This window comes from Nonomuraea sp. NPDC050540 (assembly GCF_044457485.1).
Classification (GTDB): Bacteria; Actinomycetota; Actinomycetes; order Streptosporangiales; family Streptosporangiaceae; genus Nonomuraea.
The window spans coordinates 169187-215016 of record NZ_JBITHA010000019.1; the positions used below are offsets into that span (position 1 = coordinate 169187).

Genomic DNA, 45830 nt, shown 5'->3' on the forward strand with positions numbered 1-45830 from the left:
ACCCCACCCCCAACCCTCCGCTCCCAGCACCGCCCACCCCGATGCCACGAACCACCCCCAGCGCCCGGGTTGGGCCACGCCGCTCCTCCCGGGCCGCGTTGTGCCGGGTCGTGCCCATGCGGCGCCGCCTCTCCCGGGGCGCTCCGGGTCGGGCTGGGCCGGGTCGCGCGGCGAGTTGCTGTCCTGGGCTGTTGTTGGCTGCGGCTGTAGGGGTGGTCAGCGGTTGCGGGGTTGGTTGCCGGGCTTCTTGCCTGGGGTGCGGGTCTTGGTGGGCCGGGGCTTGGTGGGTTTGGTCTTGGTGGGGGCCGGGGTGGCGGAGGGGTGGGGTTCCGCGGGAGGCAGGGTGACCGGGGGCGGGGCGGCGGTGGTTTGGGCGCTGGGGCCGATGGGGGTGAGGTCGGAAGGGGAGTTCGCGCTGGTGTCGGCCGGGCTCGGGGCCACCAGGGTGGGGCGGCGGGACTCGCGGGCGGCCATGGGCGTGCGGGTCGGGGGATGGCCGACCACCGGGGTCGGGGGGTGGGTGTGGGTCTGGGAGGGGGTGGGGTGCGTGCGGGACGGGCGGGGTGTGGACGAGGGGGTGGCCTCGGCGTGGGCGGTCTTCTGGCCGGGGTCGCCCGGATGGCCGGAGGAGCCGGGCCAGCCCACGGCGTTCAGGGAGGCTCCGCCGAGCGCGCCCCTGGAGAGGATGGCCGCCGTCGCCAGCAGGAGCACCCCAAGGAGTACTCCGGCGATCATCAGGGCCCGGCTCGCGCGAGGACGCGTCTCGTTCACAGCCGCCGATGGTAGTCACTCGCGGAGCGAATGCCCACACAAGGCTCACAGCGGGCCGTGATCGGGGGCTGGCATTCTGATAGATCCGCGCGGGCCGGGCGTGGTGCGGACAGGTCCGGCCCGCGCGCCCACCAGCCCATACCGCTCCGGTCCCCGCCGTTCCCTTCACTCGCGCCGCACGTGGCCGCCCGCGCGGGATCGGGGCCCCAGAGGTGCGGGGGGCGGGTGGGGCGTGAGAAGCTCCACGGGGTACGGCGGGCGGTCAGCCGTGACGCCTGCCGTACCCCCACACTCCCCGAAGCCGGTCGCCAAGCCGCCCATGAGCGCCAGGCACAGGGGAGCCGGCAGGGCTCCTAGAGGCCGAGCGCGTGCCGGTAGCGGTCGCGGATCGCCGGTTGCGGGGCCGCCTCGTGCGAGGCGGTTCCCGGGGCGGGCCAATCCGGGGGGCCGGGGGCACCGGACAGCGCCCAGGCGGCCTGGCGGGCGGCGCCCCTGGCCACGTACTCCTGAGGCGCGGGCACCGCCACCGGCCGGCCGAACACGGCCGGAGCGATCTCCCGCACCGCCCGGGAGCCGGCCCCGCCGCCGATCAGCAGGACGCGTTCGCCCTGAACCGGCAGCGCCTCCAGCGCGTCGGCCAGATGGCAGAGCAGACCCTCGACCGCGGCCCTGGCCAGATGCCCGGGTGTGGCGGTGCGCAGGGTGAGGCCGTGCAGGGAGCCGGTGGCGCCGGGCAGGTTCGGGGTGCGCTCACCCTCCAGGTACGGCACGAGCACGAGCCCATCGGCCCCGCCCGGAGCCGCGAGGGCCAGTGAGTCCAGGCGCGAGAGGCCGGTGCCGAGCATGGCGGCCGCGGCCTCCAGGACGCGGGCGGCGTTGAGCGTGCACACCAGCGGCAGGAAGCGCCCCGTGGCGTCGGCGAACCCGGCCACGACCCCGCTCGGGTCCGCGCCGGGCCGGTCGGCGACGGCGAACGCGGTCCCCGAGGTGCCGATCGACACGACCACGTCACCGGGGCGCAGCCCGAGGCCGAGGGCCGCGGCCATGTTGTCACCGGTCCCCGCCGCGACCAGCAGGCCGCCGGCCTCCCCGGCCGCCTCGGCCGGTCCCAGCACCCGGGGCAACGCCGGCCGGCTCCCCATGGCCAGCTCCAGCAGGTCATACCGGTAGGACCCGGTGAACGGCGACCAGTACCCGGTCCCCGACGCGTCCCCCCGATCGGTGGTCAGCCGCTCCAACGGGAGCGCGTGGGGGCGCTCCGGCGAAAAGCCGGTCCGGGGCGGCTCACCCAGCAACCGCCAGGTCAGCCAGTCGTGCGGCAGGCACACCGCGGCCGTCCGCCGGGCATGGTCCGGTTCGTGCTCGGCCAGCCACCTCACCTTGGACACGGTGAACGAGGCCAGCGGCACGACCCCCACCGCGGATGCCCAGGCCGCGCCCCCGCCCAGCGCGTCGACCAGGTCGCGGGCGGCGTCGGCCGAGCGGGTGTCGTTCCACAACAAGGCGTCCCGCACGACATTTCCGGACTCGTCCAGGCAGACCATCCCATGCTGCTGCCCGGCCACCCCGACGGCGGCCACATCGTCAAGCCCGCCCGCCTCGGCGACGGCCAGAGCCAGCGCCTCCCACCAGGCCGCCGGATCCACCGAAGTCCCCTCCGGATGAGCGGCGCGCCCCTGCCGTACCAGCTGCCCGGAGGCGGCGTCGAGCACCACCACCTTGCAGCTCTGCGTGGAGGAGTCCACGCCCGCCACCAGCGGCATCAGCGCACCCCGAGCAGATGCTCCAGCGCGAGCTGACCAAGGCGCGAGGCGTGCAGCCCGCGCGCCGCGGCGCCGTCGAGGTCGAAGCCCGGATCCTCCAGCGTGGCCAGCGTCTCGCCGGGCGCCAGCGTCGGCTCGGCCAGCCGCCCGACCCGGGAGTCGCGCAGCGCCTCCAGCACCTCGGGGTCGGCGCGGTAACGGCGCGCCTTCTCGCGCAGGATCAGGTACGTGCGCATGTTGGCCGCGGCCGAGACCCACACGTCCTCGGCGTCCTCGGTGCGCGCGGGCTTGTAGTCGAAGTGCCGGGGCCCGGTGTAGCCGCCGTGCTCCAGCAGGTCCACGAGGAAGAAGGCGTTCTTGACGTCGCCGTGGCCGAAGACCAGGTCCTGGTCGTACCGGGGGCCGTGCTGGCCGTTGAGGTCGATGTGGAAGAGCTTGCCGTGCCAGAGGGCCTGCGCGATGCCGTGGGTGAAGCTGAGCCCGGCCATCTGCTCGTGGCCGACCTCGGGGTTGAGGCCGACCATCTCCGGGCGCTCCAGCTCGCCGATGAACGCCAGCGCGTGCCCGATCGTCGGCAGCAGGATGTCGCCACGCGGCTCGTTCGGCTTGGGCTCGATGGCGAAGCGCAGGTCGTAGCCCTGCTCGACGACGTAGGCGCAGAGCAGGTCGAGCGCCTCCTTGTAGCGTGCCAGCGCCGAGCGCACGTCCTTGGCCGCGTCGGACTCCGCGCCCTCGCGCCCGCCCCAGCAGACGTACACGCTCGCGCCGAGCGAGGCGGCCAGGTCGAGGTTGCGCCGGACCTTGCGCAGCGCGTACCGGCGGATGTCGCGGTCGTTGCTGGTGAACGCGCCGTCCTTGAAGACCGGGTGCGTGAACAGGTTCGTCGTGGCCATGGGCACCTTGAGCCCGGTCTCGGCCAGCGCCTTGGTGAACGCGGCCACGGCCCGGTCGCGGTCGGGTTCGACGGCGAGCAGGTCGTCGTCGTGGAAGGTCACGCCATAGGCGCCGAGCTCGGCCAGGCGGTGCAGGCTCTCCACCGGGTCGAGCGGCGCCCGCGTGGCGTCGCCGAACGGGTCGCGGGCCGGCCAGCCCACGGTCCACAGGCCGAAGGTGAAGCGGTCGTCGGGGGTGGGGGTGTAGGCGTCCAAAGCGGCCTCCCGATCATGTGCGCTTCAGCACTTCATATCATCAGCAGGCGCAGATCAGCCCTCTCAGGGCGGTCTCGAGGCAGGTGCCGGTCTGGGCGGGCACGGGCCACGGGAAGCGCACCAGCGTGTCGTCGACGCGCACGGTCGCGCCGTAGCGGTCCAGCTCCCACAGCCACGCCTCGCCGACCGGCGTGCCCAGGTGCGCGGCCACGGCGCCCTGGAGCTGCGCGCGGTGCGACTCGTTCAGGTGGGCGAGCACCCGCTCGGCGGTCTCGGCCAGCGGGTCGGGCTCGGCCTCCAGGTACTCGTCGGCGTCGAGCACGCCGGAGTCCTGGCCGGTCAGGTAGACGACCTGGGCGACGTCCATTCTCATGAGCCGCGGAGCGCCGGGCTCGCCGTACCGCTCGATGGCCTCGAACAGGTCCTCGTCGGCGCACGCGGCGGCGACCGCGACGGCGGCGGCGCGCGTGTCCTCCTCCGGTACGGCCAGCACCCACCCCTGCACCTCGACCAGCCCGCGGGGATGCTCGACGGCGCCCAGCAGCCGGGTGGCGGTGAGGTTGACCGCGATCACCGCGTCGCCCTCCAGGCCGTGCAGGCGCTCGCCCGGCTTGACCAGCAGCACGGGACGGCCCTGTTCGTCCACGCCGCCGCGGGCGGGGAAGGGGACGCCGTCGAGGGTGAGCCTGGCGACGCCGGCTCCGGAGGCGAGGGTGCGGATGCGTTCCGCGATCGGCGGCATGCAGGTCTCCTTGAGTTCACACGCTGTAGTAGGTTAGCCTTGCCTAAGTAAGTATTACCTAACCACATTGAGGTGAACATGCGCTACACCGGGCCGAAGGTGCGGCTGTCCCGACGGGCAGGCGTCCCTCTGACCAGGAAAGCCGTGCGGTACTTCGAGGCGCGGCCGTACCCGCCCGGAGAGCACGGCAGGAAGACCAGCCGCCGCAACACCGGCGACTACGGCATGCGGCTCATGGAGAAGCAGAAGCTGCGCTGGTACTACGACGTCTCCGAGCGTCAGCTGCGCCGCTACTGGGACCTCGCGGTCCGCAAGGAAGGCGCTTCGGGCGCCGAGCTGGTGACCCTGCTGGAGACCCGCCTGGCCTCCCTCGTGCTGCGAGCCGGGCTCGCTCCGTCGATCTACGCCGCCCGCCAGTACGTCAACCACGGCCACATCACCGTGGACGGCCGCAAGGTCGACATCCCGAGCTACCTCGTCAAGCCCGGCCAGGTCATCGCCGTGCGCCAGAAGTCGCGCACGATGCAGCCGTTCGTGGCCGCGGCCGAGGGCATCTACGCCGACGACCGTCCCGCCGGATACCTCTCCGTCGAGCTGTCCGACCTGCGCTTCACGCTGGTGAGCAAGCCGCAGCGCGAGCAGATCGCCATCCCCGTCGAGGAGCAGCTCGTGGTGGAGTTCTATTCTCGGTAGGCGTGACTGAAGTAGGCGCGGCTGAAACGGCGGACCGCCACGCGAGCTGGCTGGAGCTCTTCTTCGACCTGGTCGTCGTCGTGGCGGTGGCCCAGCTGGCCCACCGCCTGCTCCATCCGTCCTGGCCGGACGTCGCGCTGTTCGTGATGCTCTACTACGCGATCTGGAGCATCTGGACCTCCTTCACGATCTACGCCAACGTCCGCGCGGACAAGACCCGCACCCGCGCGATGCTGATCGGCATGTCCGGCATCGCGGTGATGGCCGCCGCCGCGCCCGACGTGGCGCACGCCGTGCCCGGCGGCGGCAACCACGACAACTGGTTCGCCGCCGCCTACGTCGTCTGCCGGCTCAGCGGCTCCCGCTCCATCCAGAGCTCGGGCGCGGTCGTGACCTCGTGGCCCGCCGCCCAGCTCGGCGCCGGCCTGGCCCCCTGGATCGTCTCCTTCTGGGCCCCCGCCCCCGTCACCTACTGGCTGTGGGCGCTCGGCATCCTGCTCGACCTGGCCTTCACCCTCCAGAACGCCCGCCACCCCGAACGGCTCCTCCAGGCCCTGAAGACGCAGTCCGACCGGGTCAAGGAGCGCGCCCGGCGGCACGACGGCGACGGCCGCCGCCCCCCGCGCGAGATACCCGCCCCCTTCGAGGCCGTCCTGCACACCGCGCATCTCGGCGAACGGCTCGGCCTGTTCGTGATCATCGTGCTCGGCGAGGCGGTCATGCAGATCGTCGTCGAGGCCGGCGGCCAGGACTGGAGCACCGAGCTCAAGCTCGCGGCCGCGGGCTCGTTCGCGCTGGTCGTGTGCCTGTGGTGGGTGACGCTGCAGCACGGCGTGACCGCCGTGCCCGCCTCGGGCGAGCGGGGACTGCCGCCGTCCGTCGCGCTGCCCGCCCACTTCGTCATGACCGCCGGGCTCGTCGCGGCGGCGGCCGGGCTCGGCGCCGCCGTGGCCCAGCCCGCCGAGCACCCGCACCCCGGGATCCGGTGGGTGCTGTGCGCCGGCCTGGCCGTGTACTTCGCCGCCTCCGCCGTGATCGGCGTCGCCACCGGGGCGCGGCGGCTGTGGATCTGGGCGTGGGCGCTGCCGGCCACCGCGGTCCCGGTGCTCCTGGGGCTGCTGGGCGGACCACTGCCCGCCTGGGCGGTCGTGGCGATCCTGCTCGTGGCCGCGCTGTGGCGGGTCGCCTACCGTCCGCCCGCCACAGCCCCGTCCCCGGCCTGAGCCCCCGCCCGCGCGCGAGGGCGCGCCGCCCTCACACGAGGGCGGCGTTCTTACGCGGCAACAGGGCGAAGGCGCCCAGATAGATCAGCCCGGCCACGATGAGCAGGCTCTGGTAGCCGATCACCAGCGCCACGTACTCCATGCAGCCGCCGACCATCGCGCCCAGCAGGTTGGCGCCGAAGGACGTCGTGGCGTCGGCGGAGTCGGCGAAGCGCTTGGCGAACACCACGTTCGCCGCGAAGATCGGCAGGAAGGCCACCGTCACCGCCGCCACCGCGCGCAACGGCGTCGGCAACGACAGCAGCCACGCGTTCGGCACCAGCCAGGCCAGGACGAGGCCGGCCAGCAGCACGCCGTACATCACCCTCAGGGGAGGGGTGCGGAAACGGCGGGTCACCTCGACCGCGGCGAGCACGGCGACCAGCACCCCGGCGAAGACGACCGCGTTGACCACCCACGTCGTGCCGAACAGCAGCGCGAAGCCCGTCACGCTCTTGGTCTCCAGGAGCAGGAACCCCACGCCGAGCAGGAAAAGGTCCGCGTAAGGGCGCATTCTCCGGTACGGCCCCGCCACCACCCGCACCGCCAGCAGGCTGACGAGCAGGATGAGGCCCAGCGTGATCAGGTAGATCGCCGGGATCGTCCGGTCCTTCAGATACAGGAACGGCCGGTCGTCGGGCGCCGGGGCGGGTGTCCCGGCGGCCGCGCCCGCCCATTCGGCGGCGCAGCGCTGGGCCTGCGGCGTGACGCCCGAGGTGATGACGGCCTGGTGCCCGGCGGTGCTGACCACGTCCACGCAGGGTTTGTGGCCGAAGGCGCTCTGCACGGTGGAGGCCAGCCGGTCCACCAGCCAGCTCTCGCGGTAGTAGTTGTACATGGAGAACGCCCCGCCCGGCTTGAGTCGTTCACGGGCGGCCTTGATCGCCTCCTCGGTGAACAGGTAGCTCTCCAGCCGCAGCGAGCTGGCCCCGGGCACCAGCGTGAGCGAGTCGGGCAGCGCGAACAGGATCAGGTCGAACCTGCGGTCGGTCTGCTCCAGGAAGGCCCGCCCGTCGGTGATGTGCGTGGTCACGCGCGGATCGGAGTAGGGCTTGTCCGGATGCAGCTCGCCGCCGAGCTGGCGCAGCTTGGGGTCGATCTCGACCGCGTCGACCGACGTGGCCCCCTTCGACAGCGCGATGGCCACGTCGGTGCCGCTGCCCGCGCCCACGATGAGGACCTCGCGCGGCGGCGCGGCGGCCCGCTCGTACGGCAGCGCGTACTGCCGCTCGATCTGCAGCCGGGTCTCGGCCGGCATGGCCTGCTGATGCGGGATCCCGTTGACCGAGATGTCGTAGACGGGCATCTGGTACGGCATCCGCTTGTAGGTCACCTTGTAGTACGGCGACCACAGGGCTCCCGCCGTGACGCTCTCGGCGGCCAGCAGCCCGGCCACGAGCATGGCGGGCAGCGCCACCAGCCCCCAGTACGGCACCCACGGCTTCGGCGTCAGCAGCAGCAGGAAGCAGACGGCCGCGATCGTCCCCCAGACCACGGGCGGCGCCGACAGGAACGACAGGCCGGTGAAGACGCCGATGCCGGTGAGGCTGCCGATCAGGTCGTAGCGGTAGGCCTCCAGCCGGGGCAGCTCGGGGAAGCAGCGCCCGACCAGCTCGGCCGGCCCCATGAGCGCCAGCGCGGCGGCCACGAACACGATGGGCAGCGTGACCCAGGCCGGCGGCCCCTCCATGGACAGGCTCGTCCAGTACAGGACGCCCTCGGTGTCGCGGTTCACGGTCACGGGGAAGGCCAGCACCACGCTGACCAGCACCGCGAGCACGACCGGCGAATAGTACGGCTGCCGCTTGGTCCGCCCGACCCGCAGGAATCCCAGCCCGATGCCGAGAAAAGAACCGAGCAGGACAAAGTTCGTGAAATAACTCAAATGGACGATATTCGAGCCTGTCCACCGGATCAGCGCGAGTTCGAGGAAAAGCATGAACGCGCTGGCGAGTATGAGGCGCGGTCGCACGGCCAGCCAATGCCCGGAAGCGGACTCCTGAGGGGCGGCCAGCACCTGGGTGGTCATGACGACTCACCGTAGTTGACGGACCGAAACCGGGGAAGGCTGACGCCCCAGAACAAATGTCGTCCTGTTAGCGAGTTATGGGGGTATTTCAGCAGGTCAAACCTGTGACGATGCGCTGGACGCGCCGCGATGGATGAAGGAATGTTGGGAGGTTCGTTCCCTCCAAACGTTCGGTGGTGTCCCCATGCGGGTTCTGATTCAGCTCCGCCCTTCCCCCGATCTGGTCGCGGCGGTAGCCGACCCCGGCCAGACGGCCACCACGGCAGACGTCGCCGACGGACTGCCCGGAGTCGAGCTCGACTCCGCCTTCGTTCCCATCGCCGTGCCACGGCCCGTCCCCCTGCCCGGCGGCGACCCCCTCTCGCTCAACCAGCCGCTCGACTTCTCCCTGGCCGCCGAGGACGCTTCGGTGCTCGTGCGCGGCACGATCTCCGACGACGAACTGGCCACCCGCGTCACCATGCTGCCCACGATCCGCCCCGACGTGGTCGGCGTCTTCGCCGACCCGGTGATCGAGTCCAGCCTGACCTGCGGCGGCGATCCTCCGGTCGGCGACTGGCACGACGTCGAGCGGCTGATCAACGCCGCCGGGCTGGCCGCCGAGGGCCTCGACGGCTCCGGAGTGGCGCTGGCCGTGCTCGACACCGGCATCAACGCCGCGCACGTGGCCAGGCACCTCGGGCGCGGCGTCACCCTCGACGCCGAGCGCAGCTGGAACCCCGCCGGGGTCACCGGGCGGCCGGGCGAGTTCGAGGTCGACCACGGCACGATGTGCGCCTTCGACACGCTCATCGGCGCGCCGCAGGCCAGCCTCATCGACATCCCGGTGCTGCTGTCGACCCGGCCGGGCGGCTCGGCGCTCGACGGGCTGCTGTCGGACGCGGTGGCCGCCTTCGCGCACCTGCGCACCGTCCTGGACGCCCAGCCCGCCGACTCCAGGTCGCTGGTGATCAGCAACTCCTGGGGGTCGTTCTCGCCCTCCTGGGACTTCCCCGTCGGCCATCCCGGCAACTACTCCGACAACGCCGCCCACCCGTTCAACCTGATCGTGGCCAGTCTCGACCGGGCGGGCGCGGACGTGCTGTTCGCCGCGGGCAACTGCGGGCGCGAGTGCAAGGACGGCCGCTGCGCCTACCCCGACCGGCCCATCGTCGGCGCCAACTCCCACCCGAGGGCGCTGTCGATCGGCGGCGTCGACGTCGGCGGCGAGCGGGTCGGCTACTCCTCGCAGGGACCCGGCCGGCTGACCGCCCGCAAGCCGGACGTCTGCGCCTACACCCACTTCTCCGGTTCCAAGGCCTTCGGCGACGCCGAGCCCGACTCCGGCACCTCGGCCGCCTGCCCGGTGGCCGCGGGCCTGATCGCCGCCGTCCGCACCCGCTGGCCGTCCTCGCGGCTGTCGCCCGCGCAGCTGCGGGCCCTGCTGCGCCGTACGGCCGAAGACCGCAGCGAGGTCGGCTTCGACTACGACTACGGTTACGGCATCGTCGACACCGCGGGCGTCATCGCCGCACTGCAGCGCAGGGCCAAGAGCGTAGCCTGAGGTCTATGGTCCTCATCACCGTACGGCTCCCGCCGGGCGCGACGCTGGAGGACGCGATCAGCAGGCTCGGCCTGGCCGAGGAGGACGTCGACATCGCCTACGGGCTGGTGCTCATCGACCCCGACCTCGGCCTGTACGGCCTGCGGGTGACAGAGGAGGCGGGCCGCAGGGCCGGCCCGCCCTTCTCCGACCCCACGATCGAGCCCTACGGCCCGTCTAGGCGTTCTCGCGATGGAAGACCCGGCCCCCGACCACCAGGCTCACCGCCGTGAACACCACGACGACGACCAGGCCGGTGGCGACCGTCGCGTTCCAGTAGTGCCCGGCGAACAACTCCCGCATGGCCTCCAGCACGTGCCGGAACGGGCTGACGCGCGAGAGTGCCTCCAGCCAGCCCGGCGCCATGGACATGGGCAGGAACGTCCCCGACAGCAACATCAGCGGCACCACCGCGGTCATCATCACCGGGGCGAACAGGTGCTCGTCGAGCGTGAGCGCGGCCGCGTACGACAGCGCCGCCAGGCTCACCCCGAGCACCACGACCAGCACCATCGCCGCCAGCACCCCGCCGATCGGCGCCCGCAGGCCGAGCGCGTAGGCCGCGGCCACCAGCAGCACGGTCTGGATCACCAGCGTGAAGGCGTTGTTGAGCACCCGGCCCAGCAGCAGGGCCAGCCGCGAGGCCGGGGTGACGCGCTGGCGCTCCAGCACGCCGGAGCGCCAGTCGAAGACGATGCCGAACCCGGCCAGGCCCGCGCTGAGCAGGCCGAGCTGGACGATCAGGCCGGGCACCAGCGTCTCCCAGTCGCCGAACGTGGCGAAGATCGGCCCGAACAGCACCAGGAAGAACAACGGCTGGATGGCGGCGACCAGCAGGCCGACCTTGTGGCGCAGGCTGATGCGCGTCGTGTGGTGGAACAGCAGCCAGGTCTCGCGGATCGCGGCGGCGCTCACGCGGGCACCTCCTCTCGCAGCGAGCGGCCGGTGATGTCGAGGAAGGCCTGGTCGAGGGTACGCCCGCCGCTCTTGAGCTGCGACGGGGTGCCTTCGGCGGCCACCACGCCGTGGTCGATGATGACGATGCGGTCGCACAGGGCGTCGGCCTCGTCGAGGTAGTGGGTCGTCAGGAAGACGGTCGCGCCGCCCTCGCGCAGGGCGCGGACGTGGCTCCACAGGTTGGCCCGGCTCTGCGGGTCCAGGCCGGTGGTGGGCTCGTCGAGGAAGAGCAGGACCGGGTCGTGGACGAGGCCGAAGGCGATGTCGAAGCGGCGTTGCTGGCCGCCGGACAGGGCGGCTCCGGGCATCGACTCCAGGCCGGTCAGCTCCAGGCGGGCCAGCACCTCGGCGGCCCGGGCGCGGGCGGCGGGGCGGGACAGGCCGTACAGCATGGCGTGGAGTTCGAGCTCCTCGCCGGCGGGGCTCGCGGGGCTGAGCCCGCCGTGCTGGGAGACGTAGCCGACGCGGCGGCGTACGGCGCGCGGGTCGGCCAGCAGGTCGTGCCCGGCGACGGTGGCGCTGCCGGCGGTGGGGGTGAGCAGCGTGGTGAGCATGCGCATGGTGGTGGTCTTTCCCGCGCCGTTGGGACCGAGGAAGCCGACGATCTCGCCCTCGTCCACGTGGAGGTCGACGCCGCGCACGGCTTCCACCCCGCTCTTGAACGTCTTGCTGAGGCCCTTTGTGGTCAACATATTTTTAGGGTAACTGAAATTTTGGTGTCACTGCAAACTTGGTAGCATTGGAGGCATGGAAGAGGGGCTGCGCGAGCGCAAGAAGCGGGAGACGAGGCAGCGCATCGCGGACATGGCGATGGGGCTGTTCATGATGCGGGGGTTCGAGGACGTGACGGTGGCGGAGGTCGCGCGGGCCGCCGACGTCTCGGTCAACACGGTCTTCAACTACTTCCGCACGAAGGAAGACCTGTTCATGGACCGCTGGGACGAGGTCGAGGACCTGCCGAGCAAGGTCGTGCGCGAGCGACGGCCCGGCGAGAGCGTGCTGGCCGCCTTCCGGCGCGACTTCCTCGACGCCCTCGACACGGGCGACTGGCGCTATGGGCTCAACGAGGGCGCCGAGGAGTTCGGCAAACTGGTCGGCGACAGCCCGTCGCTGATGGCCAGGATGCGGGAGCTGGAGCACTCCACGGACGTACGGCTGGCGCGCACGGTGGCCGAGGACGTCGAGGCCGACCCCGACGACCTGTCACCCCGGCTCGTGGCCGCGCAGATCCTGTCGGTCACCCGGCTGCTGTCCAGGCTCGCGGTGCGCCGCAAGTGGGCGGGCGAGAGCTGGCGGGAGATCCTGCCCGACGTCAGAAGGCAGGCCGAAGCCGCCTTCGACCTGCTGGAGAACGGGATCGGCCGCTACGGGGTCAGGAGCTGAACGCGCCGGCGAGCAGGGCGAAGCCGAACAGCAGGGCGTACCCGCCGACGATCAGGCCCATGAGGCAGGTGCCGATGATGCCGCAGATGCGGCCGGCGTTCACGTTGCCGCGGTTCTCGTAGTAATAGCCGCTGGAGTCGATCTCGCGCAGCGCCCTGTTGCCCATCGTCCAGGCGACCGGCCCGAGGAACAGGCAGATCACGAGGCTGAGGATGCCCAGGACGAGGATCGTGGTCCCGTTCGGGTGGGTCATCGGCGGCGGGCCGTAGGGGGAGGGGCCGTGGGGATAAGCCATAGGAGCGTTTTCTACCACATGAGCTCCTTGACCGAGCGCTTGCTTGTGTTCTAGCGTGAGCCGGGTGAAGGCGTTCTTCCAGTGGCTGTCGGCGACGTCGTGGTTCCCCAAGGTCGCGCCCGTGGTCGTGCCGCGCATGGACCGCCTCGTGCACCGGCTCACCCGCGGCCGGCTCGCCAGCGACGTGGTCACCCCCGTGCTGCTGCTGGTCACCACCGGCGCCAAGAGCGGCGAGAAGCGCTCGTCGCCGCTGGCCTGCCTTCCCGAGCGGGACGGAGGCATGCTCGTCGTGGGCAGCAATTACGGCCGCCCGCAACACCCCTCCTGGACCGGGAATCTGCTCAAGACCCCCGAGGCCGCCGTGAGCTTCCGCGGCGCCACCTTCCCCGTCATCGCGACCCTGCTGGAGGGCGAGGCGCGGGCCGCCGCCTGGCCGGACCTGCTGGCGATGTGGCCCGTCTACGACCACTACACGCGGGTATCGGGACGGGAGTTACGGGTGTTCCGTCTGACTCCGACGCGTTGATCAACTGTTTATCTACCGTCCATAAGTGTTACGTCATCATGGACGGGTCTTGATCAACCTTTGGGGAGCCTGCACGTGCGTGACCGCATTCGCGCCTGTATCGAACATAAGCGCTTCCAGCGCATCATCATCACCGTCATCCTCGTCAACGCGGCCACGCTCGGCCTCGAGACCTTCCCCTCGGTCGTCGCCGAGTACGGCACGGCCCTGCGCCTCATCGACCACGCCGCCCTCTACGTCTTCGTCGCCGAACTGCTGGCCAAGCTCTATGTGGAGCGTTCCCGGTTCTTCCGCGACCCGTGGAACATCTTCGACGCCCTCATCGTCGGCGTCGCCCTGGCCCCCGCCAGCGGCAACCTGTCCGTGCTGCGGGCCCTGCGGGTCCTGCGGGCGCTGCGCCTCATCTCCGCCGTCCCGAGCCTGCGGCGGGTCGTGTCCGCCTTACTCCGCGCCATGCCGGGGATGAGCTCCATCGTCGTGCTCCTGGCGCTGGTCCTGTACGTGGCCGCGGTCATGAGCACCAAGCTGTACGGCGCCACCGCCCCCGGCTACTTCGGCGACCTGCAGACGTCCCTGTTCACGCTGTTCCAGACCATGACCGGCGAGGCGTGGCCCGACATCGCCCGCGAGGTCATGGCCGTCCACCCGGGCGCTTGGGTGTTCTTCGTGGTCTTCATCCTGCTGTGCTCGTTCGTGGTGCTGAACCTGTTCATGGCGGTGGTCGTCAGCGCCATGGAGGAGGAGTCGGCCGAGGAGCGGGCCGAGCTGGAGAGCCACGCCGAGATGTCCGCCCGGCTGATCCTGGACGAGCTCGCCGCGCTGCGCAGGGAGGTGGCCGAACTGCGCGACTCCAACGGCCTGTGGCCCGACGAGGCCGGCTCACCGGCCGGCCGCTGACCGCCGGCCCTCCGGCCCGCTAGCTCAGGCCGCAGAGCTCCGACAGGCTCTTGGCGGACTTGTTGGTGTTGCGGGTCGGGGTCTCGGTCGGGGCGGCGGCGCCGTTCCGTGTGGGGGTGCCGGAGGCCGAGGGGGCGGCCGAGGCGTTGGCGACCTGCGTCTTGCGGGCCGGCTTGAGCGAGTCGGTGAGCGCCTTGGCCGACGCCTTGCGGATCTTGATCCAGTCGGGGCGGCCCGAGTAGAACTCCGGCGGCACGAACTGCAGGCTGGTGATCCTGGCCCCCTTCACCTTCACGGCCAGGTTGACCAGGTGCTCCAGCAGTTCGTGCGGAATGTTCGTGGAGGCCATGCGCTTGGCGGCGCGGGCGACCTTCTCGAAGTTGGTCAGCACCTTCATGGGCGTGGCCTGCTGGGCGAACGCGCCGATGACGCAGCGCTGGCGGGCCATGCGGGAGAAGTCGTCGCTGCCCACGCGGGAGCGGCCGTACCACAGGGCCTCCTCGCCGGACAGGACGCGGGTGCCGGCCTTGATGGTGCCGGCGGTGCCGTACAGGCCGCCCCAGGGGATGTCCCGCTCGACGCGGATCTTGAGGCCGCCGATGGCGTCGACCAGGTACGCGAAGCCGTACATGTTGACCAGGGCGTAGTAGTCGATCTTGAGGCCGAGGGTCTGGCCGATGGCGTCCATGAGGACGCGGGGGCCCTTGTTCTTGCCGCCGGCGACCTGCGGGTTGTCGTTGGCGAACTTCCAGACCTCGTTGAGCAGGCCGCCGTTGGGCAGTTCCGCCTGGAAGCCGTTGGGGAAGTGCTTGGCCATCGGGGTGCCGGACGGGAAGCGTACGTGCTGCAGGTTGCGCGGGAGGCTGAACAGCACCGTGTTGCCGGTCTGCACGTGCACGCTGGCCACGGTCATGCTGTCGGTGCGCACCCCGTCGCGGTTGCCCGCGCCGTCGCCGCCGACCAGCAGGAAGTTGACGCGGTCACGGCCGTTCCAGGGGTCCTCCTGCTTGACCGGCGCGATGTCGGGATCCTTCTGGCCGCTGGGGAAGATCTGCTGGAGCGCGTCCTGGCCGCTCATCACGAGCTGGGCGGTCAGGGCGAAGGGCGACATGACGGCCACGCCGAGGATGCCGACGGCGATGCCGGAGACGATCTGCCCCTGCTGCCCGAGCCTGCTCGGGCCCAGCGCGACGTAGGAGGCGAGCATGAGCGCGAACCACGCCAGCGCGCCCACCGCCGCGATGACCGTGATCGCGGTCGTCCAGCCGAGGAAGATGCCGGGCTGGGTCACGTTGATCAGGACGATGACGAGCGCGGTCAGCAGGATGACGGCGTAGACGCCGATGAGCGTCAGCCCGATACGACGGCGCCCGGCGCGCAAATGTGCGGCGCCGGGCACGAGGACGGAGAGCATCGTCCAGCCGAGGACGGAGGCGAGCGTGAGTGGCTTGGCGAAGCGGGGGGCGGCGGGCTTGGCCGCGCCCTCCCCGGCCGGCCGGGCGCCGCGGGTGCGGCGTGTTGCCCGCCGTTTCCTGTCCGCGGGCACGGTGCCGACCTCTTCGTCCTTCGTCACACCGGCTCCTTCAAGCATTTACCAGGCAAAACCCATGACTTTGCCCCCGGTTGCACAAGATTGCCAGATTCTAGCCCCCATAAAGGGACATCACAGACAACTGGCCAATCTGAGATGAACGAAGGATGACCTCAGGAGGTCGAGGACGAAGAGGCCATCCAGGTGTTGCACTGGAGAGCCTGGTTGCGATCCCAGCCCTGGCGGAACCAGCGATGGTTGTTGGCCGGAGAGCCGTGGTCGCGGGGGTATCCGGGATGGTCGCCGACCCGGGAGTAGAACCAGAAGAGCTTGGCGCGGTTGCCCGTGCTGATCGGGTAACTGGGCGCCACGGCCTTCATGAACATGCCACCGAAACAGGTGGCCTGGAGCTCCAGCCTCCTGCTCAATGCCAGCTTCCCGCTGCGGCTGGTGGAGTCCAGGGTCCTGGACCACCAGGAGTTCATGACGCCGGTGATGTTCTGCACGTGGTGGCCGTACTCGTGGGCCATCATGCTGATGATCGCCCCGTTCCACGGCACGATCTGGCCGTAGCCGAGGGCGTTGCCGTTCCCCTTGGCCATGGCCGAGGTGGAGGCGTAGATGGTGTTGTTGCGCGGGCAGTAGTAGGGCACGATGCTGCCCGGCGACGGGTAGTCCCCGCAGGCGCCCCGGCCGCGCTTGGCGGCGATCGCGTAGCCCGGCGGGCTCCAGCCGATGCCCTGGCGCTTCAGGATCGGCCCCCACGCCTGGTCCATGCACCGGCCCGTCTTCAGGATCAGCGCCTTGAGCTGGCTGTGGCTGAAGATGCTGGCGTTGCCGGCCCGGCACGTCGTGCGCGGCAGCGCGCCCGCCCGGTACATGGAGTTGGTCTTCAGGCTCGTGTCGAGCTTCACCTGGGCGGGCGGGTTGACCGTCTCGGCGTCGTCGGGCCGCGTCTCGGTGTCCTCCGATCGCGTCTCGGTGGGCGTCGGGCGCCGGGTGGGCCGGATCGGCTCCCTGGTGTGGCTGCGCGTCGGGGGCGTGTAGGTCGGCACCGCGATCGGCGTCGAGGTCTCGGTACGCGACCCGCCGCCCATCAGCAGCGCGGAACCGACCACGAGCAGCACCCCGATCACCGCCACCACGCCGAAGACCGCGCCGAGCACGGCGGCCGTGCTGCCGGACTTCTTGCGCTGCGGCTGCGGCCACTGCCGGAACTGCCCCGGCGGCGGGGGCGGCGGCCACCCGCCCTGCGGGGGCCGGGGCGGCTGCGGGTACGGCTGCTGCCGGTGCGGCGGCTGCTGATAGGGGGGCTGCCCTTGCGGCTGTCCGTAAGGAGGCTGCGGGTAGGGCGGTTGTGCTTGCGGCTGTCCGTAAGGAGGACGGCCCTGGGACGGCGCGGGCGGGCCCTGGGGCGGCGGGCCCTGAGGCGGTGCGGGCCGGCCGTACGGCGGCCGGCCCTGCGGCGGGTACGGCGGGCGCCCCTGCGGCGGAGGCGGCGGGTAGGACGGCCCCTGGGGCGGCGGCGGCTGTTCCTGCGGCTTTCCGTAGCCGGGAGGCGGCCACGGACGCGACGGCGGAATCTGGGGCTGCCCCTGCCCATGGGGTGGCGGTGGGTGCTGCCCGTTCCCCGTCACCGTGAACCCCCTTCACCCCGTTGTCGGCAAGACCGGACCTTTGCCGAATTTGGGGCAGAAGCATACTGATTTATCACCCGTCACGGATGTGGGCGTACTCGGTTACGGTCCGAAATCATTCGAGGTGATCTCCGCTATGTACCGGACCGGGCGGGGGCTGTTGTCCTAGCTTCAGTGGCATGAATCTGCAGCAGCTCCGCTATGTGGTCGCAACTGCGGAGCACCGCACAATGACCGACGCGGCCAGATCGCTCTACATCGCGCAACCTGCGCTTTCGCGGGCGATTCGGGACCTTGAACGCGAGCTGGGCATGACGCTTTTCGCGCGTTCGGGTCGGGGCGTCGTGGTCACGGCGCAGGGCAGGAGAGTCATCAAGCTGGCAAGGGAGGCACTCGATGCCGTAAGCGAGATCGAAGCGCTCGCGAGCCACGGCGGATCCCCTGAGGTGGAGCTGCGGATCGCCGCCACTCCCAGCCTGGAAGCCGGGCTGGCGGGCCGGTTGGTGCCCGCCTACACCGCCGAGCATCCAGGGGTTCGCGTGCAGATCGTGCGATGTGACGGCCGCGACGGAGTCGTCACGGCCATCAGGGAGGCCAGGGCCGACCTCGGCCTGACGGACCTCCCGGTCCCCACGGACCTGATCACCCACCCGCTGGAACGGCAGGAGATCGTGCTGATCTCCCCGCCGGGCCTCGACCTGCCGGATCCGGTCCCCATGGGCCGACTCCACGGCATGCGCCTGGCACTGCCCGCACGAGGATCGCTGCGGCGCAGGGAGCTGGACGCCATGTTCGGCAAGTTCGCGGTCACCCCGGTGGTGGTGCTCGAGACCGACGAGCGCAACGGCTGGCTGAACGCGGTCAGAACGGGACAGGCCTCCCTGCTGTGGTATCGGGGCCTGGCCGAGATGGCCGTCCGCGCGGGCCTGGTCGTGCGCTCCTTGGAACCCGCGGTACGGCGCGTCATCGCCGTCGTGCACGCCCGCAAGAGACTGCCGCTGAGCGCCCAGGACTTCCTGGCGACAGCGGAGAAGGGAAGTGCCGCCTAACATCCTGTGCATGACCCGACTACCGACTGCCTTCCCGGACGCATGCGCGACCCACGTCCGTGAGGCGGGCCCGCCACCCGGCCAGGGCGGAGGGGATCCGGTATCCGCGACGGGACGGGGCTTCAGGCCCCAGATAGCAAGGTTCCAGTTCGAAACAGCCGGTCTGCGCACCGGACTGGACGACCCGGACGCGGCCCCGCAAGGCCTGCCGGCGCACGTTGCCGGTGAAGGGCTAGGCCTCGCGGGCCGACGCGCCCGTCCCGGTCGCCACTTCGGCGGACGGCGGAACCTCTGATGGCCGGGACGCTGCGCCTGGGAGAGCGCACCTTCGCCCCCGGCGAGTTCGCCATCATGGCGGTGGTCAACCGCACGCCGGACTCCTTCTACGACAAAGGCCGCACGTACGGCTTCGCCGCCGCGCTCGACGCCGTGGACCAGGCCGTGGCCGGAGGCGCCGACATCGTCGACATCGGCGGCGTCAAGGCGGGCCCCGGCGACGACGTCGACGCCGCCGAGGAGATCCGCCGCGTGGCCGACCTGGTCGAGGCGGTGCGCGAACGCCACCCCGGCCTCCTGATCAGCGTCGACACCTGGCGCGCCGAAGTGGGCGAGGTGGTCGCCCGCGCCGGAGCCCATCTGCTCAACGACACCTGGGGCGGCGTCGACCCCGGCCTCGCGGAGGTGGCCGCCCGCCACGGCACCGGCCTGGTGTGCGCGCACGCCGGTCGCGTGGAGCCACGCACCCGCCCGCACCGCATCGCCTACGCCGACGTGGTGGACGACGTCATCGGCTACACCGTCGGCCTGGCCGAGCGCGCCGTGGCCGCGGGTGTGGCCCGCGACGCGATCCTCATCGATCCGGCCCACGACTTCGGCAAGAACACCTTCCACTCGCTGGAGGTCAGCAGGCGCCTGGACGAAATGGTGGCCACGCGCTTGCCCGTCCTCGTGGCGGTGTCCAACAAGGACTTCGTCGGCGAGACGCTCGGCGGGCTGCCGGTGGATCGGCGGCACGCGGGGACCATCGCGACACTCGCCGTTTCCGCGCTCCAGGGAGCCCGGGTCTTCCGGGTGCACGACGCCGCCTCCGCCCGGTCCGCACTCGCCGAGATAGCTCGCCTCGCGTAGTATCCCCGTGCCGAGCTGGGTTGCGATCGGAGTGCAGATCTTGTGCAACACCCGCTTGGAAGCATCACCGGCGGAGGAGAGCGGATGCGATTCAAGATTCTCGGACCGCTGCTGGTCGAACACGAGGGACAGGAGCTCCATCTCGGGGGCAGCCTCCAGCGGGTCGTCATGGCCATGTTGCTGCTCGAGGCGAACCGGGTCGTTCCCCTGGAGCGGATGATCGAGGCGGCCTGGGGGGAGAACCCGCCGGGCACGGCGCGCAACCAGGTGCAGATCCGGATCTCGCAGCTGCGCCGCGTGCTTCACGACACGGCGCAGCCGTACCACACACTGATCACGCGCTCGCCCGGCTACGTCGTGAAGGTGGATCCGGCGCGGCTGGACCTGACCGAGTTCGACGACCTGATCACGCGGGCGCGCGGTGAGGAGCCCGAGCGGGCAGCGCGCACGCTGCGCGCGGCGCTGGCGCTGTGGCGCGGGCCCGCGCTGTCCGACGTGGACAGCGACCTGATCCGGCCGATGGTCCATGACCTCGAGGAACGCCGGCTGCTGGCCCACGAGCAGTGCGTCGAGCTGGAACTGGGGCTCGGGCGGCACCTGGAGCTGGTCGGCGAGCTGCGGCGGCTGGTCGAGGCCCACCCGCTGCGCGAGCGGCCGCACAACCACCTGATGCTGGCCCTGTACCGCTCGGGGCGGCAGGCCGAGGCGCTGGACGCCTTCCGCGCCTACCGCGAGATGCTTCTCGACACGCTCGGCCTTGAGCCCAGCGACGAGCTGCGCCGTCTGGAGCTGGCCATCCTCAACCAGGAGGACGAGCTCGACCGGCCCGCGCCGCCCGTCAGGCTCACGCCGGTGCCGCGCCAGCTCCCGCCGATGATCTCCACGCTGTCCGGCCGTTCCGGCGAGCTGGCCAGGCTCACCGGCATGCTGGCCGGTTCGGGCGCGGACGGGCCGCTGCCCATGGCCGCCGTCGTGGGCCGCGCCGGCGTGGGCAAGACCGAACTGGCCGTGCACGCCGCCCACGAGCTGTCCTCGCATTACCCCGACGGCCAGCTCTACGTGGACCTGCGCGACGGGCAGATCGAGGCCACGGACGTGCTCAGCATGTTCCTGCGCGCGCTCGGCGTCAGCGCCATCCCGCGCTCGGCCGAGGAACGCGGCGCGCTGTTCCGCTCCACGGTCGCCGGACGCAGGCTGCTCGTCCTGCTCGACAACGCCGGATCCTTCGAGCAGATCTGGCCCCTGCTGCCCGGCGGCGGGCCCTGCGGCGTGCTGGTGACCGGACGCGAGCGCCCCATCGGGATGGCCGAGCACTGGGTGGTCAGGCTGGAGGTCCTGGACGACGCCGGTTCCGTCCGGCTGCTCATGGGCGACGTCGGCGAACGGCGCGCCGCCGCGGAACCCGACGCGCTCAGAAGGCTCGCGGCCCAGTGCGGCGGCCTGCCGCTGGCACTGCGCATCGCCGGGGCGCGGCTGGCCGTGCGGCCCCAGTGGACGATCGAGACCCTGGTCGGCCTGCTCAGCGACTCGCGGACCATGCTCGACGTGCTCAGCCACGGCGACCTGGAGGTCCGGGCCAGCCTGGAGGTGTCCTACCGGGGCCTGTCGGCGCGGGCGCGTACCCTCTTCCGGCGGATCGGACTGGTCGACAGCCCGCAGACGACCGCCTGGATGGCCGGCGCGCTGCTCGACGGCGACGCCGAGCAGGCGCTCGACGAGCTCGTCGGCGCGTCCCTGCTGACCGTCCGTGGCGGCCACTACGCCATCCACGATCTCGTACGCGCCTTCGCCGGCGAGCGCGCGCAGACCGAGGAACGCCGCGAGCAGCGGCTGGCCACCCTGGAACGCGCCTGCTCCGCCTTCGTCCGCCTCAGCGAGCGCGCCCACGAGCGCTACTACGGCGGCCACTTCACGCTCCTGCGCGGCAAGGCGGGACACGGTCCCTTCGCGCCCACGCTGGCCGACGCGCTCATCGGCGACGACCCGCTGACCTGGCTCGACGGCGAACGCGCCACGCTGCTGGCGCTCGTTCGCCAGGCCGCGGGGCACGGCCTGGACGAGCTGTGCTGGAGCATCGCGATGACCGCGATCACCCTGTTCGAGACCCACGGCTACTTCGACGAGTGGCGCGCGGTCAGCGAACTCGCGCTCAAGGCGTGCCGCGAGGCGGGCAACATCCGCGGCGAGGGCGCGATGGTCTACTCACTGAGCTCACTCGCCGTCTTCCAGCAGAGGTACGGCGAGGCCCACCCCATGCTGACCGAGGCACTCGACCTGTTCGACGAGATCGGCGAGACCCACGGCCGCGCCCTGGCCCTGCGGAACATGGCGATGGTCGAGCGGATGCGCGGCGACGTCGCCGCCGCCAGGGAGCGCTACGAGCAGGCCCTGCCCCTGCTGCGCGCCGTCGGCGACCGGGCCGCCGAGGCCCACGCGCTGGTCAACCTGGCCGTCATCCACCTGGAACGGGGCACACTCGACGAAGGCGGTCCCCTGCTGGAGCAGGCACTGGAGATCTTCCGGGAGGAGGGCGTGCCACGCGGGGAGGCCCAGGCGCTCAACTCCATCGGCCGCCTCGCGCTGCTCAGGGGCGAGGGCCGGCGGGCCCTGGAGGCGTTCGAGGCGGCGGCCGTGATCGTGCGCGACGTACGCGACCGGATCGGCGAGGCCTACGTCATGCAGGGCATCGCCGAGGCCAGGATCGCGCTCGGCCAGCCCGACCAGGCCAAGGGGACGCTGGCGGCGGCGCTGGACCTCGCCGAGCGGCTGGGGGAGCGGCTCATCTCCGGCCGGATCCGGCTGAACCTCGGGCTGCTCATGATGGAGGGCGGCGAACGGTCCGCCGAGTCGCACCTTCAGGAGGCGTACGCGTTGTTCGAGGAGATCGGTGCCGAACCATGGCGGGCGAAGGCCGCCGAGGCCCTCGCCCGCGCGCGCTGACCGGTCAGGTGCCGGGGGTGGTGGGCGAGCCGATCGGGTTGGGCCAGTGCATGTCGTCGTCGTCGCACAGCGGCTTGCCCTCGCAGCCGGTGACCGGCTTGGCGGCCGCTGCCGAGGCGATCGCCGCGGTGCCGCCCGCGAGGGCCACGGCCAGGCCCAGGGCGATAAGGATGTTGCGCATGGTGTTTCCTTCACGTTCGTTGATCGCGGACGGCGCGCGTCCGTCCGGGGGAGCGTAGGGGAAGGCGCTATCGATCCGCTTTATACGCGTCTGAAGGCTTCTACGTGCTTCGATGTGCTTCTACGTGCTTTTGCGGGCGGCCGGGAGCTCCACCACCACGCGCAGGCCGGGGAACGCGTCCTCCAGGTACACCCGGCCGTCGTGCGCGCGCACCGTCTCCCGCACGATGGCCAGGCCCAGCCCCGCGCCGCCCTCGTCGCGGCCCCGGCCCGAGTCCAGCCGGGTGAAGCGGTCGAAGACGCGCTCGCGGTCCTCCCGCGGGATGCCCGGGCCGTCGTCGGTCACGGTCAGCACGCCGTCGGCCGTCAGCGCCACCTCCACCTTCGAGGCGGCGTGGCGCACGGCGTTGTCCAGCAGGTTCGTCAGCACCCTGGTCAGGTCGAGGGCGTCGCCGGTCACCAGGACCGGGTCGCAGGCCACCAGGTGGGCCTCGCCGTAGCGCTCGACGCAGCGCCGTACCACGTCGTCGAGGTCGACCGGCTCGCGGCGGGCGGGACGGCCGCCGCGCTCGTCGAGACGGGCCAGCGCGAGCAGGTCCTCGGCCAGGCGCGACAGGCGCAACGTGTCCTCCAGCACGCCCTCGGCCGTCTCCTGCCAGTCGGCGCCCTCCGGATGTCCCAGCGCCACCTCCAGCTGCAGGCGGATGCTGGCCAGCGGGCTGCGCAGCTCGTGGGAGGCGTCGGAGACCAGCGAGCGCTGGCGCTTCTCCGCCTCCTCCAGGCGGGCCAGCATGTCGTTGAGCGTGAGCGCCAGCGCGTGCACCTCGTCGCGGGCCTGCGGCACCGGCAGGCGGCGCGAGCGGGCGGTGTGGGTGATGTCGGCGGCGCCCCTGCGCAGCGCGGCGATCGGCCGCAGCGTCCTGCCGATGATCAGCCAGCTGGCCGCCGCCAGCAGCACCACCAGCGCGGGCGTGCCCACGAACAGCACCTTCCCGGCCACGCCCAGGCTCCGCACGATCTCGCCGATCGGGCGCGCCGCCAGCACCGTGCGGCCCTGGTCCGCGCTGACCGCCACGACGTGCAGCGGCCCGGGGATCGCGTACGGCCGGCCGTCCAGATAGAGCGCCTCACCCTTGAGCGCCCGCTGCCTGGCCGGGGCGTCCAGCAGCGGGACCAGCCGGTCGGCGCCGTAGGTGACGTTCGAGATCCGGCCGTCGCGCTCCAGAACCTGCACGATCGTCCCGTCATGGGTGACGATCGGGCTGGTCAGCATCTCGTTGTCGGCCTTGACCCGCACCGTCTGCGCCTGCTGGCGCAGCGAGTCGTCCACCGTGCCGAGCAGCGCCCGTTGCAGCACGCTGAGCAGCACCGACGCCGAGATCGCCAGCGCCAGCGCCAGCACCGCGGCGGCCACCATGGTCAGCCGGAACCGCAGCCCCTGCCGCCGCCACCAGGCCAGCGGCGAATCAGCCACCGTCGCCGGCCAGGCGGTAGCCCGCGCCGCGCACGGTCTGCAGCGCGTTCCTGCCGAACGGGGCGTCGATCTTGCGGCGGAGATAGCCGACGTAGACCTCGACGACGTTCGGGTCGGTGTCGAAGGTGTCCCAGACGTGCTCCAGGATCTCCGACTTCGAGACGACCTCGTCCCGCCGCCGCAGCAGGTACTCCAGCAGCGCGAACTCCCGAGGCGTCAGCTCGACCTGCGCCTCCCCGCGCTCCACCCGCCGCCGCGCCGGGTCCAGCGACAGATCCCCGGCGGTCAGCACGGCCGGCCGCCGGCCCGCGTCCCGCCTGAGCAGCGCCCTGAGCCGCGCGACCAGCACCACGTAGGAGAACGGCTTGGTCAGATAGTCATCGGCCCCGAGATCGAGACCGTCGGCCATGTCGTACTCGCCGTCCTTGGCCGACAACATCAGGATCGGCACCCAGTTCTCCTCGGCGCGCAGGTGCTTGCAGACGTTGTAGCCGGACAGGCGGGGCAGCATGATGTCCAGGACGACCACGTCGTACTCGCCGTTGCGGGCCAGGTGCAGCCCTTCCTCGCCGTCGTGGGCCAGATCCACGGCGAACCCCTCCGCCTGCAGACCACGCTGCAGCGCCGCCGCCATGCGCCGCTCATCCTCGACGACCAGAACCCTCATGCCCTGGAGTGTAGGCACCCCCGCCTGAGAACCCTCTCAGCCCCCGGACCCCGACACCACGGGCACCCCAACGCTTGCGGAGCGCCGGTGCGGCGAGACGGGGCGCGGTGGAGCCCGGCGCAACGTGCGCGGGGCCCGGCCGGGGCCGGGGCGGGTGGGGAGGGGGGCCGTTGCGGCGGGGGGTGGTCCGACGTGAGAAGCGATCCCGCCGGCCTGCGCCGACGCACGCCGGCGGGTGGCGTGGGCGGCGGCTTCGCCGTAACGGATGGCTGCAAGAGCTGAGAGGGCTCTCAGACGCTCTCAGGATCACCTAAGGACCGATGCACCACGGTGGGAACATCCGCATACCGTGAAGGAGTGAGATGCGTAGAGGAACGATCGTGAGGTGGGGGGTCCCGATCGCGGCCGCCGCCGTGATCGGGGCGGCGGTCGGCGCCGGTCCCGTGATCGCCGCCGTCAGCGGCGAGCCCGTCCTGCCCGAACGTACGGCCGAGCAGTTGCTGGCCGACGCCGCCGCGGCGGTCAAGAAGGCGGGTGGGCCGCCGGCGATGTCGGGCACGGTCCAGCAGACGGCTTCGCTCGGCCTGCCCGCGCTGCCCGGCCAGGGCGGTGGGGCCTCGCCGCTGGCGTTGTTGTCCGGTTCGCACGAGGTCAAGGTCTGGTACGGCGGGCGGGACCGGCTGAGGATCGCCCTGCCCGGCCAGATGAGTGAGACCAACCTGATCGTCAACGGCGACCAGACCTGGTACTGGAACAGCGGCACGAACACCGCGACCAAGGTGAAACTGCCCGCCAAGTCCGAGCGGGAGAAGCCGCCGGCGACGCCGAGCCCGACGGACCTGACGCCGCAGCAGGTCGCCGAGACGTTCCTGGACCGGGTCAACGAGGACACGGGCGTCTCGGTGACGAACACCGCCGAGGTCGCCGGCCGCTCCGTGTACCAGCTGGTGCTGACGCCGAAGGCGCAGAGCTCGCTGGTGAAGGAGGTGCGTCTGGCCCTGGACGGCGAGAACTACCAGCCGCTGCAGGTGCAGGTGTTCGCCAAGGGCTCGGCGGAACCGGCTTTCCAGGTCGGGTTCACGCAGGTGACGTTCAGCCCGCCGGCCGAGGAGAACTTCGCCTTCACCCCGCCCGCGGGCGCCAAGGTGGAGGAGAAGGACTTCGGCCAGCTGGGTGAGCCGGCCGCCGACCACAACCAGGAGGCCGAGAAGGCCGCCGAGCAGCTCAAGGTGATCGGCAAGGGCTGGACGAGCGTGGCGGTGCTGCCGTTCAAGCAGGACGGGCAGGCCGCGAACTCGCGCGAGGCCGAGACCGCGAAGCTCATCCTCGACCAGGCGACCCCGGTGAGCGGCGCATGGGGCTCCGGCAAGATGATCAAGACCAAGCTGGTCACCGCCCTGCTGACCGACGACGGCCGCCTGCTGGCCGGCGCGGTCACCCCTGACGAGCTCGTCAAGGTCGCAGGCCAGTGACATCCGAGGTCATGTTGGAAGCGGGGGCGCCCTCCGGGGCGGCCCCGCCCGCCGCCATCACCACCCGTGGCCTGACCAAGCGCTTTCGCGGCGGCCAGGTCGCGGTGGACGCGCTCGACCTGGACGTGCCGAGCGGGTCCGTCTACGGCTTCCTCGGGCCGAACGGCTCGGGCAAGACGACCACGATCCGCATGCTGCTCGGGCTGATCGCGCCCACGGAGGGCGCCTTCACGATGCCGCCCCTGACCACGGTGGGGGCGCTGGTGGAGGGGCCGGCCTTCTATCCGTACCTGTCGGGCGAGGCGAATCTGCTGCGCTTCGACGCCGCCGACCCGAGCGCGCCGCGCAGGACCGCCAGGACGCGGGCCGCGGAGGCCCTGGAGCGGGTCGGTCTCGCCGCGGCCGCGGGCAAGCGCTACCGGGCGTACTCACTGGGCATGCGCCAGCGCCTGGCCATCGCCGCCGCGCTGCTGCGGCCCCGGCGGCTGCTGGTGCTCGACGAGCCCACGAACGGACTCGACCCGCAGGGCACCCGCGAGGTACGCGCCCTGGTCAAGGACGTCGCCGCCGAGGGCACGACCGTGTTCGTCTCCTCGCACCTGCTGGCCGAGGTCGAGCAGATGTGCACCCACGCCGGGATCATGAGCGCCGGGCGGCTCGTCGCCCAGGGCACCATCGCCTCGCTCAGCGGCGGGCGCGCCGCCAGGATCAGGATCGACACGCCGGACCTGGAAACGGCCGCGCAGGTGCTGACCGCGCTCGAACTGCCCGACGTGCGCGTGGGCTCCGACGTGACCGCCGAACTCGGCGGGCAGGCGCCGGAGCGGATCAACGCGGAACTGGTCGTGGCGGGCGTGGCCGTACGCGGGCTGTCGGTGGTGCGCACGAGCCTGGAGGACGTGTTCGTGGGACTGACGGGGGAGGGTTTCGATGTCGACGGCTGACACCCGGACCGGCGCTCGCCGGATGCCGGGACTGGTGCCGGTGAGCGAGACACGGCGCAGCGCGGAACGCGCCGCCGCGCCGCAGGAGCCGTCCGTGCTGTCCGAGCCCGAGCCGTCCGGCGGGGTGGTGGCGTTCTGGCGGTTGCTGCGTTCCGAGCTCGGGCTGACGTTCCGGCGTCCGCGCAACCTCATCATGCTGGGCGTGCTCGCGCTGGTGCCGGTGATCATCGGCGTCGTGCTGAAGAGCATCGGCACCGAGGACGCCGACGGCGGCATGGGCGCGCTGCTGGCGGCCACGGCCGGGAACAGCCTCATGCTGACGTTCGTGGCGCTGTCGGCGCTGGTGCCGTTGCTGATGCCGATCGCGGTCGCGGTCGTGGCCGGTGACTCGATCGCGGGCGAGGCCGGGGCCGGGACCCTGCGCTACCTGCTGGCCGCGCCGGCCGGGCGGGGGCGGCTGCTGGCGGTCAAATACCTCAACGCCGTCATCTTCGCCGTCGCCGTGACCGCCGCTGTGGCCGTGTCGGCGCTGGTGGTGGGGGTGGCGTTGTTCCCCGTCGGGCCGGTGACGCTGCTGTCGGGGACGACCGTGAGCTTCGCGGACGGGCTGCTGCGCATCCTCGTCACCGTCGGGTACGTGAGCGCGGGGATGGCGGCGCTTGCCGCCGTCGCGCTGGCGCTGTCGACGCTGACGGAGGTGTCGATCGGGGCCATCGCGGCCACGCTGGTGCTGATCATCGTTACGCAGGTGCTGCGGGCGTTTCCGCAGCTGGACTGGCTGGCGCCGTATCTGCTGCCGACGCATTGGTCGGGATTCGACGGGGCGTTGCGCGATCCCGTCGGCGACATGTCGGGCGGGTTGCTGGCGTTCACCGCGTACATCGCCCTGTTCCTGTCCATCGCCTGGGCGAGGTTTTCTGGCAAGGACATCTCTTCCTAGTCTTTTCCGGCTTTTCCTTTACGGCGGGCCTGGTGGGCGCCACCCGCCGACGTGGGCTCGCGCGGGTCGGGGGGATCGCTTCTCACGTCGGACGTGGCACCCCGCCGTCACGGCCCTTCGCTGACCGGGGACCGTGGCGTGGCTGCCCGCCGCACCCACCCTGCGAGTCCGCGCGGGGTGGGCCGGGCTGGGCGCCGTTCGTGTTGCGCCGGGCGCGACCGTGACGCGTCTCGCCGTTGCGGCGCTGACAAGCGTGGGTGGGTGCCCCCGAGCACGGCGAGCGTGGGTGGGGCGGTGGTGCCCTGGTTTTGGTGGGCGGGGTTGGGTTTCGGTCCTGGGCCCGAGCCTCGGGGGTCGGGCCCAGGGGTGTTGGGTCAGGAGGGGCGGCGGCGGAGGGCCAGGGCGGCTACCACCACGCCGATGACGCCGACTGCCAGGCCGGCGCCGCCCAGCAGGCGGGCGGTGTTGTCGGAGGGGGATGACGAGGCCGCTACCGGGGTCAGGGACGGCTTGGCGGCCGGGGCGGTGGTCGCCGGGGTCGCGGGGGCGCCGTGGGCGTCGGCTGTCGCGGGGGTCAGCTTCAGGACGGGGGCCGGGTGTTCGGCCTCTGTGCCGTCGGACTTGGGGGCGTCGGCCCACTTGACGACCTCGCCGCCCGAGTACGTCTGCGTGGTCGGGAAGACCAGCTGGTCCACGTCCTTCGGGAGCTGGCCCATCGAGACCTCGAACTCCTGGAACTCGCCCGGGTTGATCTTGCCGCCGGACCACTCGACCTTGGTGACGGCCTCTTCCAGGTCGCCGAACTCCGTCTTGACCGGCTGGGGCAGCTTGCCCTCCGTGACCTTGACGGTCCAGCCGGGCACGGGCTTGACCTTGACGAAGGCGAGCGGGTGGTCCGTCGGGAAGGCGACCTCGATCTTGGTGGTGCCGGCGTCGTCGCGCTCGTTCGGCACGCGGAAGGCGACCTTGGTGAACCCGCCCTGCTCGGCGGTGCCCGGGTTGATGGTGACGTGGGCCAGGGCCGGGGCGGCCAGGCCGAGGGTGAGGGCTGAGGCGGCGGCGAGCACGGTCGCGGCACGTCGGAGGAAGGACACGCGGAAGTCTCCACTTCGCTGTCGGGTAAGGGGGATGAAAGGGGTGTCAGATGGTCAGGCGGGAAGTGGAGGACCGCGCCTGCTGACGGTGAGCGCGACGGCCGGGCAGACCGGTACGCGGCGGGAGGTGAAGAAGGCGGCCTGCCGTACCCGGGCAGGAACGACGCACCTGAGCAGCAGCACCAGACGGCGGCCCAGGCGGCGCAGCAGCGACCACAGCGCGCCCTCGCCGCGCGCCAGCCACCACCCGGTGAGCAGGGTGGCGATGAGGTGCGTGAGGAGCATGCCGGTGTTCTGGCCGAGGCCGTGCTCGGGGTCGGTCAGCGGTGAGAGGACCGCGGGCCCCGACTCGTAGCCGAAGGCGGTGTGCAGGGCCAGCTGGGTGGCGATCAGCACGGTGTTGATGGTGGCCGGGGTGCGTTCGCGGCCGGACAGGACCGTGCCCAGCGCCATGACCGCCGCGAGGCTCAGGCAGAAGAAACCCGGTGTGGGGGCGGCGCCGCCGGCCATGGTGTGGGCGAGCGCGGCGAGTCCCACGCCGACCGCGGCGAAGGCGGCCGAGCGGGTGAGCCGGAGCGGGAGTTGGGCGCGCATGGGTTGCCTCATGCTCTCATGGGGCAGTGGTTGTGGTAGTCCCAAGGTGACCAATGCCTGGCTGATTTGTGGCTTTTGTCGCTAGGGTCTGTGCCGATCGCGTTGACATGAGGTGATGACGTTGCGGCACTTTGCTGGCTTACTTCTCGGCCTGGTGGTGACAGCCGCCGTGCTCGTAGGCGGAGGATGGGCAGTCCAGCAGGCGTTCGTCGCCGGTATGGGCACGCCCGTGAGCGGGCAGCGGTTGTGGATCGCGCTCGGGGCCATGGCGGCCGTCGGGCTGGTGGTCGGGCTGGTGGTGGCGGGGCGGGTCTCGCCCCTGGCCACGTTCGTCCCGTCGCTGGTGCTTCTGGCGTGGACGGTGGTCTACGCCCTCGACGCGGTACGCGCGCTGTCGCTCATCCCCGACCAGCCGACCATGCACTGGCTGCTCACCGAGGCGGGCGCGGGCAACAAGGCGATGCTGACCTCGGGCTTCTACGCCCTGCTCGGCGTCGCGATGTTCATCCCCGTACTGATCCCCTCCCGCTGGGCCCGCCGCTACGACGACATGGACGAGGAGTACGAGCAGACGCAGGAGAGCTCCTACTACTGAGCGCCCGCGGTGTAGAGGCGGGTGACGACCTCCTCCAGAGAGCTCTCGCCCGCCATCAGCTCATCCAGCGTGCCGTCGAACTGCATCCTGCCGTGGTCGATCACCATGACCCGCCTGCACAGGCGTTCGATGTCGCCGAGGTCGTGGGTGGTGAGCAGCACGGTGGTGCCGCGCTCGGCGTTCACCCGCTGGAGGAAGGCGCGGATGCTGTTCTTGCTGACGACGTCCAGGCCGATCGTGGGCTCGTCGAGCACCAGCACCTCGGGCGCGTGCAGGAGCGCGGCGGTCAGGTCGCCGCGCATGCGCTGGCCCAGGCTGAGCTGGCGCACCGGCGTCTTCATGAACCCGCTGAGGTCGAGGGTCTCGACGAGCTCGTCCAGCCGGACCCGGAAGTCCTTGCGATCTACTTTGTAAAGGAGCCGGATCAGTTCGAAACTGTCCTTGAGCGGCAGGTCCCACCACAGCGTCGTGCGCTGGCCGAAGACCACGCCGATGCGCCGGGCCACGACCGTGCGCCGGCGTGAGGGGTCGAGCCCGGCCACGCGTACCGTGCCCGAGGTGGGGGTGAGGATGCCGCAGAGCATCTTGATGGTGGTGGACTTGCCCGCGCCGTTGGGGCCGAGGTAGCCGACGAACTCTCCCGGCGCCACGGTGAAGGACAGATCGTGTACGGCGTGCACGACGTTCCTCTTCACCTTGAAGGAACGCCCGGCCCGGTCCAGCTCGATCATGGTCAACTCCCGGTGGATCGGTAGCGTCGGATGCCCTGGCGCCAGGCCAGCCCGGCCAGCAGGGCGAGGACGAGGGCCGCGACGGGCCCCAGGAAGCGCATGAACTCCGGCGTGCCGAAGGGATCGGGCAGGCCGAGGACGTACAGGCCGGGCTGCCAGTTGACGAAGGCCAGCGGCAGCACGTACGTCACCCCGCGCACCAGTTCCCTGCCGTAGATCGCGAACGGGTACTGGGTGAGCTGGCCGCTGCCGTAGGTGAACGCGCTGGACACCTCCGGCGCGTCGGTCAGCACGAACTGCAACGCCCCGGCGAGGGTCCAGAGCGCGGAGAAGATGACGAACCCGCAGCCGATCATGATCGGCACCATCCACAGCCGCGACCAGGGCAGGCCGAGCGCGGTCACGGCGTAGCCGAGCACGAGCAGGGCCTGGAGCACCCGGCCGATCCGGGTGATCAGGAAGCGGTCGGTCGCCGTCTGGATCCAGGTGCTGACCGGACGGATCAGCATGGTGTCGAACGTGCCCGCCTTCACGTGCATGCTGATGCGGTCGAGGTTGCTGACCAGCATGTCGCAGAGCGCGAAGGCCACGTTGGAGGTGCCGTACAGGAAGAGCACCTGGTCGCGGGTGAAGCCGGCCAGCGTGGTGGTGTTGGAGAAGATCACCAGGATGGCGGCCACGTCGAGCCCGGCGACCGCGAAGCCGAGCACCGTCATGATCGTGAACGAGACCGGGTACGCGGCCGCGGCGCGCGTCCAGGTCCAGGCCAGCAGCACGTAGGTTCTAACCACCCTGGATCACCACCCGGTGGCGGATCAGGCGGGTGCCCAGCGCGCCCAGCCCGAGCGTCACCGCCACCCAGAGCAGTTGGACGCCGAGCGCCTGCCAGACGTCGGCCTTGCCCAGGTAGACGTCCATGGGGATCTGGACCATGGCCGCCCACGGCAGCGCCGCGGCCAGGTCGCCGAGGAAGCCGGGGAAGATGCCCAGCGGCAGCATCATGCCGCTGAAGAACGTGGTCAGCACCAGGGAGACCGCCAGCGTGCCGCGGTCGTCGAGCAGCCAGCACACCGACAGTGCCACCAGGTAGCGCCAGCCGAAGCTGACCACCACGCCGAGCGTGAAGCTGACCAGGAAGGCGCCCGCGTTGTCCGGCGCGGTGATGCCGAACAACAGGGCGCCGAGGATCGTCGGCGGCAGGCCCCGCACGATGAACAGGTAGCCCGCCCGCCCGAGGTCCTCCGCCAGCGCGCACAGCTGCAGGGAGGCGGGCCGGACCAGGTCGAGGGCGATGTCGCCGCTGCGGATGCGTTCGGGGATGGTCAGGCCGCCGCCGAACAGCTGCATCGGGCCGATGAAGGCCTGGGTGATGAAGCAGAACGTGACGGCGTCGAGCACGTCGTAGCCGGCCAGGCCGGGCCTGGCCTGCCACAGGGCGATGAGGACGTAGGCGCGCAGGATGCCGAAGACGCTGTTGGTGAAGGCGCCGGCCAGCGCTGCCGCTCCATAGGTGGCGTGTTTGCGGAAGCCGTACCGGACGAGCCGGGCGTAGAGGAGAATGGTGTGCACCTCCGGAGAGTGAGGGAACGACAACAGCCCGTGCGCGGGAGTGCGCACGGGTATGCCGGGCAAGCCACGTATTATGCGCCGCCGGTCCGGGGGTGGCAACGGGTTTTCTAGCGGTCGGCCAGCCGGTTGACGAAGCGCAGGCCGGACCAGGTGGCGTCCACGGCGGCGACCTTGTTGTCGACGAGTCCGCCGGCCAGGCCGTACTCGCGGACGAGGTTCTCGCCGAGGTCGCTCTGGCGGCCACTGGCGCGTTTGGGCCAGCAGACCCACAGCCCGCCGTCGCCGGCCAGCCGTCCCTTCGCGGTCGCGAAGCGCCGCCGCAGGTCGGCGAAGTCGCCGCAGAAGATCAGGATCACGTCGTACGGCTCCCGCCCCGCCCGCGTGTGCACCGGCGCCCCCAGGTCGAGGTCGCCGGGCAGGGCGGTGGCCAGGACGCGGTGGCCCGGCTTGATGCCGAGCTTCTGTGGCAGGGGCGTCCCTGAATATCCGGCCATACCCCCTACCGTCGCATGCCGCCCCGAAATATCCGCGTAAGCGAGTAGATACTTACTGGTGGGTAGAACGATGTTCCAGAAGGGAACGGGATATAGCGGAGGCCTTGTATGCGCATCGACAGGGACGTCTATCCCGACTACCCCAGGAGCTGGCAGGCCCGTACGCTCAACGGCCTGCTGCGCGGCACGCTGAAGCCCGCGTCCAGCCTGCTGCTGCGTCATCCGCTCGCGCTCGACGCCGCCGCCCGGCTGGGCACGCTGTCGCGCCTGCTGCCGATGACCCCGCCGAGTCACGTCGGCATCGTCCCCGCCCGCTTCAGCGACTGCGGCGGCGAGTGGATCCGCGCCGGTGAGGGCCTGGACGAGCGCAAGGCGCTGCTCTACTTCCACGGCGGCGGCTACTTCTCCTGCTCGCCGCGTACCCACCGGCCCGTCACCTGGCGGCTGTCGGTCGTGGCCCGCCGCCCCGTGCTCGCCCTCGACTACCGCCAGGGGCCGGTGCACCGGCTGGCGGAGTCGCTGGCCGACGCCCTGGACGCGTACTCCTGCCTGCTTGCCCGGGGCCACGCGCCTTCGGACATCCTGCTGGCGGGCGACTCCGCCGGCGGCCACCTCTGCCTGGCCACCCTGCTGGCTCTGCGCGACCGCGGGCTGCCCCTGCCCGAGGCGGCCCTGTGCCTGTCGCCGTGGGCCGACCTGACCGACGCGCCGCGCCGCGCCAACCGCTGGCAGGACCCGATGCTGCCCGCCGGGCGGGTGCGCTGGCTGGCCCGGCACTGGACCTCCGGGCTCGACCCGCGCGACCCGCTCGTCTCCCCGGTGAACGGCGACTACACCGGCCTGCCGCCGCTGATGATCGTCACCGGCTCGACCGAAGTGCTGCGCGACGAGGCCCGCCGGGTCGCGGTCAAGGCCCGCCGGGCCGGCGTGCCGGTGCGCTACGAGGAGTGGCCCCGGATGCCGCACGTCTTCCCCATCCTGGCCGACGTGCTGCCGGAGGCCCGGTTGGCGTTCCGCCATATGGCGGCGTTCCTGGCCGACGTGCGGGGGCGTACTTTCCTCGAAGATGCCGCCTGACGGCCCATCGCTCCTGACGCGGGGTGTAGGTTAGGTATACCTAACTACGCTCCCGAGGGGGATGGGGCCCGGATGTCGAAGAGCGAGCACAAGGCGACCGTGCTGCGGACCGAGCAGCTGACGCCGCACATGATCCGCGTGGTGGTGGGCGGGGAGAGCCTGCGCGGCTTCGCCACCTCCGGGCTGACCGACCACTACGTGAAGCTCGTCTTCCGTCACGAGGGCGTGGAGTATCCGGAGCCGTTCAGCGTGCAGACCTGCCGTGAGGAGATGCCCCGCGAGCACTGGCCGAGGCTGCGCACCTACACCGTGCGCGCCTGGGACCCCGACACGCTGGAGCTGACGATCGACTTCGTGCACCACGGCGACGAGGGCCTGGCCGGTCCCTGGGCGGCCGCCGCCCAGCCCGGCGACACCCTCTACATGCTCGGCCCCGGCGGCGGCTACACCCCCGACCCGGCCGCCGGCTGGCACCTGCTCGCCGGCGACGAGAGCGCGCTGCCCGCGATCGCCGCCGCCCTGGAGGCGCTGCCGGAGGGCGCCGTGGCGCACGTGTTCGTCGAGATCGACGGGCCCGTCGAGGAGCAGAAGCTGGAGCGCCCGGTCACCTGGCTCTACCGCGGCGAGCGGCCGGTCGGGCAGCTGCTGGTCGAGGCGGTGCGAGGGCTGGAGTTCCCCGAGGGCGAGGTGCACGCGTTCGTCCACGGGGAGGCCGGTTTCGTCAAGGAGCTCCGGCGCCACCTGCGCGTCGAGCGCGGCGTACCCCTGGAGCGGCTGTCGATCTCCGGCTACTGGCGGCTCGGCGTCGACGACGAGGGCTGGCGGGCGGTCAAGCGAGACTGGAACCAGACGGTCGAGGCCGAGGAGGCCAAGGAGCTGTCGTCGTAAAACGCCACTTCAGGCCGTCCAGTCACACCTCTTACTAACCGAAAGGTAACACCCGCCTTACGCGCGATACCCCTTGGGAAAACCATGCGGAAACCCTCCGCCCGATGGGGCCACAGTGTGCTTGCCAGGTCCCAGACAGGAGAGGCGAGATCCGGATGGCGCGTGGTGCGAGCGACATGCCTCCAGGCGTGCGACCGCTGACGGTGGGCGACCCGGTCATCATCGGCCGATACCTTCTCCTGGGCCGGCTCGGCACGGGCGGCATGGGCGTCGTCTACCTCGCCGAACACCCCCGCGGCGGTCTCGTCGCGCTCAAGACCCCGCACGCGACGCACCTGGGCGACCAGACGCTGCGGGCGCGGTTCGCCGAGGAGGTCGCGTTCTCGCGGCGGGTGGTGCCGATCTGCACCGCCGCCGTCATCGAGGACGGCACCGACCGCGACCGGCCCTACCTCGTCACCGAGTACATCCCCGGGCCCGCGCTCTCGCAGGTCGTCGTGGCCCGCGGTCCGCTCACCCCCGATCTGGCGTACGGCGTCGCCCTCGGCGTGGCCGCGGCGCTCGTCGCGGTGCACGACGCCGGGCTCGTCCACCGGGACCTGAAGCCGGGCAACGTGCTGCTGTCCACCAAAGGGCCGCGCGTCATCGACTTCGGCATCGCCCGCGACGTCGACACGCTCGCCGCCCACACGCAGGCCGGGCAGGTCATGGGCAGTCCCGGGTGGGTGGCGCCCGAACGGTTGACGGGGGGCGCGGCCGTACCGGCGTCGGACGTCTTCTCGTGGGGCTGCCTGGTCGCCTTCGCCGCGACCGCCCACCACCCGTTCGGACGCGGCGAGACCGACGTGCTCACCCGCCGCATCCTGCTGGAACCACCCCGCCTGGACGCCGTCCCCGCCATGCTGCGGCCCGCGGTCGAGGCGGCCCTGGCCAAGGAACCCGCCGACCGCCCCCGCGCCGCCGACCTGCTGCGCGCGCTGCTCGCCGCGGGCGGCGTCGGCGACCCCTGGGACCTGCGCACCGCCGTCGGCGACGTCCTGGACGAGCTCTGGACGCCCGTGCCCTACCCCCCTGGAGCCGGCCGGGTACGGCTCGCGCCGCCCCCCACCGGCGAGACCCCCAAACGCCGCCGGGCCCGCGCCGGTGCCCATTTATCCCACGCCAGCTTCGCCGCCCTGGCCACGGTCTCCATCGCGGCGATCACGGTCGTGGCCGCCGGGAACCAGGGCGGCCTCGGCTTCTCCGGCAGCTCCGTCATCCCCGACATCCCGATCGTGCAGCCGCACGGGTCGGCGGGCTCGACCGTCCGCCCCACCACCGGTCCGGCCAGCGGAGTCCCGGCCCCGGCCACGACACCCCCGTCCAGCCCGGCCGTCACGCTGACCCGCACCCTCAGCCCCAGCGCCGTCCCGACCCCCTCGTCCCACCGCCACTCCTCGGGCAGCCCGCCTCCGGGAACGTTCCTTCCCGAGCCGCCTGAGGACGACGACTGCGTGAACCCGGCGGGCCGCAAGCGGGGGAACGCGGCCAAGCGGGACTGCCCGGTGCCCTCGACCGGCATCACCACGATCCCCCAGGAGGGGCCGGGCGAGGAATCCCCCAGCCCCACCACCTCCTCAACCCTCACCCCGGCCCCCACGTCCACCCCTACCGCCACCTGATCCCCGGCCCTCTGCTTCGCGTCGATCCCGGCGCCCGGCGGGCTGCGCGGTCGTCGCGGCGGTGAGCCGGTGAGGTGGACGACCGTGTCCCTGGAATGTCCCCAGCCCCGTACGGCGGATGGGGGTGGGGCGGCTTGCCGTAACGAACAGAAACGAGAAGCCGTGACCAGGTCAGGTGTTGCCCGAGGCTGAACGTTTGTTTAGCATGCTGTGCATGCGTTCAGAGTCCGATCTCACGGCGCGCGCCCGGATCCGGGACGCCGCACTCGACCTGTTCGGGCGCGAAGGCGTCAACCGGGTCAGCGTGCGCGCCATCGCCGCCCAGGCCGGAGTCTCGCCCGCGCTCGTCCTGCACCACTTCGGATCCAAGGACGGGCTGCGCAAGGCCTGCGACGCGTATCTGGTCGAGATGCTGCGCGGCGACGGCACCACCCCCGACCTGGACGACACCAGCCGGATCGGCTCGATGATCGAGGAGGCCACGCCGATCCGGCGCTACCTCGCCCGCGCCTTCCTCGACGAGTCGCCCGACGCCGCGGCGCTCTTCGACTCGATGGTCGCCGGTTCCGAACGCTGGCTGGAGCAGGGCGTCGCCGAAGGCTGGGTGAGGCCCGCCGCCGACCCGCACGCCCGCGCGGCCATCTACGTCAGCTGGCTGCTGACGCCCGTCGTGCTCCACGCCCACCTGGCGCGCGCACTCGGCGAGGACGATCTCGCCGAGACCGGCGCCACCCTGCGCTTCTCCGGTACGGCGATCGAGATGCTCACCCAGGGCGTGTTCGCCGACGAGCGGCTGCGGAGCGCCTACGACAAGGTCCGAAACGAACGGCCCTGAGCGGGCCTCGCGATCCTGAAAGGACTCGTATGAGCATCGACCTCACCGGCCTGTTCACCACCTCCGACCGCGACGCGTACTTCGCCGGCCTCGCCATGGCGGGGCCCGTCGTCCAGGGGCGCTACGTCGACGGCACGCCCATCTGGCTCGTCACCGGCTACGAGGAGAGCCTGACGGTGCTGACCGACCCCCGGTTCAGCAGCGACCTGGCCCGGCAGGGCAAGCTCGACGTGGCCGCCGCGGCCGGACTGCCCGAAGACGTCCTGCCCTACCTGATGCGGACGCTCGGCGCCTACGACCCGCCGGATCACACCCGGCTGCGCGGGCTGGTCTCCCGCGAGTTCACCGCACGGCGCGTCCACGCGCTGCGGCCGCGCATCCAGGAGATCACCGACGAGCTCGTCGACGCCCTCGCCGGCCGGGAGGAGGCCGACCTGATCGAGGCCCTGGCATACCCGTTGCCGATCAGGGTCATCTGCGAGCTGCTCGGGGTACCGCAGGCCGACCAGGACACCTGGCGCGCGTGGTCGGCCGCGCTCCAGGCCGCCGACCTCGACGGGATCGCCGCCGGCGCGCGCGGCCTGGTCGCGTACATGGGCAGGCTGATCGAGGCCAAGCGCGCCGAGCCCGGCGACGACCTGCTGTCGGCGCTGGTCCACGCCAGGGACCGGCTCTCCGACGAGGAGCTCACCTCGGTGGCGATCAGCATTCTCATGGCCGGGCACGAGACCACCGTCAGCCTGATCGGCTCCGGTGCCCTCATCCTGCTCACCGACCCTGCCAGGGCCGACCTTCTGCGCGGTGACGCCGGGGCGATGGCGGTGGCCGTCGAGGAGATGTTGCGCGTCAGCGGCCCCGCGGAGATCTCGCCGATGCGCTTCACCCTCGAAGACGTCGAGATCGGCGGCGTCGCCATCCCCGAGGGCGAGGTGGTGCAGATCGTCAACGCCGCCGCCAACCGCGATCCGCGCCGGTTCGCCGATCCGGACCAGCTGATGCTCGACCGCTCCGACAACGCGCATCTGGGGTTCGGGCACGGCATCCACTACTGTCTCGGCGCCGCTCTGGCCAGGGCCGAGGCCGAGATCGCCCTGCACACTCTGCTGGCACGCCTGCCGGGGCTGCGGCTGGCCGTACCGGCGGAAGAGATCACCTGGAGGCCGGGGCTGGTGCGCGCGCTCACCGCGCTGCCGGTGCGGACCGCGCCGGGCGCGCCGTAACGGTGGATACAGAGCGTCACCTGACGCCCGCCTGAGCCGCCGGCAGCCGCCCAGCCGTCGCCGGTGAGTCGAGCTGGGTGCCCGATGTGAGGAGGCGACCACCGCCTGTCGGACGCCTGTCCTCGTAGCTGGCAGCAACTCCGTGTCGGGCCGCTCAGTCATTGACGGCCCATTGGCGCTACCCGTGAGCGACAGCCTGCTGGCCTGCGGTGTCACGCCCTGCTTCAGGCCAGGGTTTCGGCGTCTGTCTACCCATGTGAACCTCGGACCGGAACCACAGGAACCGGAGGCGCATGGCGCCAACCTGCATGGATGCGTGGCGAGAGACGGCACAGAACTTGGGATCTGTCCCGTCTTAGCTTGTCACCGGCCGGTACCGCCCATGGCTGTTCCCGGGTGCCTCGAACCCGTACACGCCATCGGCGACGGCAGCCGCCTGCCATAAAGCGGATCCAAAGCGCGCGTCGGTACCATCCCCGTCATGATCAAGAAGGCCGCAGCAGCCCGCCCCGGGCCCGGTGGCCAGGAGTTGGCCGGCGGACAGCGCGATGAGTCCTGCACGGTGCCGCGGTCGCCGACCTGGTTCGAGGGAGCGTGCTCGTAGGCCTTCGCCCATGGGTCACGCACCCACAACCCTCGGCACTGACGCAGGCGGAAAGGCAGAGATGGCGGACCCCAACGTCCTCGAAGCGCAACGGTGGGTGAACGCCACCTACCTCGGCAAGGCCCCCGGCTACCTCCGATGTATGGAGGACGGCCGCACCGGCTGGGGCGTCGTGTTATCCCTCACTCAGGCACTTCAGCATGAACTGGGCATCTCCCCGACGGTGCAGAACTTCGGGCCCGGCACCTTCGCCAAGGTGGCGAGCACCATCAAGCCGGATCTGACCCAGCAGACGAACACGAACATCCTGCGCATCTACAACTATGCGTTGTGGTGCAAGGGGTACTACGGTTCTTCGAACGCGGGAACCTGGGACCACCGTGCCAAGCTCTCCATCGGCGAACTCCTCGGGGACATGGGCCTGCCCGACACCCAGAACCCGATCGAGCCCCGTATGTGGGCGCACGTCACCAAAGCGCTTCTGCGGATGGACCAGTTCCGGCTCATACCCGGCGGCGACGGCGTCATCCGGGGGTTCCAGCAAACCCTCAACCGTGACTATGTACGGCTGGGCGTGGTACCGGCGATGGGCCTGTCGCCCTGCGACGGCAACTATGACCGCGTCACCCAGCAGTGCCTGATGATGGCCATCCAATACCGCCTCGGCCTCAATCCCGCCGACATCACCGGCTACTTCGGCGACGGCACCACGCGGGAGCTGAAGAAGCACACCCTCACCACCGACAGTGCCGCCTCCGAGCTCACCTACCTGCTGCACGCGGCCTGCTACTTCAACTCTCCCGCCTACAAGGGCGCACCGTACGGGTCCGGCGGCGAGACGTTCGATTTTCCCTGGGACACGATCCGCCTTGTCGACAACGGCCGCAAGTTCACCGCCGACACCGCGGCATGGCTCCGGCACTACCAGGAGTTCATGCTGCTGGCCACCAGCGGCAATGCCACCTTCGACACCTGGGCGCAGCTGCTGATCTCCCGGGGGGACCAGCATCGGGCCGCCACCGGCTCCGACACCTCCGTCACCATCACCCCCGAACGAGCCAAAGCCCTGGTCGCCAAGGGCTACAAGGTCGTCGGCCGATACCTCGATGAGCATCTGCCGCCCGACGACCCCGGCTACATCGGCAAGGCCCTGGTCCCCGGCGAACCCAAAACCATCATCGACGCCGGGCTGCGACTCATGCCGATCTTCCAGTACAACGGCACGGTGCCCGAGAACTTCACCTTCCAGAAGGGCTACGACCAGGCCGGGAAAGCGCACGACAAGATGGTTGAGCACCACATGCTCCAGGGCGCGTGCATCTACTTCGCCGTCGACTACGACGCCCAGGACCATGAGATCAGCCAGTTCGTCATCCCCTACTTCAACGGCGTCCGCAAGGCCCTCGCCGACAAGGGCGGCTGGTATTGGTTCGGGGTGTACGGCACGCGCAACGTGTGCACGCGGGTGTCGGAGGCGACCGGGGCCAGGTGGTCGTTCGTGTCCGGCATGTCGTTCGAATTTTCCGGCAACCTGGGATTCCCGATGCCGCAGAACTGGTCGTTCAGCCAGATCTACGAGTTCAACCCCGCCAACGGGACCGGGTTCACCGACGGGAACATCACACCGATAGGGCTCGACAAGAACGTGTGGCGTGGCGACGGCTACGACCCGGCCGTCAAGTCCCTGCACCTCAAGGATGACCAGTACGCGGAGATCACCGCCTTCATGGGGTATGTCAAAGCCTTGGAGAACGCGTTCGCCCGCTACCGCCGCGACAACGGCGAATCATTGGCGATCGCCGACCAGCGCCAGGACCTGTGCCTGTTCTTCCGGCAGTACAAGTACATCGATCTTCACTGGAACCAACTGCTCGGCGCCCCGGACGCCAAACGCAACAGCTATGCCGCCGGCCAGGCCGGGGCCCTCACCGAGAACAACGCCTGGCCGAGGGATCCGATCCAGGGCATCACCCTGGACATGCAGCATTGCATCTCCAATGCGCAGGGCTACTTGAAGTCCACCAGCGGCGGCGACGAGGTCCGGATGGGGGATGCCACCGGCTGGTTCGGTGACGCGGTCACCCTGTACGTCGAATGGCGCAACACCTACCAGCACCTGTCCGGGGCGGAGATGGTGAACCGCTACCTCGCCAGCACCACCCACTCCAGTTCGTGGGCACTGGACGACTACCTCTCCGACGCCGACGCCCTCAGCCTGAGTCAGTTACTCCTCGGCAACCCGGACGTGCTGTTCTCCGACGTTCTCACCCACTACTACTCGCCCACCAATCCGAGCGTCCACGCCCGCCACCGCTACCGCAACTTCCTCAAGGGCCGGTTCCAAAGCGACCAGGGCACGGCACGCTCCCGCATCACCCGTCAGATGCTGGGGGAGGACATGCTCGGCAACGCCATCGTCTACGCCCTGGCCAGGGAACTGATCTTCAAGGGCGAGATGCCCGACGACCTGCCCCTCGCCGAACTCGAAAGCTTCACCCACGCCATCGCCGACCGGATGTACCGCGACGCCACCGAGGAGCCCACGTGACCACCCCCACCCGCCGGAGCGTCCTCATCGGCGGCACCATCGGCGCCGTGGCGGCACTGATCGGGTCAGTACCCACGGCGCTGGCCGCAGCGGCGCCCGCGAGCGGTGGCGGCCCGGTCGCCCGTACCTGGAACCGCGACACCAGCCGCAACGGATGGCGCATCGACCCGCGCATCGTCCAGCCCTTCTACGTGTCCGGGGCGGCGCGGACGGTCACCCTGCATCCGGCCGCCGCGCAGGTGCTGCTGCACGTGGTGCGCCGCTGGCACTACGAGATCCAGCGGTTCACCGACGGCACCGGAACCACGCTGCACGGGCACACCACCGACCGGACCGTGTACGCCGACTATGAATCCAATCACCTGTCGGGGTCGGCGGTGGCGCTGCATCCGGGGGCGTTCCCGGCAGGCGGCGGGGACGGCCTCTATCCGCATCAGCAGCGCATCGTCGGCGACATTCTCGCCGACTGCGATGGCCTGGTCACCTGGGGCGGGGACCTGAAGCCCGCCAAGTACGGCCACTTCCACATCAACGTGCCCGCGGACAGCCCCCGGCTGAAGGAGCTGGCCAGGCGTCTGGGAGACCCTGCCGGTGAACGCCCCTATGACCCCGCCGGAGCGCCCGCCGACCCCGCCGACCCGGCACGCCGCCGGCGGGCCGGACGAGCCCGCAGCCTCGCCCGCCGCAACGAGCGCTAGACGCCCCTCCACCGAGCAAGCAACTGAGACAGGAATCGACCATGGGCATGAAAACGGCTTTGGCCGTCGGTGCCGCACTGGCGGCGGGTGCCGTGCTCACCGCAGCACCCGCTCAGGCCGCCGGTCCCGCGCCACGGCCGGGAGGAAGGAAGGCCGGGCCGCGAGGGCTTTCGTCGCACTGATATCCCCGGTCGATGGCAGGCCAGCGCGTACGCCTTCGTACCGGGGTGGCGGGCTGAGGGTGCCGAGTGGCTGAGCCGCTCGGCCGCGCAGCGTCACCAGCGCCGGATTCCGTGCGAAGCGCCGGCGCCTGCCCGAAACCTCCGCCGGGCGCTCAACCGCGCACCTTCCCGACGGCACCACCCTGACCTGCCTACCCCTCGCCTTGTCTCGACAGCTCGTCACCGCGTACTCCCGACGTGAGTCCAAAGGGACGGCGAATGGCAAGGGCCGCCGCGCGAAGATGATCACCGGCCTCGGCAGGAGGGGGTTCGGCTGAGGGCCGGAGTGGGAGATCTTGGCCCGAATCCGGGTTCGGAAGTCTCCGGTAAACCGGGGGGAGCTCACACTCTTGGACCTGTTCGACCGCGCCGCCGTACCCGACCCGTGATGGTAGGACGATCACCGAGAGCGCCCGGCATGTCCGAGCCCGTGTTATCGGATCGGGCCGGATGGCCCGCCCTGAACCGGTGATCAGTGTTCCTCGACGAAACGCAGGAGCCGGGCGTTCACCTCGTCGGCGCACTGGCCGGTGATGCCGTGGGTGGCCTGCGGCCAGAGTTCGGCCTGGACGTCCGGGATGAGTGCGCGGGCGCGTTCGTAGGCCTTGCGGGGGTCGTGGACGATGCTCCGGCCGGCGATGAGGACGAGCGTGGGGATGGAGACAGCGCGGAGCTGGTCGTCGGTGAAACGGGTGGGTGCGGGGAGGGCGAAGCGATAGTGCAGCAGATTGGAGGTGATCAGCTGGACCTCGGGGTCGTTTTCGTCGTACGGCTCGCCGCGACTCGACCAGCGCATGAACGCGGGCACCGCACGCGTGGCCGTGATCGGGATCGTGGTGGGGATCACGCGGAGAAGCAGGGAAAGCGGCATGTACGCCAACGTGAGAGCGGGGTCGATGAGGGTGAGTGAGACCAGGCGCGCCGGGGCGCGTACGGCATGATTGCAGGCCAGCCAGCCACCGATCGAATGGCCCACGAGATGGGCGGCGTCGACGCCGAGCTCCTCCAGGGTCTCCTCCAGCCATGCGGCCTGGTCGGCGGCGTCGCGGATGGGGTGGGTCTGCACGCTGCGCCCTCCCTCGCCGAGCAGGTCCAGGGCATACACTCGGCGCCGCTCGGCCAGGGCCGCGAGGTTGGGCAGCCACATGACGCTGCTGGCGCCCCTGCCGTGCAGCAAGACGATCGGCGGCCGCGTGTCCTGCCCGAAGCCGTAGACACGAACCGGTCCGAAACCGGTCTCCACGTCATGGGTCTGCACGGGGGCCGGGAAGGACTTGACCGCCTCGTCATAGATCGTGTCGTAGGCCCGTTGGGCGGCCGGTGTGACGAACCGGCCGACTTTCGTCGTGGCCATGAACCCACCTCCTTTGCAATATGATCGTATGGCAAAGATGGGGGAGGCGCGCGGAAATGCCCAAGCAGGTCGATCACGAACAACGGCGCCAGCAGATCAGCCAGGCGTTGTGGCGGGTCGCCGCCGAGCGAGGGCTGGAGGCGGTCAGCATGCGAGAGGTGGCGACCGCGGCGGACATGTCGATCGGGTTGGTGCAGCACTATTTCGCGAGTAAAGAGGACATGCTGCTGCACGCCACCCTGCTGCTGCGCGACCGGCTCGAGGAACGGCTCCGGCGCGCGGTGGCCGCGCTTCCAGAGCCGGTCACGCCCCAAGCCACGCTGCGCGCGATGTTCGCGGCGCTGTTGCCGGACGATCCAGCCAGCCGGTCGGAGACGTTGGTGGCCAACGCGGTGTTCATCAGGGCGCTCAACGACCCGGTCATGGCCGACCGCTACCGTCTGGGCCGAGCCCAGCTCACCGCGAGCGTGGCCGACCTGATCCGGGCGGCGCGCGCGGATGCCGACGATCTCGCCGAACAGGCCGCGGACACCCTCCTCGCCCTGGCGAACGGGCTTTCCTCCGATCTCCTGCTCGGCCACCTGAGCGTTGAAGGAGCCGTGCGCATCCTCAACGCGCAACTCGACACCCTCATCGACGACTGAGCCGGCCCCCGGCCGTGATGATCAGCGGCCGCAGGGTGTGGGCGCAGTCCGTGTGACCCCATCCGCCCCACCTGCGGGGGCGTCCCGCCCAGCCAGACCCCAATCCTTCAAACGGGGAAGATCACAGCTCTCCTCTGAACACTTCGGCGAACCCGGAAACGCCGTCAGACAGGGATCGGCACATGTCACGTCTCTCCGGGTGCTGGGCGCGGATCAGTCGCTGATGGGGTCGATCGCGCGCAGGACCTGGGCGCGCCGGGCGCGCTGCTGGTGCCGGCGAGCCGGCGGGTCGGCAGCTAGGCCAGTGCCTGCGGTCGCGATGGGAGCTCACCGGCCAGCAGCGGTGGCAGCAGCCCGGCCAATCCCTGTGGCGCGATGAGCTCCTCGGTGGAGGCCAAGTCATCCGGCGTCCACCAGCGCTCGCCCCGCAGCAGGCGCGTCTCGTGTTCCTCGGGCTGGGGCTCGACCTTCGCAAGACCTTCGATCCGGACGAAGAAGTAGCTGCTGTGCGACTGTCCCGGTGCTCCGGAGAGCCGAGGGCCCGTCGCGGTGGCGATCACCGGGCCGAGCAGGCCCGGCGGCACCACGAATCCCGTCTCCTCGCGAGCCTCGCGGATCGCGGCTTCCTCAGCAGTCTCGCCCGGTTCGATGCCCCCGCCAGGGGGAATCCAGATGCCGGGCCAGTTCGCCGAGTTCAGCTGCTGCAGGAGCACGCGGCCGTGCGCGTCGAGCATCAGCAGACGCGCGGTCGCGCGGATCTCGCTCATGCCGGGAGTGTACGGAGTGCGGGCTGACGCCGGCCTCACCTGCTCCGACCGCTTCCAGCGCGCCCGAGCTCATGCGGTTGGCCCACAGGCCGTGAGCACGAACGCGGCCAGGCCGGCCACGAGGAAACTGCCTAAGGCGTGTTTCAAAAGGCCTTGAGGCTGGCCGCATGGAAGTGATCGACATACGACGAGGTCTCCGGTAAATGGTCCAACGACCAAGAAGCAC

General features: G+C 71.1%; 42 protein-coding genes and 1 pseudogene. 22 read left to right on the forward strand and 21 right to left on the reverse strand.

What is annotated here, in order from left to right; translation table 11 throughout:
• Positions 1–216: 216 nt before the first annotated feature.
• From ACIBI5_RS44450 to ACIBI5_RS44465, 4 genes are all read right to left on the reverse strand, one after another.
• Positions 217–771 (reverse strand): hypothetical protein, encoded by a 555-nt coding sequence (locus ACIBI5_RS44450; RefSeq protein WP_397256368.1) that lies wholly within the window; start codon positions 769–771, stop codon positions 217–219.
• Positions 772–1124: 353 nt separating this feature from the next.
• Entirely contained in the window at positions 1125–2534 is a 1410-nt protein-coding gene (locus ACIBI5_RS44455; RefSeq protein ID WP_397256370.1) for a xylulokinase, read from the reverse strand.
• Complete coding sequence (xylA, locus tag ACIBI5_RS44460) at positions 2534–3682, reverse strand: xylose isomerase (RefSeq protein WP_397256372.1); 1149 nt, start codon at positions 3680–3682, stop codon at positions 2534–2536. The genes ACIBI5_RS44455 and xylA overlap by 1 nt, the downstream gene beginning before the upstream one ends.
• A 40-nt stretch (positions 3683–3722) precedes the next feature.
• Entirely contained in the window at positions 3723–4424 is a 702-nt protein-coding gene (locus tag ACIBI5_RS44465; RefSeq protein WP_379634525.1) for a DUF2470 domain-containing protein, read from the reverse strand.
• A gap of 78 nt (positions 4425–4502) precedes the next feature.
• On the opposite strand from ACIBI5_RS44465, the gene rpsD reads away from it, so the two are divergent.
• Both rpsD and ACIBI5_RS44475 read left to right on the forward strand, forming a co-directional pair.
• Positions 4503–5117, forward strand: a complete 615-nt coding sequence (gene rpsD, locus ACIBI5_RS44470; RefSeq protein ID WP_397256443.1) for a 30S ribosomal protein S4 — start codon at positions 4503–4505, stop codon at positions 5115–5117.
• A 2-nt stretch (positions 5118–5119) separates the two neighbouring features.
• Positions 5120–6340 (forward strand): low temperature requirement protein A, encoded by a 1221-nt coding sequence (locus ACIBI5_RS44475; protein WP_397256374.1) that lies wholly within the window; start codon positions 5120–5122, stop codon positions 6338–6340.
• 31 nt (positions 6341–6371) lie between these two features.
• Here ACIBI5_RS44475 and ACIBI5_RS44480 read toward each other — a convergent pair whose 3' ends face one another.
• Entirely contained in the window at positions 6372–8408 is a 2037-nt protein-coding gene (locus ACIBI5_RS44480; protein ID WP_397256376.1) for a spermidine synthase, read from the reverse strand.
• A gap of 184 nt (positions 8409–8592) precedes the next feature.
• On the opposite strand from ACIBI5_RS44480, the gene ACIBI5_RS44485 reads away from it, so the two are divergent.
• Positions 8593–9951 (forward strand): S8 family serine peptidase, encoded by a 1359-nt coding sequence (locus ACIBI5_RS44485; RefSeq protein WP_397256378.1) that lies wholly within the window; start codon positions 8593–8595, stop codon positions 9949–9951.
• A gap of 5 nt (positions 9952–9956) precedes the next feature.
• A complete protein-coding gene (locus ACIBI5_RS44490) occupies positions 9957–10223 on the forward strand; it encodes a hypothetical protein (RefSeq protein ID WP_397256380.1) in 267 nt (88 codons plus the stop codon).
• Here ACIBI5_RS44490 and ACIBI5_RS44495 read toward each other — a convergent pair.
• Together ACIBI5_RS44495 and ACIBI5_RS44500 are read right to left on the reverse strand one after the other, a co-directional pair.
• Positions 10168–10905, reverse strand: coding sequence for an ABC transporter permease (locus ACIBI5_RS44495; RefSeq protein WP_397256382.1), 738 nt, complete (start codon positions 10903–10905; stop codon positions 10168–10170). The two genes, ACIBI5_RS44490 and ACIBI5_RS44495, sit on opposite strands and share 56 nt — an antisense overlap.
• Positions 10902–11639 carry an ABC transporter ATP-binding protein gene (locus ACIBI5_RS44500; RefSeq protein ID WP_397256384.1) on the reverse strand — a complete coding sequence of 246 codons (738 nt, stop codon included), beginning with the start codon at positions 11637–11639 and terminating at the stop codon, positions 10902–10904. Before ACIBI5_RS44500 ends, ACIBI5_RS44495 begins: the two co-directional genes overlap by 4 nt.
• 55 nt (positions 11640–11694) lie before the next feature.
• Between ACIBI5_RS44500 and ACIBI5_RS44505 the strand changes: the two genes are divergently transcribed.
• Complete coding sequence (locus ACIBI5_RS44505) at positions 11695–12330, forward strand: TetR/AcrR family transcriptional regulator (protein ID WP_397256385.1); 636 nt, start codon at positions 11695–11697, stop codon at positions 12328–12330.
• Here ACIBI5_RS44505 and ACIBI5_RS44510 read toward each other — a convergent pair.
• On the reverse strand, positions 12320–12625 hold the full coding sequence (locus ACIBI5_RS44510; RefSeq protein ID WP_397256387.1) for a DUF4190 domain-containing protein: 306 nt from the start codon (positions 12623–12625) through the stop codon (positions 12320–12322). The genes ACIBI5_RS44505 and ACIBI5_RS44510 overlap by 11 nt on opposite strands.
• Positions 12626–12689: 64 nt before the next feature.
• On the opposite strand from ACIBI5_RS44510, the gene ACIBI5_RS44515 reads away from it, so the two are divergent.
• Entirely contained in the window at positions 12690–13151 is a 462-nt protein-coding gene (locus ACIBI5_RS44515; protein WP_397256389.1) for a nitroreductase family deazaflavin-dependent oxidoreductase, read from the forward strand.
• A 75-nt stretch (positions 13152–13226) separates the two neighbouring features.
• Positions 13227–14048 (forward strand): ion transporter, encoded by an 822-nt coding sequence (locus ACIBI5_RS44520; RefSeq protein ID WP_397256391.1) that lies wholly within the window; start codon positions 13227–13229, stop codon positions 14046–14048.
• Positions 14049–14067: 19 nt separating this feature from the next.
• Here the strand turns inward: ACIBI5_RS44520 and ACIBI5_RS44525 are convergent, their stop codons facing one another.
• On the reverse strand, positions 14068–15621 hold the full coding sequence (locus ACIBI5_RS44525) for an LCP family protein (protein WP_397256393.1): 1554 nt from the start codon (positions 15619–15621) through the stop codon (positions 14068–14070).
• 131 nt (positions 15622–15752) lie between these two features.
• The gene (locus ACIBI5_RS44530; RefSeq protein WP_397256395.1) at positions 15753–17216 is read right to left on the reverse strand and encodes a neutral zinc metallopeptidase; all 1464 of its coding nucleotides are present in this window, start codon (positions 17214–17216) and stop codon (positions 15753–15755) included.
• Between the two features lie 230 nt (positions 17217–17446).
• On the opposite strand from ACIBI5_RS44530, the gene ACIBI5_RS44535 reads away from it, so the two are divergent.
• The 3 genes from ACIBI5_RS44535 to ACIBI5_RS44545 all read left to right on the forward strand — a co-directional run bounded on the left by ACIBI5_RS44535 (position 17447) and on the right by ACIBI5_RS44545 (position 22333).
• Positions 17447–18265: a LysR substrate-binding domain-containing protein gene (locus ACIBI5_RS44535; protein WP_397256445.1), complete on the forward strand. Its 819-nt coding sequence runs from the start codon at positions 17447–17449 to the stop codon at positions 18263–18265.
• Positions 18266–18559: 294 nt separating this feature from the next.
• On the forward strand, positions 18560–19393 hold the full coding sequence (gene folP / locus ACIBI5_RS44540; protein WP_397256397.1) for a dihydropteroate synthase: 834 nt from the start codon (positions 18560–18562) through the stop codon (positions 19391–19393).
• Between the two features lie 84 nt (positions 19394–19477).
• The gene (locus tag ACIBI5_RS44545; protein WP_397256399.1) at positions 19478–22333 is read left to right on the forward strand and encodes a BTAD domain-containing putative transcriptional regulator; all 2856 of its coding nucleotides are present in this window, start codon (positions 19478–19480) and stop codon (positions 22331–22333) included.
• A gap of 4 nt (positions 22334–22337) precedes the next feature.
• Here ACIBI5_RS44545 and ACIBI5_RS44550 read toward each other — a convergent pair whose 3' ends face one another.
• The 3 genes from ACIBI5_RS44550 to ACIBI5_RS44560 form a co-directional block, all read right to left on the reverse strand.
• The gene (locus tag ACIBI5_RS44550; protein ID WP_397256401.1) at positions 22338–22514 is read right to left on the reverse strand and encodes a hypothetical protein; all 177 of its coding nucleotides are present in this window, start codon (positions 22512–22514) and stop codon (positions 22338–22340) included.
• Between the two features lie 120 nt (positions 22515–22634).
• Positions 22635–23987, reverse strand: coding sequence for a sensor histidine kinase (locus tag ACIBI5_RS44555; RefSeq protein ID WP_397256403.1), 1353 nt, complete (start codon positions 23985–23987; stop codon positions 22635–22637).
• On the reverse strand, positions 23980–24654 hold the full coding sequence (locus tag ACIBI5_RS44560) for a response regulator transcription factor (protein ID WP_379616375.1): 675 nt from the start codon (positions 24652–24654) through the stop codon (positions 23980–23982). The genes ACIBI5_RS44555 and ACIBI5_RS44560 overlap by 8 nt, the downstream gene beginning before the upstream one ends.
• A 380-nt stretch (positions 24655–25034) precedes the next feature.
• Here ACIBI5_RS44560 and ACIBI5_RS44565 point away from each other — a divergent pair, with 380 nt between their 5' ends.
• Genes ACIBI5_RS44565 through ACIBI5_RS44575 form a run of 3 tightly spaced genes read left to right on the forward strand, consistent with a single transcriptional unit; the run spans position 25035 to position 28010 of the window.
• Positions 25035–26126, forward strand: coding sequence for an outer membrane lipoprotein carrier protein LolA (locus ACIBI5_RS44565; protein WP_397256405.1), 1092 nt, complete (start codon positions 25035–25037; stop codon positions 26124–26126).
• Positions 26123–27070: an ABC transporter ATP-binding protein gene (locus ACIBI5_RS44570; RefSeq protein WP_397256407.1), complete on the forward strand. Its 948-nt coding sequence runs from the start codon at positions 26123–26125 to the stop codon at positions 27068–27070. The genes ACIBI5_RS44565 and ACIBI5_RS44570 overlap by 4 nt, the downstream gene beginning before the upstream one ends.
• The gene (locus tag ACIBI5_RS44575; protein ID WP_397256409.1) at positions 27057–28010 is read left to right on the forward strand and encodes an ABC transporter permease; all 954 of its coding nucleotides are present in this window, start codon (positions 27057–27059) and stop codon (positions 28008–28010) included. The genes ACIBI5_RS44570 and ACIBI5_RS44575 overlap by 14 nt, the downstream gene beginning before the upstream one ends.
• Positions 28011–28384: 374 nt before the next feature.
• On the opposite strand, the gene ACIBI5_RS44580 is transcribed toward ACIBI5_RS44575, so the two are convergent.
• Both ACIBI5_RS44580 and ACIBI5_RS44585 read right to left on the reverse strand, forming a co-directional pair.
• A complete protein-coding gene (locus tag ACIBI5_RS44580; RefSeq protein ID WP_397256410.1) occupies positions 28385–29104 on the reverse strand; it encodes a YcnI family protein in 720 nt (239 codons plus the stop codon).
• A 54-nt stretch (positions 29105–29158) separates the two neighbouring features.
• A complete protein-coding gene (locus ACIBI5_RS44585; RefSeq protein ID WP_397256412.1) occupies positions 29159–29698 on the reverse strand; it encodes an MFS transporter in 540 nt (179 codons plus the stop codon).
• Between the two features lie 115 nt (positions 29699–29813).
• Between ACIBI5_RS44585 and ACIBI5_RS44590 the strand changes: the two genes are divergently transcribed.
• Positions 29814–30293 (forward strand): hypothetical protein, encoded by a 480-nt coding sequence (locus ACIBI5_RS44590; RefSeq protein WP_379641208.1) that lies wholly within the window; start codon positions 29814–29816, stop codon positions 30291–30293.
• A 50-nt stretch (positions 30294–30343) separates the two neighbouring features.
• On the opposite strand, the pseudogene ACIBI5_RS44595 reads toward ACIBI5_RS44590, so the two are convergent.
• The 4 genes and pseudogenes from ACIBI5_RS44595 to ACIBI5_RS44610 all read right to left on the reverse strand — a co-directional run.
• Positions 30344–31024 (reverse strand): annotated as a pseudogene (locus ACIBI5_RS44595) (ATP-binding cassette domain-containing protein); the annotation flags it as partial.
• Between the two features lie 2 nt (positions 31025–31026).
• Positions 31027–31815: an ABC transporter permease gene (locus tag ACIBI5_RS44600; RefSeq protein ID WP_397256414.1), complete on the reverse strand. Its 789-nt coding sequence runs from the start codon at positions 31813–31815 to the stop codon at positions 31027–31029.
• Entirely contained in the window at positions 31808–32593 is a 786-nt protein-coding gene (locus ACIBI5_RS44605) for an ABC transporter permease (RefSeq protein WP_397256416.1), read from the reverse strand. The genes ACIBI5_RS44600 and ACIBI5_RS44605 overlap by 8 nt, the downstream gene beginning before the upstream one ends.
• A gap of 107 nt (positions 32594–32700) precedes the next feature.
• Positions 32701–33087 (reverse strand): DUF3052 family protein, encoded by a 387-nt coding sequence (locus tag ACIBI5_RS44610; RefSeq protein WP_397256418.1) that lies wholly within the window; start codon positions 33085–33087, stop codon positions 32701–32703.
• A gap of 108 nt (positions 33088–33195) precedes the next feature.
• On the opposite strand from ACIBI5_RS44610, the gene ACIBI5_RS44615 reads away from it, so the two are divergent.
• The 7 genes from ACIBI5_RS44615 to ACIBI5_RS44645 all read left to right on the forward strand — a co-directional run bounded on the left by ACIBI5_RS44615 (position 33196) and on the right by ACIBI5_RS44645 (position 42618).
• Positions 33196–34164 carry an alpha/beta hydrolase gene (locus ACIBI5_RS44615; RefSeq protein WP_397256420.1) on the forward strand — a complete coding sequence of 323 codons (969 nt, stop codon included), beginning with the start codon at positions 33196–33198 and terminating at the stop codon, positions 34162–34164.
• Between the two features lie 72 nt (positions 34165–34236).
• Positions 34237–35052: a siderophore-interacting protein gene (locus tag ACIBI5_RS44620; RefSeq protein ID WP_397256422.1), complete on the forward strand. Its 816-nt coding sequence runs from the start codon at positions 34237–34239 to the stop codon at positions 35050–35052.
• A 188-nt stretch (positions 35053–35240) separates the two neighbouring features.
• Positions 35241–36713, forward strand: a complete 1473-nt coding sequence (locus ACIBI5_RS44625) for a protein kinase (RefSeq protein WP_397256424.1) — start codon at positions 35241–35243, stop codon at positions 36711–36713.
• A 214-nt stretch (positions 36714–36927) separates the two neighbouring features.
• Entirely contained in the window at positions 36928–37548 is a 621-nt protein-coding gene (locus ACIBI5_RS44630) for a TetR/AcrR family transcriptional regulator (RefSeq protein ID WP_397256426.1), read from the forward strand.
• 29 nt (positions 37549–37577) lie between these two features.
• On the forward strand, positions 37578–38768 hold the full coding sequence (locus ACIBI5_RS44635) for a cytochrome P450 (RefSeq protein WP_397256428.1): 1191 nt from the start codon (positions 37578–37580) through the stop codon (positions 38766–38768).
• Positions 38769–39433: 665 nt separating this feature from the next.
• Positions 39434–41920, forward strand: a complete 2487-nt coding sequence (locus ACIBI5_RS44640) for a glycoside hydrolase domain-containing protein (RefSeq protein ID WP_397256430.1) — start codon at positions 39434–39436, stop codon at positions 41918–41920.
• Positions 41917–42618 (forward strand): hypothetical protein, encoded by a 702-nt coding sequence (locus ACIBI5_RS44645; protein WP_397256432.1) that lies wholly within the window; start codon positions 41917–41919, stop codon positions 42616–42618. Before ACIBI5_RS44640 ends, ACIBI5_RS44645 begins: the two co-directional genes overlap by 4 nt.
• A 693-nt stretch (positions 42619–43311) precedes the next feature.
• Here the strand turns inward: ACIBI5_RS44645 and ACIBI5_RS44650 are convergent.
• Entirely contained in the window at positions 43312–44193 is an 882-nt protein-coding gene (locus ACIBI5_RS44650; RefSeq protein ID WP_397256434.1) for an alpha/beta fold hydrolase, read from the reverse strand.
• Between the two features lie 56 nt (positions 44194–44249).
• Between ACIBI5_RS44650 and ACIBI5_RS44655 the strand changes: the two genes are divergently transcribed.
• Positions 44250–44837 (forward strand): TetR/AcrR family transcriptional regulator, encoded by a 588-nt coding sequence (locus ACIBI5_RS44655; RefSeq protein ID WP_397256435.1) that lies wholly within the window; start codon positions 44250–44252, stop codon positions 44835–44837.
• Positions 44838–45133: 296 nt separating this feature from the next.
• Here the strand turns inward: ACIBI5_RS44655 and ACIBI5_RS44660 are convergent, their stop codons facing one another.
• Entirely contained in the window at positions 45134–45604 is a 471-nt protein-coding gene (locus ACIBI5_RS44660; RefSeq protein WP_397256437.1) for an NUDIX hydrolase, read from the reverse strand.
• Between the last annotated feature and the right edge of the window lie 226 nt (positions 45605–45830).

Coding starts and splice junctions, on each gene's coding strand:
- ACIBI5_RS44455 (WP_397256370.1), bottom strand. CDS start 2,534: ATGCCGCTGGTGGCGGGCGTGGACTCCTCCACGCAGAGCTGCAAGGTG.
- ACIBI5_RS44465 (WP_379634525.1), bottom strand. CDS start 4,424: ATGCCGCCGATCGCGGAACGCATCCGCACCCTCGCCTCCGGAGCCGGC.
- rpsD (WP_397256443.1), top strand. CDS start 4,503: ATGCGCTACACCGGGCCGAAGGTGCGGCTGTCCCGACGGGCAGGCGTC.
- ACIBI5_RS44480 (WP_397256376.1), bottom strand. CDS start 8,408: ATGACCACCCAGGTGCTGGCCGCCCCTCAGGAGTCCGCTTCCGGGCAT.
- ACIBI5_RS44485 (WP_397256378.1), top strand. CDS start 8,593: ATGCGGGTTCTGATTCAGCTCCGCCCTTCCCCCGATCTGGTCGCGGCG.
- ACIBI5_RS44490 (WP_397256380.1), top strand. CDS start 9,957: ATGGTCCTCATCACCGTACGGCTCCCGCCGGGCGCGACGCTGGAGGAC.
- ACIBI5_RS44500 (WP_397256384.1), bottom strand. CDS start 11,639: ATGTTGACCACAAAGGGCCTCAGCAAGACGTTCAAGAGCGGGGTGGAA.
- ACIBI5_RS44505 (WP_397256385.1), top strand. CDS start 11,695: ATGGAAGAGGGGCTGCGCGAGCGCAAGAAGCGGGAGACGAGGCAGCGC.
- ACIBI5_RS44510 (WP_397256387.1), bottom strand. CDS start 12,625: ATGGCTTATCCCCACGGCCCCTCCCCCTACGGCCCGCCGCCGATGACC.
- ACIBI5_RS44535 (WP_397256445.1), top strand. CDS start 17,447: ATGACCGACGCGGCCAGATCGCTCTACATCGCGCAACCTGCGCTTTCG.
- folP (WP_397256397.1), top strand. CDS start 18,560: ATGGCCGGGACGCTGCGCCTGGGAGAGCGCACCTTCGCCCCCGGCGAG.
- ACIBI5_RS44545 (WP_397256399.1), top strand. CDS start 19,478: ATGCGATTCAAGATTCTCGGACCGCTGCTGGTCGAACACGAGGGACAG.
- ACIBI5_RS44550 (WP_397256401.1), bottom strand. CDS start 22,514: ATGCGCAACATCCTTATCGCCCTGGGCCTGGCCGTGGCCCTCGCGGGC.
- ACIBI5_RS44560 (WP_379616375.1), bottom strand. CDS start 24,654: ATGAGGGTTCTGGTCGTCGAGGATGAGCGGCGCATGGCGGCGGCGCTG.
- ACIBI5_RS44575 (WP_397256409.1), top strand. CDS start 27,057: ATGTCGACGGCTGACACCCGGACCGGCGCTCGCCGGATGCCGGGACTG.
- ACIBI5_RS44585 (WP_397256412.1), bottom strand. CDS start 29,698: ATGCGCGCCCAACTCCCGCTCCGGCTCACCCGCTCGGCCGCCTTCGCC.
- ACIBI5_RS44590 (WP_379641208.1), top strand. CDS start 29,814: ATGACGTTGCGGCACTTTGCTGGCTTACTTCTCGGCCTGGTGGTGACA.
- ACIBI5_RS44610 (WP_397256418.1), bottom strand. CDS start 33,087: ATGGCCGGATATTCAGGGACGCCCCTGCCACAGAAGCTCGGCATCAAG.
- ACIBI5_RS44615 (WP_397256420.1), top strand. CDS start 33,196: ATGCGCATCGACAGGGACGTCTATCCCGACTACCCCAGGAGCTGGCAG.
- ACIBI5_RS44620 (WP_397256422.1), top strand. CDS start 34,237: ATGTCGAAGAGCGAGCACAAGGCGACCGTGCTGCGGACCGAGCAGCTG.
- ACIBI5_RS44630 (WP_397256426.1), top strand. CDS start 36,928: ATGCGTTCAGAGTCCGATCTCACGGCGCGCGCCCGGATCCGGGACGCC.
- ACIBI5_RS44635 (WP_397256428.1), top strand. CDS start 37,578: ATGAGCATCGACCTCACCGGCCTGTTCACCACCTCCGACCGCGACGCG.
- ACIBI5_RS44640 (WP_397256430.1), top strand. CDS start 39,434: ATGGCGGACCCCAACGTCCTCGAAGCGCAACGGTGGGTGAACGCCACC.
- ACIBI5_RS44650 (WP_397256434.1), bottom strand. CDS start 44,193: ATGGCCACGACGAAAGTCGGCCGGTTCGTCACACCGGCCGCCCAACGG.
- ACIBI5_RS44655 (WP_397256435.1), top strand. CDS start 44,250: ATGCCCAAGCAGGTCGATCACGAACAACGGCGCCAGCAGATCAGCCAG.
- ACIBI5_RS44660 (WP_397256437.1), bottom strand. CDS start 45,604: ATGAGCGAGATCCGCGCGACCGCGCGTCTGCTGATGCTCGACGCGCAC.